This window comes from Bacillus sp. WC2503 (assembly GCF_052682895.1).
Window position 1 is genome coordinate 316,106 of the sequence record NZ_JBQYMD010000001.1, and the last position, 57,671, is coordinate 373,776.

Below are 57,671 nucleotides of genomic sequence, written 5' to 3' on the forward strand. Positions count from 1 at the left end.
GCATTATACTTTTTAGTTTGGAAAATCTTATAAGAAGAATAACCTGTATGTTATATAGAGAAGAATTTATAATATTTTTATCAAATTTGGAACTGTAATGTACTAGCTTGATAATGAAGCTGGACTATTAGAATTGAAAAATTTTAGTTTTATTATAACTAATAGAAAGGAAAGTAGTGTGAATAGAAATCCACTCCAAATAAGCTGGTGAATACCTAAGTTTGAAATGAACCAGCCTCCAATAGTTGTTCCTAAAGTAATTCCGAGATTTGAGAATGAAACGAATAGGCTATTACCAAATTCAGGTGCTTCTTTTGCTTCACTTATTAACCATGTTTGACCAACAATTAATCCGCCAGCATGCACGATTCCCCAAATGAATACTATAAAAATCATTGGAACAAGGTAGGAACCTAAATAATAAACCAATATGTAAACGATAGAATATAAAATAGGGAAGGATAGTACTGTATTTACTATACTTTTTTGCAGGAGACTACCAAATAAATGATTACCTAAAATCATAACTATACCAAATATGAATAGCATAATACTGATGAGAGATCCATTCATGGAAGTTACTTTTGCAAGGTATTCAGCGAAGTAGCTGTATACGGAAAACATGGCTGCAAAAAGGAATGTGACGGTTAAAATATTTAACCATAATCCTGGTTTGCCGAGTATACGAATTTGTTTGCCGAAAGACATTTTTTCTGTAACAGGCATAGAAGGAAGGTAGATTAGTATTCCAATGAATGCAAGAGTGTTAACGAATGCTCCGAATAAGAAAGCAATTTCTAGTGAAAATTGGTCTGCAAGGTAAGAGGTTAATGGTACGCCTAGAGCAAAACCAACTGTAATTCCCATGAAAACTTTTGTAACGGCTTGACCACTTTTCTCAGGAGGGACAAGTTTAGCAGCTGTTACAAGAGCGATTGAAAAGAAGAGTGGGTGAAGTGCGGCCGGTAAAATACGAAAAATAAGCATGATTTCAAATTGTGTTGTATAAGCGTAGATTATATTTGAAATAACAAATGTAAAAATTGCTGTTAATAAAATTATTTTGCGATTAATCCCAGAGACGAGCAAAATTAGAAACGGACCAGAAATAGCAACAACTAGTGCGAATATACTTACTAAAATTCCTGCTTGTGCAGTTGAAATGCCGAATTTCTGAGTGATTTGTGGTAATACACCGACAATACCCATTTCGGTAGTAATAATTCCGAACACACCTATTGCGAGTGTCAGAATAAGTAAAGGATTTACTTTTTTCATTTATAAAACTCTCCATTCGTACTAGTATTTTGAAAGTAAATTCATTAACAAAGAAGCATTATTGCAAGCATGATTGGATGTCAATATTATTAGGACTATGTAATTTGAAATACAATAACAGATATCTAAATAACTAGATATGATGTGTTAAAAAAATTTCTCCTTTCCATGTTTCTTGCTTTTATAGGTAGTGCAATTTTATAAAAAAGCAGAATGTGTGAAGGCTAATAATCAATTGGTATGCTAATTGATTATTAGCTTTCACTTTATAATTCGTTTTGGACGTATTCAGAAAACTCTTGTATTGTTTTTTCATTTCGACGATAGTAAGTCCATTTTCCAATTCGGTCAGAGTCTAGTAGTCCTGCCTTTTTCATAGTTAATAAATAACTAGAAATAACCGATTGGGCTAAACCAGTTTTAAGCTGGATATCTCCTACACATACTCCAACTTGAAAGTTAAGACCTTGCTCTAGATAAGGTTTTTCATCGAAATAGTTTTCTGGATTTTTCAACCATGATAAAATTTGACATCTTGTTTCATTTGACAATGCTTTATAAATTAATAAAGGTTCCATAAGGATATTATATCTACTTTTATAGATTTGTAAATGGGTTTTGGTGATTTTAAGGGAAGAAGGTATAGTTGATCCCTTTGAATAGGCATAAGGTCTTCTTGATCTGTACTCTTTGTAAAGGACATTCTAAAAAAAGTTAGGTAACCTAAAAAAGATGATTTCTGTATGCAAACAGGAGTCATCTTCTTTAAATTCTATTGATAGCAAGAGTGATTATAGTACGTCATATATTTCTTAATTTCATGTTTTAACTGAACAAACGATTCACATGATTTTATATATGTTTCATCGATTAAAGTACTACGAGGATTACGTGCAAAAATGATAATCTTGTTACGTTCAAGCATGTTGTTGCCTAGCTATCAATGGCGGATTCCTAAGAAGAGTAATAATAAAACCCAACTGAAGATTTAAGAAAAATTTTATGTTTCCCCCACTTTTTATTTTAGAAGTTTTTCCTATCCTATAAATGAGTTACATCATGAAGGAGACTAAAAACGACAAAGTCATAGATGAAAATGTAAAGTTAGGGGATTCTGCATGCATACAGAAGTTTTGATGAGTTATTTGTATACTTATTTCTTTACTGTTATTTTTTGTATTGTATTTCAAATTGGATTTTATTTTAAAACGAAAAGAACTATATCTATTTGGCATTTTCTATGGGTGTATGTTTTTCTGTTTTACCTTTCGCTAGTGTATGGGGTGACGCAGATCGCGACAGTATGGGATATAAGTAGAAATGAAACGTGGATTCGTGTAAGTCAAATTAACTTGACTTTATTTGATACTGCAGGTAGTACTGCATACCTTTTGAACATTGTACTGTTTATGCCGTTAGGTTTTTTATTACCGACTATTTGGCCGCAGTTTAGAAAAATGAAAAATACTATATATGCGGGATTCTTTTTTTCACTTGCAATTGAGTTAAGTCAATTACTAAATAGTAGAATTACAGATATTGATGATGTATTTACGAATACTCTCGGGGCGATTATTGGGTATGTATTATATAGAGTTTTATTTAAACTGATAGATAAAAGAGAGGGGAAAAAGCTTGATACTAACACTTCTCTAGTTATACAATACGAAGCTGTTTTTTATTTGGTTTTCTCACTTGTAGGTGTGATGTTAATTTATTATCCTGGAGACCTGTAATCTTCCAATGAGATGATTACGAATTTATTTTTAACGCTCGTGCGATATTTCAATTTGTAAAAAAAGCCTTTAACTGGCTATAGCTAAAGGCTTTTTTCATCATAATTTTAGTTACCAATTACCCACTCCAACATCCGCATTCAGCCACTTCACCCAATCCAAATCCTCTATCTTAAGCAAACTGAGCGAAACACCCTTCATATCTAAAGAAGTTAGCAGTGTACCGACTTTTACGAACTTCACTTGTAATTTCTCCAGCTCACATAAACGGCGAATATCATTTGCGAAAATGTATTGTTCCATTAGCGGAGTTGTGCCGAGTCCATTAACGAGGATGGCGAAGTTGTCACCTTTTCTCCAGCGGTAAATGCTTTTTAGTTTGTTCATTAGTTCGATTGCTAATATTTCAGAAGAGGATAGTGCTTCTTTACGGTAACCTTTTTCACCATGGATGCCGACGCCGTAAAACACTTCATCTTCGTTTAATGTGAATGAAGCTTTTCCTTTTACTGGATCGTTGGCAGGGGAAAGGGCAACTCCTAATGTGTGTAAGTTTTTGATGACAGCTTGCCCGATTGTTGTTAGTTCTTCTAAAGAATGTCCACTCTCAGCGGCCGCACCAAGTATTTTTTGAACGAAAACAGTGCCAGCGACGCCGCGTCTTCTTTTATTAAAAGAAGCATCATCTTCAATTGAAACGTCGTCATTTACGATGATGTGGTCAATTTGTCTTCCTTCTTCTTTGGCAATTTGCTTCGCCGCTAGAAAATTCTCAACATCATCTTTAAAGTTTTTAATGATGAATAAAATACTTTTATCCTTTGGTATAAGGTGAGTAGCTGCGACAATTTGTTCTACTGTAGGCGGAGTGAAAATACTGCCATTTACTGCCGCTGTAAGCATTCCTTTTCCTACATAACCAATATCAGCAGGTTCATGTCCGCTACCACCACCGCTTATAATAGCGACGTCTTGCTTCAGTTTGTCGATATCTTTTACATAAATGATGTTGTTTGTTTCGTCGTAATTTACTTTGTCGTTATGTTCAAAATAAAAGCCATGCAGCATATCTTGAACGATATGTTGTACATCATTCATAATCTTTTTCATTGCTTTTGCCACCCTTTAATTACTTTGCTGATTGCTCCAGTAATAGTAGTAATTGATTGTTGATCATATTTTTCATGAGAGAAGACATAATGGAAGGATCTACTTCGCATTTGCTTTCAATCCAATCTTTTATCGTTCCAACGAAGCCGTGACTATAAAAGGAGGCAATCGTATTTTTTGTCTCGTCAGAAAGGCTGAATCCACAGCTCACGGATAGTTCATCAATAATCTTCATATATAAGTTTTTCGTATGCTCAAATAAATAGTGATTAAACGAGTTTTGTTCAATGACTTTAAAAGCATTTCGGTAAAATTTTTGATTTTCATAAAAGTAATCAAATAATAAATCGAAAATGTTTTCCCACGTTTCATAGTCGAGAAAGTCGATAATGTTTTCTTTCGTTTCTTCTCTATAAATCCAGCTTAATAGTTCAAATTTATCTTTAAAATGATAATAAAAAGTTTGCCTACGCATTTGACAGTGTAACATAATATCGCTTACTGATATTTTATGAAACGACTCTGTTTCCATTAAATATTTCAATGAGTTCGCGATTATCTTTTTAGAAATTATAGAAGAGGTCATCTGAATCATCCCTAGAATGTAGTAATATAAAAATCCTATCTATAAATGAGAGCGGTGTCTTTAGACAGATTGTCCATTTTGTCCGTTTACTATAAAACGCTTTCATTTTAACATGGTTAGTAAGAAGAAGATTTCAAATATATCACAATATATTAAAGGAATTGAGGGAGAATCACAATGAAAAAGATTATAAACAAACCAGAAACATTAGTTATGGAAATGTGTAACGGGATGGTTATGGCTCACCCAGAGCTTGAGCTTTTGAAAAAATATAAAGTAATTAAGAAGAAAGAAATGAACGAAAACAAAGTAACGTTAATTAGTGGTGGCGGTAGTGGTCATGAGCCAGCACATGCAGGACTAGTCGGAAAAGGAATGTTAGATGCGGCAGTGTGCGGAGATGTGTTTGCTTCACCTTCGCAAATTCAGGTATATCAAGCAATTAAAGAGACAGCTAGTAAAAAAGGTACGTTATTAATTATTAAAAACTACAGCGGCGATATTATGAATTTCAAAAACGGTGCGCATTTAGCGAAGGAAGATGGAATTGAAGTCGATTACGTAAAAGTTGACGATGATATTGCGGTAGAAGATAGTCTATACACAGTAGGACGTCGCGGCGTTGCGGGCGTTATTCTCGTTCATAAAATTGCCGGCGCAGCAGCGGAAGCAGGTATGGATTTAGGCGCGGTGAAAGCTGTAGCGGAAAAAGCAGCGGCTAACGTGCGTACAATCGGTTTAGCGTTAACTTCTTGTACAGTTCCAGCGAGCGGATCACCTACTTTCACACTTGCGGAAGATGAAATGGAATACGGCGTTGGTATTCACGGCGAACCAGGAATTAAGCGTGAAAAAACGATGTCAGCTGATGAGTTAGCTAACCGTATGACAAATGATTTAATAAAAGATTTAGGAGTAAAAGATGGCGAGGAAATTGCGCTTCTAGTAAATGGTTTTGGTGGTACACCACTGCAAGAACTATACTTATTTAATAACGCAGTTACGAGAGAATTAGCTGCTAGAAACATTAAAATTAATAGAGTATTCGTCGGTAACTATATGACGAGTATTGATATGGCTGGTATGTCTTTAACAGTGATGAAGTTAGATGATGAGCTAAAAACATTACTATCGAAAGAATGTAATACACCAGCGTTCAAAGTAGATGGACTAGTTGAAAGTGTAGAGTACGTGAATGTACTTGAAGAGGCAGAAGAGAAAGAAGTTTCATTTGAAATAGAAACAGCGGAAGAGCACGCTGTGATTAAAGATAATATCATTACATTAAACAACATGATTTATCTCGTTGATAAAATGAGCGACATTATTATTAAAAATGAAGTACCGTTCTGTGAGTTAGATACACATGCAGGTGACGGCGACTTCGGAATGAGTGTTGCGAAAGGATTTAAGCAATTAAAACGTGAGTGGCATTCTATTGTAGAACAAGAAAATGTAACGATCGGATCATTCCTTGACGGTTGTTCCATGATTATTATGGAACATTGCGGCGGCGCATCTGGTCCAATTTGGGGCGGTGCATTCCGCGCAGCTAGTAAAGCAGCAGGCGAGAAGCGTGAGTTAACAGTGAAAGAATTTGCTGAAATGTTGCAAGCAGCACTGCAAGGCATACAATCTATCGGTGAAAGATCGTTCGGTAGAGGTGCAGTAGTTGGTGATAAAACACTTGTTGATGCACTTGCTCCATGTGTGGATTCTTGGTTAGCTAGCGCTTCAAACGAAGTAGACATGAAAACTGCCTTTGAAAAAGGTGCAGAAGCAGCCGTTAAAGGAGCAGAGTACACGAAAGAAATCGTAGCTCGCATGGGCCGCGCCGGTACAGTTGGTGAAAGAAGTTTAGGCTATCCAGATGCAGGTGCACATGCGCTTGGAGTTATCTTTACGGAGATTGCGGGTAGTTTGAAATAGGAATTAGAAGATCCCCTCTGCCTTAAGGTGGAGGGGATCTTTATTTATAATCATCATTCTTCCAGTGAAAAATTTTATTTGTTAGCCAATCTAGAAGCTGCTTCTTCAACTTCTTTATACGCATTTTGTAATACTTCATTTGGATCTAGTACTGCTGTTCCTTGTGCACGAACGATTTGATAATCTTCAATACCAAAGAAATTAAACATTGCTTTTAAATATTTATGAGAGTATTCCACTTCTGTATACCAATCATCATTTGTATAGATTCCTCCACTTGCTTGTATAACAAGCATTCTTCTTCCATCTTTAAGTAGTCCCACTGATCCAGTTTCAGTATATTTAAATGTTTCACGTGCAATCATGATATTGTCCATGTAATCTTTTAACTTTGATGGAATATTAAAATTGTGCAAAGGTAATACGATAACATACGTATTTGCACTTTTAAATTGTTGTAAAATTTCGGACATACGCTCTGTTACTTTTTGTTCTTCATCAGTTAACTTTTGTCCATTTCCTTGCTTTTCCCATGCACTTAAAACAGTTTTATCTATCATTGGTACTATATCATCGTATAAATTAATTTGTTCAATCGGTTCATTATTAGGAATTAATTCTTTATAAGATACTAAAAAGTGGTTAAGAACTTTAATGCTGACTGATGATGTATCATCCACTTTTGGATGTGCGTTTATGATAAGTGTTTTGTTCATTTGTATTTCCCCTTTTTAAAAGTTTTTACGTTTTAATTGTCGACAAAGTTAATCGTCGATTAACTTTGTCTTTAATATAAGCTCTGAAATTATTTTTGTCAAACGAAATACATACTATTCGAAAAGAGCCTTTTTTTATTTGACTAAAATTCTAAATGGTCCTAAGATACAATTTGATAACCCTTAAAATAAAAAGCAGGTGATTTGTATATGCAGTATAGTGTTGGGGTTGAATATGCCTTGCATTGCCTAGTTTATTTAATTAACACTCCTTCCAAGGAAAGTGTCGGAATAAAAGATTTGGCAGAGTTCCAAGGGCTTTCTGAAACATTTCTTTCAAAAGTTTTCGGTAAATTATCTAAAGCTGGCATTGTAAATTCTGTCCCAGGTGTAAAGGGCGGGTATAGGTTAGCTAAGTCTCCAGAAGATGTTTCTTTTTGGGATGTAATAGAAGCTGTCGAAGGTCCAAAACCTATTTTTCAATGTAAAAATATTGTACAGAATGGTCTACTATATCGAGACGAGGCCGAGGCTTGCAATTCTTGTGAACCTAGCAATTCTTCTTGTACAATTAACTTAGTAATGCTTGAAGCAGAAGAACACATGCGTGAGTTTCTTCGTAAAAAGACTCTTGCATGGTTAGATAAAGAACTTGATATTGTTTTACCTGAAAAGATAAGGGTAGATACTCGTGAATACTTCAAACAAAAAAACTCTAACTAAATCGCCATGACGAATTAGTTAGAGTTTTTTTGTTTTTTAACATGAATGCCATCATGTGAGTTCCTAAAAATATGGAATTCACGTTGCTTAATTATATTTTTTAATCTTCGTGATCGATTTCTATTGTGCCTGTTCTAGCGCTAACTTTTAAAACATTCAATAGATTATCAGGTGTCTTGATTTCCACTTCATATTCGAATTGAGATTGTGTTAAGTTGTCATCTTCTAATTCAAATTCTTTTTTCACATGAATAATTTCCCCATTTGTTTGTGCTAAAGCAATTTCACGAACTTGTTTTTCTGTGTAGTTGTCATTCTTTTTTGCATAATTGTAACCCATACCAAAATATCCACCAACAATAGCAATACCAATTACTAAAGTAGCAATTACACTTATCATTATTTTCTTTTTATGTTTTAACATTTTCATTCACTCCTTAATGATTAATCATCTATTCCAAATCTTGCTTCAAGTGCATTTTCTGCTTGCTCTAATTGATCTTCCAGTATATCTTGTTCTCTTTCTTGTGTTTGATATTGTTCAACAGTTATCGTTCCAGCGCGATAATCTGCTTCTAGCTGATTATCAGATAAATCTATTTTGTCATCTAATTGGTCAATTTCTTTTTTTGCTGCTAAGTACGTATTTAAGTCCTCTTCTTTTGCTCCAACTGGTTTTGTGTTATGTGCCTTTTCTATAATAGATGAGACTTCATTTTTGAAATCTTGTATTTGCTTCGTATCATTCGTAGCAGGCTCTGTTTTGTTTGGTTCTTTTTGTAGTTGAGCAACTTCTTTTTGTAATTTATCATTTTCCGCTTTCAGTTGTTGTACTTCTGTATTGTTATCAGATTGAGTAGAACAAGCTGTTAAGAATAAACAAGACATTGCTCCAATTATCATCCAGTTTCTCATTATGTTTTCCTCCCTTTAATTGAGCACCTTATCCTTGCCTTTATATTACTGAACAAACATTAAAGGAAGATTAATGTGCCAAAAAATAAAATGATATAATTAAATCGTTTCTAATCTTTCTTTAATGTTTTGGAACTATAGTGATATATATAATAAGAAAAAAGGAGGATGCTAATGCGAGTTCTTATTGTCGAAGATGAACAAGACTTACAAAATATATTAGTAAAACGATTAAATGCAGAATATTATAGTGTCGATGGATGTGGGAATGGAGCAGATGCCTTGGATTATATAAGCATGGCTACTTATGACTTGATTGTGCTTGATATTATGATTCCCCGAATAGATGGGTTACAAGTGTTACAAAGATTACGCGCAGACAATAATACAACTCCTGTCTTGCTTCTTACAGCTAAAGATACAATTGATGATCGCGTAAAAGGACTCGACTTAGGTGCGGATGATTATTTAGTAAAGCCATTTGCTTTTGATGAACTATTAGCAAGAATTCGAGTGTTGATGCGAAGAAAAACAGGGAATACCTCTAATGTGTTTGAAATTGCTGATCTAGTGGTGGATTGCAATATGCATAAAGTAACAAGGGGAGAGCAGGTTATTAATCTTTCCAGTAAAGAATTTGCTATTTTAGAATATATGATTCGTAATAAAGAAGTTGTGTTGACACGAGATAAAATTGAGCAACATGTGTGGAATTACGACTATGAAGGTGGCTCAAATATTATTGATGTTTACGTCCGATACCTTCGTAAAAAAATTGATAGCCAGTTTGAAACGAAGTTAATTCATACAGTACGAGGCACTGGTTACGTATTGCGAGTAGAGTCATGAAAAAACTATCAATAAAAATGAGAGTAACCCTTTGGTATACGGGGTTAATTGTAATTATTATGGCACTCGTGTTAGCTTTTATTTTAGCTTCTTCAGATAAAGTTGTGCTTTTTAATATGAAAAATCAATTAAAGAGCACAGTAAAAGAAAGCATGGAAGATATCAAATATAAGCATGGGCAGTTAAAGATTGACGATGAGTTTGAAACTTTAGAAGATGGAGTAAATCTCCTCATTTATAGTAAGCAAGGTGAGCTACTGGCAGGAAATAGTCCAACAAGCTTTAATAAAAAGATATCGCTTAAATCCGATGAAATACAAACCATTAAAAATGGTAATAAAGAATGGATCGTATATGATTTTCTCCATAACGTAGGCGGCGATGAGCAAGTCTGGGTTCGTGGAATAATGACGATGAACCAATTATCATCAACGATGAATACGCTTATCGTGGTAACACTCATCTCTTTCCCATTACTTATTCTCATTGCGGCAGTGGGAGGATATTTTATTACGCAAAGAGCGTTTCGACCTGTGAAACAAATGAGTGATTCAGCTAGTGAAATTGGTGATGGTAAAGACCTTTCGAAGAGGATTAATTTACAAGGTTCATCGAAAGACGAAATTTATCATTTAGCACAAACCTTTGACAACATGTTTGAGCGATTGGAGAAATCATTTGAAAGTGAAAAACAATTTACATCTGATGCATCTCATGAATTAAGAACGCCAACATCTGTGATTATTTCGCAATGCGAATACGCCTTATCGCAGAGGAATAATCCGAAAGAAATGGAAGAATCTTTAGAAGTAATTTTAAGGCAATCACGTAAAATGTCCTCGTTAATCTCGCAACTTTTATTATTAGCACGAGTTGATCAAGGAAAGCATGATACTTTTCAATTTGAATGTATCAATATGAGTGAATTAACGGAAATCGTTGTAGAAGAGCTTTCATTAATGGTTCAAGAAGCCTCGATTGATATAACAACAAATATAGAGGAAGACCTGTTTATTAAAGCAGATCAAACATTGATGATGCGTTTATTAATGAATTTATTAACGAATGCGATTGCTTATGGTAAAGAGAATGGTAGTGTGAATATACAACTATGCCGTGATGGAACGAACATAATAGGTAAAGTCTCCGATAATGGCATAGGCATCAGCGAGCAACATATTACGAAAATATGGGAACGCTTCTATCGAGTTGATGCAGCACGAACATCTTCAAACATGGGAAACACGGGTTTAGGATTGTCGATGGTAAAATGGATTGTCGAACTACATGGAGGAGAAATTACCGTTGAAAGTAAATTAGGGGAAGGCAGTACTTTTACATTTAAACTACCAATTGAAAAACGAGCATAATGTATGCTCGTTTGTAGCTTTAGAATAAAGATGGATTTAAAAGCTCTCTTTAATCTTTATTTAAAAGTAAATGAAAGTAAATCGATTTAGTTATAAATTATGTTTTCAACATGATACAATACATTCCTTTTTAGTATGAAATTGAAACAACAAGAACAGATGATTAGTCTGTTTCTAACATCATAGATTTATATTTTCGAACGTGTTGCGCAAATGATTTAGGTGCGGAGTTCAAGGTTAAATGGGCTGAAGTTAACAAGTAGTCTGCTATATGTTGTCTATTAATTAGGAAAAGGGCACTCCATTGAGGGAGTGCCCTTTTCCTAATTAATGATGGTAACAGATAAAAAACTCTTTGTATTACCAGGAGTCACCGTGGCTTGATTGCATGTACATAATTGTACTAGATTTAGTCGAATCAACTTGTTTCTTAGAATCTGATTGTGAAGGGAATGCTAATCCAATAGATAATGCAACTGAAAGTGATAAACCTAAAATCGTTCCAAAAAGTTTTTTCATTATTTTAACGCTCCTTTTTCAAAAGTTTTTTCTTTAGCTTGATGACTAATATAAAAGTATTTACTAGCTTTTACAGTGTCGCTTTCTTCGTAAAACTTGATTGCTAATTTTTCAGTGTATTCTTGTGTGTAAGTATAGAGTTGTTGTGTGTCGAAAAATGAGATAGCTTCCAAAGATAATTCTTCGAGAATAGCAGCCGAAACACCTTTATTTATACAATCTAAAAGTTTGAAATGATATAGGTATTCTTTATTGTCTAGCTTCTCACAAATTGCTAATCCTCGTTTGATTAACTCGGCCGACTGTTCAAGTTCCCCAATCTTTAAATGTTCTCTAGCTTTAAGAAAAATGGCCCTAAAATGCTCTGGAGTTTTAGTTGTTACTTCTGATAAGTGTCGAATTGCTAAAGCGGATAAGTTTTGGCTACTATATAAAAAACCTAAATTATTGCGGACTCTTAATATTAGGGAATCCTCATTATTTTTACGTAAAATATCTATTGCAGAATTAAATTTTTCTTCTGCTACAGGGAATTGTTTTATATTAATACATGCTAAACCGTATAAGTTCTCACAAGCGGCAACATTATTTTCATAGCCATTATGTTTAGAGAAGATTTCTTTAGCTTTAGTCACATGTTGAATTCCTAATAGAGGTTGATAGGTATGAAGATAGAAGTTAGCAAAACGATAGCTAAACTCGGCTATTTCAAGATCGTCATGAATATGTTGTAATAGTGTTTCGGCTTTTTCGTAGTATTCCCAGGCTTCATTGTTGTTGGAAATTAGTGTGGCATGAATCCCTTTGAAAAAGTGATAATAATAAGACAACGATTCATTTTTTGGTATATCCAGTGAATCAATTGCCTGGAAGCTTGTGGGTGTGATGCTTAAATGATCGAGCAAAACTTTAAAGCGAAAAGTAAGAAGTGAGTAATGGAATAGTAAATTTGGATCTTCATTAATACTTTTTATGTGTGTATCAATCTCTGTTTTTAAATGTTTTGCTTCTTTTAGGTGCTGGGCACGTATCTCTTGATACCAATTATTTAAAAGTTGTGTGATTATATCTTTTGGTTTTAGATGACTTACCATAATTCTCCTCGCTTTCTACTATATTTATTTGTATATTGATATGTATATACTAGCAAGAAATTAAGTGTGTTAGAGTGATAGATAGCAAGAAAAAACTTTTTCAATAATTTTCTGATAATTTAAAAGGTAATTAGAATATAAATAAGATTCCTTAGATGGTGATCATTTATTTATTGCCAAAAAATAAGTGCATCGAGCAAGTATGACTATTGTACTTAAAACAAATAACAGCCTGTTTGTATGTTGTATTTCCTTAGTATTGTAAATAAGCATTTTACTCCATCGCTATCCATTTGAAAGAACAAGTGATCCCACTTTATGGTTATATGCAAAACTTAAAAAACATAAATAAGCAGAACCTTTGTATTTTGCTATCTTACGTATTTCATCCTGCACAAAAAATATTTCTCAACATTTTGTCCGTTGAAAAAGATTGAATATTCGTATTATAACGAATATTATGTTGTTATCGACAAAAAAACGATAATTTGCAGACACTGGGGAGGAAATGCATTGAAAAAGGATAAGAAGTTAAAACCATTATCAGTTTTAGCAACAGCGGCAGTACTAAGTAGTAGTTTTGCTTTTGGAAGTCATGCAGCGTATGCTGATACGCCATCATCTCTACCGATAGATGAGCATTTAATACCGGAGGAGCGTTTGGCAGAAGCGCTAAAACAACGGGGCGTAATTGATCAATCTGCATCACAAGCGGAGACGTCAAAGGCTGTCGAAAAATATGTTGAGAAAAAGAAAGGGGAAAACCCTGGGAAAGAAGTCTTGACAGGAGATAGTCTTACGCAAGAAGCTTCTGATTTTATGAAAAAAGTAAAAGATTCAAAAATGAAGGAAAATGAACAGGCGCAGCAGCCAGAAGTAGGACCAGTAGCTGGACAAGGTGCAGGATTAAATCCAGGGAAATTAAATGGAAAAGTACCTACTACATCAGCGAAGCAAGCTGAGTACAATGGAGCTGTCCGAAAAGATAAAGTACTTGTTTTACTCGTAGAATTTAGCGATTTTAAGCATAACAATATTGATCAAGAGCCAGGATACATGTATTCTAAGGACTTCAATCGTGAACATTATCAAAAAATGTTATTTGGTGATGAACCGTTTACGTTATTTGATGGATCGAAGATTAACACATTTAAACAATATTATGAAGAACAATCTGGTGGTAGCTACACAGTTGATGGAACTGTAACGGAATGGCTTACTGTTCCAGGAAAAGCTTCAGATTATGGTGCGGATGCTGGAACTGGTCATGATAACAAAGGTCCTTTAGGGCCACGTGATTTTGTGAAAGAAGCATTAAAAGCAGCGGTAGCAAAAGGGATCAATTTAGCAGATTATGACCAATTTGATCAATACGATCAAGATGGTGATGGAAATAAAAACGAGCCAGATGGCATTATTGATCATTTAATGGTTGTACATGCTGGTGTTGGTCAAGAAGCTGGTGGCGGTAAATTGAAAGATGATGCAATTTGGTCTCATCGTTCAAAACTTGGGTCAAAACCATATGCGATTGATGGCACAAAATCTTCTGTTTCAAATTGGGGCGGAAAGATGGCTGCATACGATTATACAATCGAGCCTGAAGATGGAGCGGTTGGTGTGTTTGCGCATGAGTATGGTCATGATTTAGGCTTACCAGATGAGTACGATACGAAGTACTCAGGACAAGGTGAACCTGTTGAGTCTTGGTCTATTATGAGTGGCGGTAGCTGGGCTGGAAAAATTGCAGGAACAGAGCCAACAAGTTTCTCACCACAAAATAAAGAGTTTTTCCAAAAGAATATGAAGGGCAATTGGGCGAATATCGTTGAGGTAGATTACGATAAACTTCGCACGGGAGTCGGTGTTGCAACATATTTAGATCAAAGTGTTACAAAATCAAAACGACCAGGAATCGTTCGTGTTAACTTGCCGGACAAAGATATTAAAAATATCGAATCGGCATTTGGTAAGAAGTTTTACTACAGCACAAAAGGAAATGACATTCATACAACACTTGAGACACCAGTATTTGACTTAACAAATGCAACGGATGCTAAGTTTGATTATAAGGCATTCTACGAACTGGAAGCGAAGTATGATTTCCTTGACGTATATGCGATTGCAGAAGATGGAACGAAGACACGCATTGATAGAATGGGCGAAAAAGATGTAAAAGGCGGCGTGGATACAACTGATGGTAAGTGGGTTGATAAATCATACGATTTAAGCCAATTCAAAGGGAAAAAAGTAAAACTGCAATTTGAGTATTTAACAGATATTGCAGTAGCTTATAAAGGATTTGCATTAGATAATGCTGCATTAACTGTAAATGGAAAAGTTGTTTTCTCAGATGATGCAGAAGGCCAACCAGCAATGACACTAAAAGGATTTACGGTGTCTAACGGATTTGAACAGAAGAAACATAACTACTATGTAGAGTGGAGAAATTACGCTGGTTCTGACACGGCTTTACAACATGCGCGTGGTCCAGTATTTAATACAGGAATGGTTGTATGGTATGCGGATCAAAGCTTTACAGATAACTGGGTAGGGGTTCATCCAGGTGAAGGATTCTTAGGAGTAGTAGATTCTCATCCAGAGGCAATCGTAGGGACATTAAATGGACAACCGACTGTGAAGAGCAGTACGCGTTATCAAATTGCTGATGCTGCATTCTCATTCGATCAAACACCAGCATGGAGAGTAGATTCGCCAACTCGCGGTATCTTTGACTATAAAGGATTACCAGGTGTTGCGAAATTTGATGATTCTAAGCAGTATATCAACAGCGTGATTCCAGATGCAGGACGTAAGTTGCCGAAACTAGGATTAAAGTTTGAAGTAGTAGGCCAAGCAGAAGACAAGTCTGCAGGTGCAGTTTGGATTCATCGATAAAATAAGGTGAAGTGAAGAGGAGCTGTCTCATAAGTTGGTGAAACCGACTTATGGACAGCTCTTTTTTTTATTGTAGAAAAGGGACCTTTTAGGAACTAGTTCATGGAAAAGAATGATATAAAATTTATCCCGCTATTTGCCGGGCAGTAAGACCCCCACCTCAAAATTCAGCGGAAGCAAAGAAGTTAGGTGGGGGTCGGGCTGCCTGTAAACGCCCGATTGGTGAAGGCTAATAATCAGTGGGGGATGAACAAAACCCCCACTGATTAAAGTTTCACTTTATTTTCAATACGAGTGAACAAACGTAAACTTAAATATTAGAAAATATAGATGAAATTCCGCTATTATACCTTTCAATAAAATAATAATAGCATTATATATTATAAGGAATGCTTGTCCTTAATTGTAAATGAAAGGGGGAAATTGATATGAGTTATGGCTATGGTTATTCTTCTAAAAAATGTTGTAAAAATTACAATGAAACGTTATCAACGGGTGTATTACGTAGACATTCTGCTACTTTATTTCTTACTGTTGATGCTATGAATGTTGATCCAGATGATACTCATAGAGTAACTGTTGAAATGTTTGATTGGTCATCTGGTTCTCCTGTATTGTTACCATTAGTAGATCCTTCTACACGAACATTAGCACCTAATCAATATGTTACTTTTCGTTCGGCAGCTCTTCCTCCAGGACTTTTTGCTTACGAAGTAAGAATAATTCATCCAAATGATAGAGATGTTGTTACGAATGTTTTTGGTCTTAGTGCAATCGTATTTAATCCACAAGAAGGAAATAATGTTTTACAACATGATTTAGCAAAATTAGACCTTAAATAGATTTTATAAAAGTCTAAATATGGAAATGGTTAAGTAAAGGAAGTAGGATGTAAAGCTACTTCCTTTACTTAACATCAACTATATAAAAAAATTTAGTGTCATCATCGGTACATAGGACAGCACGATTTAGCAAATCAATATTAACGATAGTCATATAATTAAAGAGTAAATAACCGTCTCCATAATATATAATTAATATTTCTTCTTCGAATGATAAGGAGCATAACAATAGTATGTATTTCGTTTGCTTGTATAAAGCAAATTGTATAAAGCAAATTGTATAAAGCAAATTGTATAAAGAGAAGAAGGATCTCCTTAAAGGAGATCCTTTTTACGTTTTATCATTTTTAAAGAAATCTTTCATCATTTTAGAGTGTTTCATGTTTAATGTCACAGCTTCTACTTTACCTTTCTTCTCATCTTTAGCGATTGTAATTTGCTCCTTATTATCGATCCAGACAAGAAACTCTTCTTTTGCGTCATCTTTATATGTAACGGTTATAGTAGAATGTGCCGATTGTTTCTTTTTTTGATCTAATGTAATTGTTTTCGAGGTTCCATTTTGAACTGCCGAAACGATAGGTTTTATCATTTCTTCATTGTCTGTTTGAGATTTGGAAATAGTATTATTTGTTGTTTTCAGTATTTCAATGTCTGTAATATTAGCGGAATTTAATTGAAATGTATTTTGTGTATGTTCTTGCTTAACTTGTGAAGCTTTATCTGTAGCCGAGGAGCTTGTACAACCTATTAAAGTGAAAGATAGAGCGGTTAGAGCGCATATAGATATGATTTTTTTCATAGTATCCCTCCTTATGTTTAATTATAACAATTTTCTGTTAATTTAGGTAGTTATTGTAAGGAGAAGATGTTTTAAAGTGGTAAATGATGTTGTTCATTTTCTATTAAAATTAAAATTCACATAACTTTTTTCATATTTTATGTTTAACATTTCGAAAATAGGTGTACTACATATAATATAACAAATAATTCATTTTAAAGGAGGAAGTTAAAGATGGAAACGAAGTATAGTAAACCTTTTGTATATGAATTTATTACGGAGAAAGAGGTCATGAATGCGGCAAATGATCTAGTGAAGAAAGGAATAGAACAAAAAGATATTTACGTGTTAACACATGAGAAAGAGAGGACAGATAGAATCGCAGATAATGCAGACGTGAACACGATTGGAATAAAAGAGGAAGGACTTGGGACAAGCATTATTAATGTCTTTCAAAAAACGGGAGATCAGTTAAGAAATAAGATGCAAGAGTTAGGACTTAATGAGGAAGAAGCTAACTTTTATGAAGAAAAGCTGGATGAAGGGAAAATCTTGTTATTCGTTAAGGATTTAGAAAGAGTCGGTGAATGGCTACAAGAAAGAAGATGCACGTATTCTCTTTAAATTTGTATCCTTTACATCTATAAATCTATTATGAAAAGGAGATTGGAAATATGAGTGAGAGCGGTCTAAAAGAACAAATTACGGGTAAAGTTGAAAAGAAAAAAGGACAAGTAAAAGAAGGGATTGGTGAAGTTACAGAAGATAGAGAGTTGAAAAATGAAGGGAAGTGGGAGAAGACGAAGGGAACGATAAAAGAAAAAGTCGGAAAAGTTAAACAAAAGATAAGTGATGGATTGGATAATAAAGAATAATACATGTTTATCAAGCTTTGGTTACATACCAAAGCTTGATAAATCAAATATAAAAACAATATAGGAGGTTTAATTGTGGGACTTATTATTACGTGTATTGTAGGTGGACTTATTGGTGCGTTAGCTGGAATGATTACGGGGAAAGACTTTCCTTTAGGTATAGTTGGTAATGTAATTGCTGGTTTAATTGGATCTTGGGTAGGTAGTGCGTTATTTGGTCATTGGGGTCCTGAATGGGGAGGCATTTTTGTTCTTCCAGCGTTATTAGGTGCAATCGTCTTTATTTTAATCGTTACATTCTTCTCTAGAATGCTACGGAAAGCGTAAGTATGATAATGAATAGTAATCTTAAGTTTATTATATATAACTATAAAGTGAATGAACTGATAAATATACATAAAAAAGCATCCAATTAAACTAATTTGGATGCTTTTTTTATGTAATCTGCATAGGAATGAGCGGGGATGAAGGCCCCCGCTCATTGAAATTACACTTTTTATTATGTATTAAACCATCGTTACTTTTTCACAATTATTTATCCTTACGACCTGCCTTGGTTCTATATGAGATAAGTCCTCACTATTACCTATATCAACTACAATTGTATTCGTCAGTATGTTAATAATGGAACCAACTAATTTTGTAGCATGATCGTGTCGATAAGAAAATTGAACGAAATCTCCCTTTTTAAAGTTGTGCTCTTCCATAGATAGATCCCCCTAAAAATAATGTTTATACATTATACATACACAAATTTATAAGGTTTAAACATTTAGTAGTATTTTTTAAGTGTTAAGCCGAGAAAGGTGTAGAAAATTTATTTATAATGAAAATAAAAAAATATGTTTAAAATTAATTTTTATGGGTAATTAACATAGTAGTGGTTTGAGATAAGGGGGCGGAAATGATGAATTTGGCAATAAATATTTTGCAAAATGATGTAGGTTATACGGTACAACTTAATGGTGAGATTGATGCATATACGGCATCAGATTTAAAAAATAAGATGATGCCTATTGCAAGCGAAAAAGAAGTTCATATTGTAGTAGATTTTCATAACGTAGATTATATGGATAGTACCGGTTTAGGTGTTTTTATAGCTCTATTAAAAGCAGTTAAGAAAAATGATGGCAAACTAGAGTTTATTGGTGTATCTAAAAGACTAAAAAGATTATTTGATATTACAGGACTAACAGAAATATTAAATTTGAATTCCGATTTTGAAAAAGTAGAAAGAAGGTGACTAGGGATGATGGAGAAATTTGAAAAGATAGAAATGAAAATTCCTGCAAAGGCAGAATATGTGGCCATTATTCGTTTAACAATGGCTGGTGTTGCGAACCGAATGGGCTTTGCTTATGACGATATAGAAGATATGAAAATTGCTATTAGTGAAGCATGTACAAATATTGTACAACATGCATATAAAGAAGACGTTGGAGAAATTACAATTGTCTTCGGCCTATATGAAGATCGATTAGAAATTATGGTTGCGGATAATGGGGTTAGCTTTGATTTTAATAACTTAAAAAGGAAAGTTGGTCCGTATGATATTAGTAAACCAGTAGAACATTTGCCGGAAAATGGTTTAGGTTTATATTTAATTAATACGTTAATGGATGATATACAAATTATGCATGATGAGGGCATGACAGTTTTAATGACAAAATATATACAAAGAGAGCAGGTGGAGAATGATGGAAATCCAATCTCAACCTACAACTCTTACTAAAGAAGACGTTATTAAGCTAATTGCAGAATTCCAACAAAACCAATGTAATGAAGCACAGGAAAGGTTAGTTGATCATTATAAAAATCTCGTACATTCCATTGCATATCGCTATTCAAAAGGCGGGCCGATGCATGAGGATATTATACAAGTAGGGATGTTAGGGCTCTTAGGCGCAATAAGAAGGTATGATTATTCGATAGGGAATGCTTTTGAGCCGTTTGCAATACCTACAATAGTAGGCGAAATAAAGAAGTATTTACGTGATAAAACTTGGGGCATTCACGTTCCAAGGCGAATTAAAGATTTAGGCGGGAAAATTAAACTTGCGATAGAGGAGTTAACAGATCACCTGCAACGTTCACCGAAGATAATAGAGATTGCGGATCATTTAGGACTATCCGAAGAGGAAGTGCTAGAAATTATGGATGCGAAAAATAATTATCGAGTATCTTCCTTAGATGATGTAGTTGAAAATTCATCTGATGGAAGTTCGGTAGCGAGAATTGAATCTGTAGGTGAAGTAGAGCAAGGATATGAACAGACAGAAAGACGTCTCGTTTTAGAGGATATTTTTAACGTATTAAATGAGACAGAAAAGAGTGTTATTCATTATATATTTGGAGAAAATTTAAATCAAAAAGATACAGGGGAACGGTTAGGTATTTCGCAAATGCACGTTTCTCGTATTAAAAGACAAGCGATAAGTAAATTGAAGCAAGCTGCATTTTTAGATACATAAAAATTTTAAATAATTATGTTTAAAACATGAGGAAAGGGGTACTTATTAAGTATAGGAGGAGATATGAAAATGTCACACGATGTGAAAGAACTAATCAAAGGATTGAATGAAGATTTAGCAGGAGAATACTCAGCAATTATTATGTATAACCATAATGCTGCTACAGTTTCTGGTATATATAGACAAGTGTTAAAACCTTTCTTTGAATCTGAAATTAGTGATGAACAAGGACATGCCCTATATTTAGCGGAGAAAATTAAGACGCTAGGTGGTACACCTACTACGATCCCTTTACCAGTGAAACAAGTGGAAGATGTTCGAGAAATGTTAGAATACGCTAGACAATCAGAATATGAAACAATTAAGCGTTATGAAACGAGAAAAGAACAGGCAGCGAAATTAAATATGACAGAGTTAGTTGTAAAACTAGAAGATATGATTGCAGATGAAACAAATCATATGGAAGAATTAGATCGTCTTTTAAATGATAAAGCAATGGTGTTAAATTAAAAGTGGAAATTTACCCCACTTTAATGGGCAGTAAGACCCCCCACCTCAAAATGCAGCGAAAGCAAAGAATTTAGGTGGGGGGTTAACTGCCCATAAAAGTCCGATTGGTTCAACTAATAATCAGTGGGGGATGAAGAAAACCCCCACTGATTAAAGTTTCACTTTATAGAGTGAAAGAACAAATTCCTATTTCTAGGGGTTTGTTCTTTTGTTGTATAAATATGTTTGAGTACGAAATTTTCATTTTGTAACTGAGTATGTAATACTAGAAAAATAGAAAATTATAATAGATTTACATTTTAAATAAGAAAAGGGGAAATAACTTGTGTCCATTTTAATTGTTGATGATAATCCGGTTAACATATTTGTAATTGAGAAAATTTTAAAACAAGCCGGATATCATGATCTTGTATCGCTCAATTCTGCACAAGAGCTCTTCGAATACATACAGTTTGGAAAAGATTCTTCCAGGCATAATGAAATTGACTTAATACTATTAGATATTATGATGCCTGAAATTGATGGACTTGAAGTTTGTAGGCGATTACAAAAAGAGGAGAAGTTTAAAGATATCCCTATTATTTTTGTTACAGCTTTAGAGGATGCAAATAAATTAGCCGAAGCTCTTGATATGGGGGCAATGGATTATATTACGAAACCTATAAATAAAGTTGAACTATTAGCGCGTATGCGTGTAGCATTACGCTTGAAATCGGAATTAAATTGGCATAAAGAACAAGAAGAAAATCTTCGGAATGAACTAGATTTAGCTACACAAGTACAAAGAAACTTATTAAGTAGCCCATTAAGAGAAGATCATATAAAAATTGAAGCAAGTTACTTACCGTCATTCAAACTAGCTGGAGATATGTATTATTGGTACAAAATCGATGAAAATCGCTACGGTATTATATTATTAGATGTGATGGGACATGGTATATCTGCTTCATTAGTTTGTATGTTTATTTCTTCTGTATTACGCGAAACAATTAAATGTTTAATTGATCCAGAACTCGTCATTAAAGAATTAAATAAATATATGACCCTTTTACATAATGACAATGATAATATTCCATATTATTTTACGGCCATATACTTAGTTGTTAATACAGAAGATAGAACGATTGAATATGTGAATGCAGGACATCCTGCTGGATATGTTTTAGTTGATGAAACAAATGTAGTTGAACTGAATCGCGGGAGTTGTGCAGTAGGGTTTTTTGATGAAATAAAGGTAGAAAAGACAGTCATACCTTTTAATAAGAACGCTCAAATATTATTATTTACAGATGGTGTTCTTGAAGCAATTGCAAATGATGAATTTGAGTCTGAAGAGAAATTACGTGCTTTTACAGAAAGAAAATGGGGGGATTTAGAAGAAGAGATAGAAGGGTTTTATAAGGAAGAACAGAAGAAAACACAATCAGATGATATGTGTCTCATTATGATAAAAACGAATGCGAAATAAAAAGCGTATGAAATCCAAACAGAGGATTTCATACGCTTTTTATTGTATTTTTTGATAAATTTGTTCACTAGGATTAAATTGGGTATAATGCGGCATTATATTTGAAAAACGAAGAGTTTCTTTATTCCCCAAACATAGGAATCCATTGTGGCCTAAACTTTCATAAAATAGTTGCTGTACTTGATTTTGAAGTTTACTTGTAAAGTAAATTAAAACGTTACGACAAAGTATAATATGAAATTCGTTAAAAGATTGATCAGTTACTAAATTATGCTGTGCAAAAATAATGTTTTGTAAAAGTGATGGATTAAAATAAGCAAAACGATTATCTGTTGAATAATAGTTAGAAAATGCTTGTGTACCGCCAGCTTGTAAATAGTTTTTCGTATAAGTTTGCATTTTATTTAACGGGAGGATAGCTTGTTTTGCTTTTTCTAACACATTTGTATTCATATCTGTTGCGTAAATAACCGACTTTTCACTTAATCCTTCTTCGTGAAGTAAGATGGACATTGATAATACTTCTTCACCAGTTGCGCATCCAGCATGCCAAATTCTAATTTCAGGATTCTTTTTTAATTCAGGAATTACATGCTCTCTAAGCGCTTTAAAAAAGGCAGGGTTACGGAACATCTCAGTTACATTAATCGAGAAGTCATTTAATAACTGTTCTAAAACCCCTTCCTCGTGAATTACTTTTTCAATTAATTTTGAAATGGTTGGGATATTAGAGAGCTGCATTCGATTACAAATCCTTCTATAAATAGATGTGCGAGCATATTGGCGAAAATCAAATCCTGATAGTTTAAATACCGCTTCTAATAGTAATTCAATTTCTAAGTTCGTGCGCTCATCCGTATCTACTGATGGATCAAAATTATAATACTTATTTTCCACTCCAACTAAACCTCACTTATTTTATTAACCATACACTCATTACCGAATAGAGTTGATGTAGATTTAATGGTTTACTTATATAATCTGAAGCGCCAGCAGATAAACATTTTTCCTTATCATTTGGCATTGCTTTAGCAGTTAATGCGATAATAGGTATTTCATTTAACCCTAAATTCATTCGGATATTTTCCATCGTTTCATAACCGTCCATATTCGGCATCATAATGTCCATTAAAATAAGGTCAATATTTGTTTTGCTTTTTAGTATTTTTAAACACTCTATGCCGTTTTGGGCAGTAATAATGTTGGCATTTTGTTTTTTTAATGCATTTTGTAAAGCAAATATATTTCGATGATCATCATCGACAATTAAAATGGTTTTCTCTTGGAAGACGTTATTTGTTTCGGTAGTAACGATAGTTTCCTCAATAACTTCAGCAGGAATAACATCTTCTATCGTTGCTGCGACTTCTAAATTGGATACTTGGATTTCATTTAAGCCATTTGGAAGGTTAGGAATATATACCGTGAAAGTACTACCTTCTCCTACATTACTCTCTAATGTAATCCAACCACCTAACAATCTAGCAAACTCTTTACAAATAGATAACCCTAAGCCTGTACCACCATATTTCCTAATTGTTGCTCCATCTGCCTGTTGAAAGGCTTCGAAAATAAGTTGATGCTGTTCTTTAGCGATACCAATACCAGTATCTTTTACTGAAATTGTAATCCAATCTTTACTTATAGACTGCATATCATGACTTAAATTGCTTGTTTCTATCGAATCGAAATGTAAAGAGACAGATCCTTTTTCTGTGAATTTAAATGCATTGGATAATAAGTTTTTAATAATTTGTTCAATCCGTTTTGCATCTGTATAAAACAGGTCAGGAATGGTGTCACTGTCTTCAATAGTAAATTCGACATTTTTTTGTGCAGCGATATGTAAAAAGTTTTGATGCATATTGGCTGCCATGTCACTTATGTTCGTTGCTTCAAAAATGATGTCTAGTTTGCCTGCTTCTACTTTAGATAAATCTAGTATGTCATTAATTAAAGTAAGTAAGTCTTTCCCTGATGAATGAATGACAGTTGCTAGTTCAATTTCATCATCCGATAAATGATTATCATGATTTTCTCTTAACATTTCAGATAATAGTAAAATACTATTTAACGGTGTGCGTAATTCATGTGACATATTTGCTAGGAACTCAGATTTGTATTTTGAGCTGCGTAACAACTCGCTTGCTTTTTCTTCTAATTCTGATTTGGTAATTTGTAAGTCAGCTGTCTTTTGTTCAGCTTCTTCAGTTCTAGACTCTAATTGTTCATTCGTTGTTCGTAATTCTTCAGCTTGCATTTGTAGTTCTTCAGCTTGCGTTTGTAATTCTTCTGATTGAACTTGTAACTCTTCTGTCATTGCTTGTGATTCATGTAAAAGAGTTTGAATTCGCATACGTCCTATAATGCTATGGATTGTTAAACCTAGATTATCAATAGTTTGTTGAATTAAATCTTGATGTAAGTCTGAAATCTCAGTTACACTTACTAACTCCATTACTGCAATTACTTCATCCTCAAATAAGATAGGGATGACTAGTAGATTTTTAGGACGTATTTCTAATACTCCGCTAGTGACATAACGAAACTCTTCGGGTATGTCACTGAGAATAAAACTTTTCTTTTCTAAGGCAGACTGTCCAATGAAACCTTCACCCATTTTAATAGATTGTTTTCCAATATCAGCACCTTGATCGGCGAAAGAAGCTTTTTTCACATAGTAGACAGTTTCTTCATATTCTTCACGTACATAAAATGCACCGCAAGAAGTTTGCGTTTTTTGTATAATTCCACTAAGAATTTTTTTACCTAACATCTCAATAGAAGATACACCTTGATACATTAAAATTAATTCTGCAAGCTCAGTTTGTAACCACTCTCTTTTCGATATTTCATCTAGTAGGTGATTTGTTGTATGAGCAAGATCTTTTATTTCATCATGTGTATTTACATGAATTCTTTCCGTAATTTTTTCTTTAGAAGAAATGGATTTAATAGCTTGAATTACATTTTTAATCGTTTTTGTAATGGAATTCGAAATATAGAGTGAAACGATAATGGAAATACAAGAAAGTAAGAACAATAAACTGTATAACCAAATCTCTAATTTATTATTTTCAATATCTAATTGTGCAGCTCTTTTTTTCGTTAGTTGCTCCTCAGTGCTCCGGAAGTTAGTTAGCTGCGACTGTAATGACTGAATTTGAGTCGTGTCGATTGTTTGTACATTATTACTATTATTATTTGTAATGAGTGGGTGAATCTCTTTATTAATCCAACTAGTAATGTTTTCGTTAATCTGTTTTAATTTTTCTTGCTGAGAGGGGTTATCCTCTAATAGAGCAAAAAGATCTTGATAATGTTTTTCGTAATCTTTTTCCGCGGAGTTAAGGGATTGCACGTAATTTGGGTTATTAGAAATGATAAACCCTTTCGCTTTATTTTCAATTGTTAGCAATTCTTTCTCCACTTGATTCGTTAAATTAAGAACTTTAAAATCGTGATCAATAATAAAATTAAGAGATTTTTGTAAACTGGAAATCTCATTGTTTAGCATAATGAAAGAGATAAGTAAGAACAAAATGATAACTAAATAACCAGCCATAATTTTGTAGCGAATACTAAATTTTGCTTTCGAGTTCATTAAAAATTCCTACCTTCAAGAGTATTAAAAGTTTCCTATTGTAAAGAATGAAAAACGTAATATATATTATATCAGTTTTCATAAGGCCAAACTAGAAATCCTCCTATTGTATTAGGGGGTTCTTTTTTAATAGAGGAAATCATTTTGAAATAAAAATATATATGAAAGGTAGTAAACGAGGGAATAGAGGATAACAAACATTCTAAGAAGGAAAGAGTGTTCTTAAAGCTCTTTTTGCATCTATTCCTTCAAAAATAAATAATACAAGCTCTCTCTTTTTTACCGTAAGGAAAAAGGATACTAATGTGCTTAAGTTTTTAATAGAAGTAAGTGTTCCGTGTTTACTTATAAACAAGTTCGTTTGAAATGTTGTCATTAAAGCGTAAAAATGATGAATCTGAGTTATTGTAGGCGTTTCATTATAAGAAATAGTAGTAGAGTGAATGGCGTTCATTGCAATATTCCTTTCCATATAGTAAGCATAACAATATAAACATACCCGTTTTAAAAAATGTTAAACATATAAATAAGAAAAAATATAAGTATAGTTTTTTACGTTTAGAAAAGGTTAGGAAGGGTATACATATACTACAAAGAGATTGACTGAAGATGAATTGTAAGATGTCTATGTTTAGTAGATTAGTCTATCAAAATATACTTTTACTTTAAATAAAAAGGAGCCTGGTATACATGAATGAAATGATGATTGATATTACGTTTGATTTAATTTACTTGTTAAGTAGTTCGCTTGTAATACTGTTACTATTCGCTTTTTTCGTAAATGGTTATGTTAATAAGAAGATTAGTGTATACAGAAATGAAGAAGGATAAAGATGCATTATAAAAATAAAAGGGCGTATATGTATATAAAAATTTAGGAGGTTAATAGTTATGAATGTAGATAGAAAAATAGTAGGTGTTTTTAGAACAATTGATGATGCGGCACTCGTTATTAATGAATTAAATGATAAAGGATACTCAGCAGATAACATTTCAGCTATTGCGAAAGATCAAAAGGAAATTGAACATCTGGAAGAAAAGTCGGGTGAAAAAGTGAATAGCGAAACTGCACATAAAGCAGATATCTTTTCAGCGACAGGGCTTGTAGCTGGAGGGGTAGCAGGCGGGCTCGGTGGTTTATTAACAGGTCTTGGTGTACTTGCCGTTTCTGGAATGGGTCCAATTGTAGCAGCAGGACCGATCGCAGCAGCTATTGGAGGAGCCGGTATTGGCGGAGGAGCTGGAAGTTTAATAGGAGCATTTATAGGGTTAGGAATTCCAGAAGAACATGCTAAAAAGTATGAAGAATATATTTACGATGGAAATATATTAATTTTAGTAGATGCAAAGTTAGATGATAAGTTAGAAATCTATAAAATATTTGATAAGCATAATGCCTATAACTCTGATTTCTTTAAATAATATGTACTTCATATATCAATTATGAAAAATGTGGAAATAGTGAATATCGTTTTTGATCTTACAACTTTGGCGCGGCCGAGGAGTCGTATGACTATAAGAGAGGAAGGGCTTATAGTAAAAGATCAAGTTCTATCATGTTATTTAAAAGGGAAGAGGTGCCTTTTCGTGATTGTAAAAATATTAAAGGATAGCAGTAATAGTTTCCTTTGTACAGTTCAAAACAAAAATGGAGACCAGTATGTGAAAAAATGGTTTAGTAAACATGAAAATAACAAAGAATTAGGGCGACCAACTTTTAAAGAAGTAGAAAAGGATTGGAAAGAAAATAGAGAATCGTTTATGTATCCCAATATTAAAGCGCTTTATTAAAATTAAACATAATGCGCGCTTTATTATTACAAAACTGTCACATTCCTGTAAGGTAATTCAATAGATTAGTTGCTTGTTCCATGCCATAATAAAGACATAAGAAAGCTAATTAAAACTACAACTTATTAGGAGAGTGTCAGTCATGATTGTAACAACAACGTCTGGAATTCAAGGTAAAGAAATTATTGAGTATATCGATATTGTAAATGGTGAAGCTATTATGGGTGCAAATATTGTCCGCGATTTATTCGCTTCTGTTCGTGATGTTGTCGGCGGTCGTGCTGGTTCTTATGAAAGCAAGCTAAAAGAAGCTCGTGATATCGCAATGGATGAAATGAAAGAACTTGCAAAACAAAAAGGTGCGAACGCTATTGTTGGTATTGACGTAGATTATGAAGTAGTTCGTGATGGAATGTTAATGGTTGCTGTAAGTGGTACAGCTGTACGTATATAAGTAAATAAAAAAACAGGCTCCCCCTCGAAGCTTATGCTTTGAGGGGATTTTTTTGTTTTCAATTTGTAGAAGTAAAGGAATGAGCTGGATCCTTTAGGAAAAAGCCCATTCTTTTCATTTAAGCTATTTTCGCTTCTATCTTAGTTTTGTTCATGACTAAAGTTAAAATGAACAAAACTAAGCTTAGAAGTGCCATTATAATAAAAATTTGCGTATAACTATTAAAATAGTCACGAGCGATTCCTGCTAAGACAGGAATGAATCCGCCCATAATGTATCCTCCTGACTGCATCATAGCAGTCCATGCACTCGCATCTTCGGAAGTTTTTGTTTCGTATAGCGGTAGCATGAGAGCGAGTGGAAATACGCCGCCGAGCCCGATACCTAATAAAATAGAAGGGATCCATGGTGTAGTTAGTGGGTAAATCATAAGCGATAAACCTGCGAGTACAAAGCATATACTCCCTAATAACCAAAGTGGTCTGTTTTTATAAATATCGGCTAATGTTGGAATTAAAAAGCTGCATATCATTTGAATAACTGTAAATACAGTTATTAGAGTACCAGCCTGTCCGCTACTGACACCCATACTTTGATTTGCTGGTGCTAGCCAAGTCGTAATGGAATAAAAGATTCCTGATTGTAGGCCGAAAAAGATTGTGAACAACCATGCTTTTTTATTTCTTAAAGGTAAATTATTATTCTTTTTATTTTGTATGCTCGTATTCTTTTTTCGTTTCATAACCGGATACCAAAATATAATAGCGATAATAGTAAGTACACCCCAAAAAGCGAGTGCCATATTCCAAGATCCTTTTAATACATGTTGTAAAGGAAGCGTTAATCCTGCGCTTAAAGAAGCGCCAGTTCCCATACCTACTGAATATATTCCAATCATTAAGCCGATTTTCGTAGGGAATTTTTCCTTAATAAAACCTGATAGTAACGGCCCTGCAAGTGCAATTCCAATGCCGATAAATAAAGCGCTTGTGAATAAGGTGAGAATGGAAGAAGTAAAAGCTCTCATACATGTTGCAAAGCCAATTAAAATAAGACAAGCCATAATTGCTTTTTCTGCCCCATATTTTTTAATTACCTTCCCGGTTAGTAAGGCGAATGTCCCCATACAAAAAACAGGAATGGCTGTTAAAAAACTAACGGAAAAATTGCTTATATTTAAGTCTTGTCGGATTGTTTCTAATAAAGGTGAAATAGATGTAATTCCGATACGTAAATTAATAGAAGTAAAAAATAGTGCTAGTATATACAAATAAGTTCGTTCTTGATGTTTCAATTTCATTTTCTCCTCTCTTAAACATCAGATGTTATTGAGTATATCATCTGATGTTTAAGTGTAATATATAAGGAGCTTATTTCAGCTCCAAATTTTGAACAACGTATGTTCGAGCCTCTTCGGCATTTTGTTTTAATATAGCTTGGAATAATTTTTCATGAATTTCAGAGTTATCTTCATAGTCAGCTGTATTTAATATTAATTGGCTTAAAATATGACGAAGGGCAGGCACGAAAGATTGATATAAATCAAGTAGAACTTCGTTTTTGCTCGCCGTTGCAATTGCTAAATGAAACTGAATGTCTGCATCTATGTAAGCTACATAATTTCCTTCTCGAAGGGCATTTCTTCTTTTATCCAAATTTCCTTTTAAGTATAAAAGATCCTCTTCGCTTCGGCGCTGTGCCGCTAACATAGCTACTTCTTTATCTAACATATTTCGTGCTTCATACACATGATTAATATTTGCTGCCTGCAATCGTTTTTCAAATGAATCTTGCGTAGTATTTAGTGAGACAATACGAGTACCTTGTCCTTGTCGAACTTCTAAGATACCAGCATGTACTAATATCTTTATGCTTTCTCGCAGCGTCGAACGCCCTACACCTAACTCTTCCATTAATTGGGGCTCTGTAGGGAGGCGATCACCAACTTCGTACTCGCCAGAAAAGATTTTTTCTTGTAGACGTTCCAACACTTCATCGACTAATTTTCGTCGAGAAACTTTTGAAAAAGATTTCTTTTCATTTATATTCATCTGCTCATCTCCTGTTATATTCGCTTTTATAATAACCAATTTAAGTTCTGTTGACAATGTTATTTTTTAGGTGTTTGAAGCGGAATACTAAAATCAGATTTATAAGGCATAAAAAAATCCATTTTGAAAAAAATCAATCAAAATGAATTCTTCAACCGCATTTAATAACTCGTCAAAAATACTTTTCCTTTTGCTTTCTCAGCAGAATGCACAACAGCAACCGCAGTTTTCACATCCGCTAAGTCATACGTAGAATGTACTGTCATAAAACGTAATTTTTTATCCTCAACTAAACGAATTAAGTGACGAAACGTTTCTTGCCATTTATACGGTGACACGTCTGTATTCCAATGTCGTAAATGAAATATGTTAGCATGCACCTTTGCTTTCGTAACAATTTCGGCCCAGTTTACTTGTACGCCTGATAGAAGACCGATAGTTAAAAAGTGTCCATTTGGACGTACACAAAATGCTAATTCATTTCCATCGGATCCTCCAATAGAATCAATCGCAGCATCTGCGCCTATCCCGTTCGTTAACTCCATAACGGTTTCATAAAGCGGAACAGTGGAAGTATCTATTACATATTCAGCACCGAGCTGAAGTAATTTCTCTGTATGTTTACTATTTCTAGTCACTGCAATGAGTCGAAAGTTTAAAATTTGTGATAACTGTGCAAAAAGATGACCTATAGCGGATCCACAAGCGTTTACTAATAAAACGTTATCTCGTTTTAAGTTTAGCGTTTCTGTACACGTAACCCAAGCTGTTAATGGGTTGATGTACATTTGTGCAGCTGTAAAATCATCAATTGAATCGGGAATAAGGATTACAAAATCAGCTGATGTCTTCACATATTCTTGCCAAGTACCTTCCCCGCGTAAAGGTAGCGCGCGTTTACCGATAAGGTCTCTAGAAACACTCGCACCAACATCTTCAACAATACCAACACCTTCATAACCAGGTATGTTAGGTAAAGGGATTCTATGTGCATACGCTCCAGTTACAGGAATTAAGTCAGATGGATTAATCGGTCTAACTAACATACGAACTAGCACTTCATTATCTTTTAATGGTTCTATATTTTTATATTCAACTTGTAATACATCTTTTGGGTTACCAAACTTATGAAATTGAATGCATGTTCCGCGCAAAATAATGGTTCCTCCTTAATGTAGTCAAATGTATTATAGCATTTTTAGCTTGGCTACTTATTTCGTTACATATATAAAAGGGAATAGAAATTTTAAAGAGGGAGTAAACATGAAAAATTAGCCCAATAAAAACTAAAGTTAAAGGCACCCGAACGAGTGCTTTTATTTTGTTTTTACCAATATAATTTAAAGATTATACATAAATGGGGGAGTCAGCATGAATAAAAAGATAATCTGGGGAATTTTAGGGATTGTTGTGATCATGATAGCCCTTGTGAGTATGAATGTATTACAAAAAAATGCCAAAGAAGCAGAGGAAAAGAAGAAACGTGAAGCTAGCTATGTTCAAGCCGCAGCGGAATTTTATAATAATATTGAATTAATGGGATTTGTTGCTGATTTTGTTTTACCGCAATATTCAGAGTCCTGGTCTAAAGCTATTGATGAACGCCGAAATTTTAACATAGCTTTAAATGCTAAGAAAAAATCTCTAAATTCAATGGTGGCTCAATCTTCTGTAATATATAGTGATATGGAAGGGCAATTAAAAACGGTATCTGAAGCTGCGAAAGAAAATCCAAATAAGTACAAAGAACTTTATGATGAATACAAGAAGATGTATGGAATTATTACATCTTTAAAGGAACAAACAGAATCTCCTAGTGGAACTCTGATAACGTTTAATCAAAATGCAAACATGTTATTCCAAGAATACAAGAAATATAAAGGGAATATTGATGTGGCTATATCAGAGGATATAAAAAATGAAGTAGAGAAGATTCAAGAAAAAAACAAAAAATAATCGCAAAATAAAATATATGGCCTAAAAAGAACAATTTTAAATTCTATTATATAATGAGGGCTTTAAAAGTTTGTAATGGGGGAATTATAGATGGAGCTATTTAAAGGTAAAGTTGTTTGTCCAAGATGTGATGGGAATGGTCTCGTTTGTAGAGTTGAAATAAAAGACATTGATAAAGTTGTATATGTTTGTGATGAATGTGACGCAACGTGGTTACATAAGGATAGGTTTGGGATGAATAATTTTGTGAACTACGAGACGTTTCTTAGAGAAAATTCATTGTCTTATATGGAGGCTAATGTTGTTCGTTTAGGCTATGATTGGTACAAAGGATAAGCGATTTTTCAAATAGAAGAAGCTACTTTTAAAGTAGCTTCTTCTATTTGTCTATTAAGCCGAAGCCTTCTTCATTCTCTCAAGTAAACTAGATAAAATATGCGTACGATAAGATTCTAGTTTTTTACCTTCATAAGTACGGATACCTAATTTTTTAAGTTCTTTTACATACCAACCTTTGCTTCCGAAATACATGTGATCGCTCCCCTTCAACTTTGTTTTATTTGTTCTGATTGTACTTGGAGGTACAGGTAATATAATGAAGGAAATGAATTTCGTGCGAAAATGGTTAACTTTGTTGCAAAAGACATATATACTAAAGGTAGTATATAACGAGGTGGGCAAGACGTGATTATAGAGAAGCACGAAATTCAAATTGACCAAATTACGAGCGGTAAAGTGAATATCTTTACTTTCTATAGAAATAGAAAGCAAATTGATGATCATTTTTTACGTTTACAAGAACCATCGCTTACAGCAAACTACTTCTTCCATTTTCATTTTGATGCAGAGAGCTTACACCTTCTGCAGGAAGAGTTTCCGGGCATATATCCGTACGACGGTAGTGAAACGATTCATAACTGGACGGAAAAGATGAAGGCAGAATTGCAACATCAGATCCAAACAGGTAAATGGAATAAACGCGTACGTATCGGTAATCGCATTCTAGATGTGGAGTTTACGTGGTGCGACGAAGATATAGTAGAGTGAAAAAGAAGCGGATGACGCTTCTTTTTTTAGCGCTGGAATAAAACGAGCTTACCTGCAGAAGATGTGCAGCGATGTGTTTTTTCGTGCAATCCTTTTTCTTGTAAAATAGATTCACCTTTTGCTTTCGCTTCTTTTTCAGTTGCCGCCTCAAATGATTCGTCCAATGCTTTTGAACCATCTTTTTCAAAGACTGTTAGAACGTATACTCCCATGAAAATTCCCTCCAAAAATTAAAATCAGAATCTTATAACTATTTTGGCATAAATCACTAGAATATGCAAAGAAATATATGACATTGCATGTTACAATAAAGTGACACTTTAATAAGCAGGGGAGTTTTTCATCCCCTGCTTATTATTAGTGGAACCAATCGGGTATTTAAGGGCAGTTAACTTTCAGATTGCCTTCTTTGCCTATTGCCCGTTAGTACGGGATAAAATGAAACTTTTGAAATATAGAAAGGATCGTTATTTGTGAAACAAGTGAAGTTTATACATGCGGCTGATTTGCATTTGGATAGTCCGTTTAAAGGGATGGAAATGAATGTACCGCAGTCTATTTGGGAGAGAATGAAGCAAAGTACGTTTGAATCGTTCGAACGTATTATTGATAAAGCGATTCAAGAGCGCGTTGATTTCGTATTACTAGCCGGGGATTTGTATGATGCGGAGACGCGAAGTTTGCGGGCGCAAGTGTTTGTGCGTGAGCAAATGAAGAGACTTTCGCAGTACGATATCCCTGTTTTTATTATTCACGGTAACCATGATCATTTAGGAGGAAGCTGGGCAGCGATTGAGTTTCCGGAAAATGTTCATGTGTTTACGGAGCCTTATGTAGAAGAGAAATCATTTTATAACAATGGTGAACTGTTAGCTTCTATTTACGGATTTAGTTATTTGCAGCAAGCAGTAACGGATAATATGACAGCGCAGTTTACGAAAATGAGTGATGCGCCTTTTCATATTGGCATGCTTCACGGAAGTGTGGAAGGAGATGCAGAGCATAATCGCTACGCACCGTTTCAAATTCGTGAGCTGAAAGAAAAGCAGTTTGACTATTGGGCTCTTGGCCATATACATAAACGTGAAATTTTATCAGAAGAGCCGTACATTATTTATTCAGGTAACATACAAGGGCGTCATCGTAAAGAGACAGGGGAAAAGGGTGCGTACCTTATTGAACTTACGAAACAAGGAACGCATTGCTCATTTTTCCATACGGCAGATGTTGTATGGGATGAAATAGAAGTGAATATTGATGGACTTGAAACTGTTGATGAAATTATGACGAGCATATCTACTGCGATGAATGAGTGCCGAAGAGAAGAGGGAGGGACGCTACTAACTGTCGTATTTACAGGACAAGGGCCGCTTTCTCCTTATTTGCGTGACGAAAAGCGCGTGGAAGAGATTTTTCATATTTTAGCATCTGGAGAAGAGCGAAAAGATTTCGTATATGCGATGAAGTGGAAAAATGAGACGGTTTCTTTTGCAGAAATAGAGCGTTTGAAAGAAGAAAATCATTTTGTCGGTAGTGTACTGAAAGAGTTAGAAGCTTTCACAAATATGGACGGCGTGTTGCGCACCATTTGGACATCTCCTGTAGCGCGTAATAGTATTGAATCTTTTACAGAAGAAGAGAAGAAAGAGATTCAAAAGGAAGCGGAAAATATTATTTTAGAACAATTATTCCAGCAAGAGAGGGATAAGAAATGAGAATGGAAAAACTCCATATTTATGGATACGGAAAATTAGAAAATGTGGAAATGGATCTGTCGATGCTGACGGTGTTGTACGGTGAAAATGAAGCGGGGAAATCGACAATTCGCTCATTTATGAAAAGTATTCTGTTCGGTTTTCCGACGAGAGGACAGCGCCGTTATGAGCCGAAAGAAGGCGGGAAGTATGGTGGTGCAGTTACTGTACAAACAGAGAAGTACGGCCGTTTGAAAATTGAACGATTACCAAAGACGGCAGCTGGAGAGGTGACCATTTATTTTGAAGATGGAAAAACGGGCGGCGAGGAAATTTTACACGATATATTAAGCGGGATGAATGAAAGTTTATTTGAATCTGTTTTTTCTTTTGATATGCATGGGTTGCAAAATATTCATCAGCTTGGTGAAGCGGATATCGGAAATTATTTATTTTCGGCAAGCGCAGTTGGAAGCGATGCGTTATTACAGCTCGATAAAAAGCTAGAGAAAGAAATGGATCAGCGCTTTAAGCCGAGTGGTCGTAAGCCAGAGATTAATATGTCACTGCAAGAGATGAAGAAGCTTGAAGAGAAGATGAAAGAGTGGCAAGGGAAAATTGGCACGTATGAAAAACAGGTCGAGCAGTTAAAAGAGGATGAAGAGAAGCTTGCCTCTGTTCGTGCGGAGAAGGAGAACGCGGAAAAGCGAAAGCAAGATTATGAAATATTAGCAGCGCTTGAGCCTCTCGTTATTGAAAAGCATGCGCATGAGAAAGTGTTAGAATATGAAAAAAGGCAATTTCCTGTAAACGGAACGGCGCGCTATGAAGCGATAAAGGCGAAGATGGAGCCGCTTCAATTACAAGTTGATTCGCTCCATAAAAAAATAGAGACGGTGCAATCGGAAATTGATTCGATTCAAATAGATGAAGAATTTTTACAAAAAGAAAGTTACGTAGAAGAACTTCGCATGCAGCATATGTCGTATGAAAATGCACGCCAAGAAATGCGAGATATGACGGGGAATATTGCGAATATAAAAGAAGAAATGGCAGAATTAGAGCAACAAATTGGTGCTACTTTTGAAAAAGAAACAGTTCTTTCGTTTGATATGAGTTTGGCAACGAAAGAGCTAATTACACAAACAGTGCAAAAAGCGCGCGAATTAGAAACGCAAAAAGCACAGCTCGATGATCGCTTCAAAGTAGCGCAAGAGCAGTTAGAAGAACAAGAAGAAAATATAAGGCAGATCAAGAAACAAATGTTAGCTGATGAAGAGCGTGCTACATTAGCTGAGAAAGAAAAATCGTTCCAAGACGCGGCGTTTATCGGTATGGGTGCGGAGAGAATGAAGCGTAAGTATGAGGAAAAAGTAGGAGTGGCTACGCAAAAGAAAAAGCAGTGGCAAAGAGTTTGTCTTCTGTTACTTCTTATTAACACAGGTGTTTTATTCACGAGCTTATTTATAGATAACCGCCAGCTTTTATTTATTAGTGTCATTGTTTTTGTAGGGATTGTTCTCGCCCTTGTTTTATATAAAGATCCATCAAGCGGATTACAAGAAGAGCTTCTTACTCTTCAGCAAAGTGCTGGCGGAAGACAAAGTGAAGAAGCGATGTCCGTTCGCTATCAATTAGAAAAAGATGAAGAGATCCGTAAGCTATTTGAGCGCGAGTCATATAAGTTACAGCAAATGGAACGAGCTTATGATAAAGTCGTTTCATCGTATGAGGAATGGGAGAGAGAAACGTTCCGCGCAGGAGAACAAGTCGATGCGTATAAATCGCGCTATATGTTCCCTGAATTTTATACGTATGCACACATATTGCCGGCATTTGAGCGGATTGAAAAAATGCAGCAACTGTATCGTGAAGTAGAGAAACAAAGCACGCGGAAATCTTCATTATATGAAATGATTTCGCACTTTGAACATAAACTAGAAACTGTTATCGGTAGCGCGGAGTATAATAAGCTGCACGAGGCACAAAGTCGTATGCAAAATGAGAAAGAAAAGCGCCAGACTTGTAAGCAACTAAAAGAGAAGTTGACGGAATGGCAAGAAGAATATGAGTTCATGCAAGGGCAATTGAAACAGCTACTAGTAGAACGAGATAGTTTGTGGCATATTGCAGAGGCTACAGATGAAGAGATGTTTTTAGAAGCAGGTAAACTGGCAGAGAAATGTGAAGATGCAGAGAAACAAGTGGGGCGTTTATTACCGCAAATTGAGCTTTTAGAGCAGCGTTTAACGAGTTTGTCATTAGCTGAACATTATGAAGCTGAAGGTTATGAGGAAAAATTAAAGCGAGAAATGACAGTCGTGCGAAACTGTCTTGCAAAAGAGAAAGAACTGACAGAGCGCATTGCGAAACATCGTATGGAAATTGAGAATTTAGAAGAAGGCAGTACGTACGGTGATTTAATGCATGAATGGGAAATGAAAAAAGCGCAAGTGCGCGAACAAGTGAAAAGGTGGGCTGCTTATGCGGCAGCAAAGACGGTGTTAACGAAAACGAAGCAATACTATCATGAGGTACATTTGCCTCGTATTTTACAAAAATCAGAAGAGTATTTCGTCTATTTAACGGGCGGGCGCTATAGTAAAATCTTTTCACCGTCAGAGGCGGAGCCGTTCATTGTTGAACGTAACGACGGTATACGTTTTTACAGTCATGAACTAAGCCAAGCGACAGCGGAGCAATTGTATTTATCGTTACGATTTGCATTAGCGAAAACATTTGAGCATGATTATCCATTTATTATTGACGATAGTTTCGTGCATTTTGATGTGGTAAGGACGAATCGAACGATTGAACTAATAAAGGAAATTGCGAAAGATAGACAAGTCATCTTCTTTACATGTCATGCGCATTTGTTAACGTATTTCACAGAAGAACGGATTATAAAATTAACGCATAAGCGTAAAGAAAATGAGTTGTAGTGTGCTATACTAAAAGTAACTGATTTGGTGGAGGAATTCGAATGAAAAAGAAAATTGCAGAATATGAAGTTGGTGAACAAGTCGATGTTTTCTTGTTAATTAAAACAGCGACAAAAGGTCTCGCAAGTAATGGAAAGCCGTTTTTAACAGTAATTTTACAAGATCCAAGTGGAGATATTGAAGCGAAGCTATGGGATGTATCACCGGAAGTTGAGAAACAATATGTAGCAGAAACAATCGTTAAAGTAGCTGGAGATATTTTAAACTATAAAGGACGTATTCAATTACGTGTGAAACAAATTCGAGTTGCGAATGAAAATGAAGTAACAGATATTTCGGACTTCGTAGAAAAAGCACCAGTGAAAAAAGAAGATATGGTTGAGAAAATTACGCAATACATATTTGAAATGAGAAACCCGAACATTCAGCGTCTAACAAGACATTTATTAAATAAGCATCAAAATGAGTTTTTAGAATATCCAGCAGCGACGAAAAATCATCACGAGTTCGTATCTGGACTAGCTTATCACGTTGTATCGATGCTAGATTTAGCAAAAGCTATCTCGGCTCTATACCCATCGTTAGATAAAGACTTACTATATGCAGGCGTTATTTTACATGATCTTGGTAAAGTAATTGAGCTATCTGGTCCAATTTCTACAACGTATACGTTAGAAGGAAATTTACTAGGCCACATTTCTATCATGGTGAACGAAATTGGGAAAGCAGCAGACGAATTGCAAATTGATGCAGAAGAAGTATTAATCTTGCAGCACATCGTCCTTTCTCACCACGGAAAAGCAGAATGGGGTAGCCCAAAACCACCATTAGTAAAAGAAGCAGAAATTCTGCACTACATCGACAACTTAGATGCAAAAATGAACATGATGGACCGCGCATTAGGACGTACAAAACCAGGCGAATACACAGAGCGTGTCTTCGCACTTGATAATCGTTCATTCTATAAACCGACGTTCCATAATTAAGATTGTAAATAGAATGGCCTCATTAAGCGTTAAAAGCTTAGTGAGGCTGTTTTTGTATTAAAAATTAAATGAAATAGTTAAGAAGTACGCATGGGGTTAACGAAGAACGATTAAAACATATCTCACCACTAGAATGGGAGCATATCAACTTTAATATGGCAGATACTTAGAATCGCTTCAGCCTGTACAATAGGCCTAAAAATAAGAGTTGAAATTTGTTTAGCATATATTTTGGTTAAAAGGTGGGAGGGATCCCTATATAAAAAAGACACCCTAAGGTGCCTTTCCTCGACTAGATCGGAGTACCGCCAGCATTTCAGAAAAAATACAATAAGCTGTCCATATGGGCAGCTTATTTACATAATTCTCGTTCTCGGAAGTTGATCTTGTAGCGTTCTTTCTCGTAATTCACTATGTTTTCCAAAGAAAATAGTGAAAGGCAAGGCGCTGAATACATTTACAAAATGACAAAACTGTAAGAATACACGAATGTTTGTAAGAAAGTTCGATGTTTTCCTTTTTCTTTTTTTATTATAGTGAAAAAGAAGAACGAAATATTCTCTTATGTAGGAAAGGAAGATAATAATGATTGATCTATTAAATAAATGGATGTTAGAAAGTACAGGCAATTTCAATATCGTTGTAGGACTTACAGCACTTCTATTTTTGGGTTCAGTAATTGCACTTATTATTATTTACAAAAAAATTGGTAAACCATATGAAAGAACAAATGCTATTTATTTAAAAATTACTTCTCGTATGTTTACTATTCAGATTCTAATGAATGCTATATTTATTTCTTTAGTTGGTAAAGATATTGAGAATTTCCGTCAAATCTTTATATTATTTGAAGCTTTTGTATTCTTTATTGGAGCTATTTATTCGTTTAAATTATATAAACAGGAATACAAATAATCCACTTATAAGAAACAATAAAAAATGTAAACTTTTCATTTTTAGTTAACCGTATATTCTATACATATGGGGTTAACATAACGTCTCATTATGAGGAGTCAATCTATCTAGAAACCTAGAAAAGCCCCTTCAGATTTTCTCAAGGGGCTTTTCGTTCATATAATCAGTGTTATCGGTAGTTAGGTCTCTTTAGTTGAATGGGAATATTTTGATCCAGTAGAAGAACGCAAAACCTCCAGCTACAAATAAAGCAGCTAAAATGAATGTTATTAGAGGTATTTTATTTTTCATACTTCCCTCCCCTTTTTCCTAATTGTACCATTTAGAGGAAGTGATATGTTGTATAATTTTGGTTGTATATGATATTCATGTAAGGTTAACATAACGTCTTATTATCGGTAGCAAGGACAAGGAGGAACCCCTATTCTCACAAGGGAACTTCCTTTTTTTGTTTTATGGATCTATGCATTTTTTAATACATTACTATCCTGGAGCGGCTTTAGAGTCCTCGTTTGTTGCTGAATTAGCTGAAAAACAGTATAAGATCTTGCATACTCTTAGCGTGTTTTTTCAAAAATGCTGGCGATATCCTACATCCATCAACTTATGAATTTTATAATGTCCTCAAACCAAGAACCTCGCGTGTTTTTAGTCCAAGAACGTTAGGTTATTAGATCTTAAAAGAACAGCCCTTCAAAATAAGGGATAGCACTAACAAAATCTATATTTTCTAGTTTATGGGGAATGTTTATTGTGATAAAATATCAGAAAAATCAAATAACATAAAGGAGATTAGGAATATGAACATATTAGAAAAAATTAAAGAAAACGTTTCAAAGGTTATTGTAGGAAAGGAAGGAGTAATTGATTTAGCGATGATTGCATTAGTTGCAAATGGACATGTTTTATTAGAAGACGTACCAGGAACAGGGAAAACAACATTAGCCAAAACTCTTGCGAAAAGTATTGATGGGGCTTTTTAGCGTGTTCAATTTACATCGGATACGTTGCCGGGTGATGTAGTAGGATTAGAATACTTTGATATGAAAGAAAGTGATTTTAAAACGAGTAGGCTATGCACCAGAAGATCTTCTCTGAGTTAGTATCTCTCATTTGTGGTAGGAAGAAAAATAATATAACTCCTCATCGCCATCAGATTAAGAATTTCATTATTCTCCAAAACGACAAAAGTACACTGAATTCTCATAAACAACCAACTGTGGTGAGATAAAATTTTTGTTTTGGGGCATGGGGAGCCTGGAGTCTTTAGCTTGATAGTGATGTGACGCTATCCCACATAGAGATTAATGATTTTACACCCTAAATGTTATTTAACTAAAAAAATATCTCAAATTCAAGATTTTTTACTTGCTTTTTAATCACTTGAGTTGTAAAGTGATAGTAACGAAAGCAAATGAGTCACCTGAAAAACATATACTCAGTTACTTTCGGTTTACAAGACAAAGTAATTTATGAATGAATTCAATGCAGCTTATTTAGTAAACACTACGACTAAGTTATAAAAACATAATGAGAATAAATTGAAAAGCTAAGAAGCATATTATTTTTTTGTTGTCACTTGACTAGTAAAATGAAACGGAGGAATGACCGATGTATGAAATTAAAGGGCATCATCACATTTCAATGGTTACGAAAAACGCAAATGAAAATAATCACTTTTATAAAAACATGCTTGGTTTACGTCGTGTGAAAATGACGGTAAATCAAGACGATCCGTCAATGTATCACTTATTTTATGGAGATAAAACAGGAAGCCCAGGTACGGAGCTATCATTTTTTGAAATTCCTTTAGTAGGAAAAACATATCGTGGTACGAATGCGATTACTCGAATTGGATTACTCGTTCCGTCAGAGGACAGTTTGCAATACTGGAAAGAACGATTTGAGGAATTTGGTGTGGAACATAGTGAAATGACAACATATGCAAATCGTCCTGCTTTGAAATTTGAGGATTTTGAAGGACTTCGTTTCGTACTACTCGTTTCAAACGGCGAAAAAGTGGAGCATTGGGAGACGTGGGAGAAATCAGAAGTTCCTGCAAAGTATCAAATTCAAGGAATGGGTGCTGTGGAAATGACAGTGCGTAGACTTGATAAAATGGCGAGTACACTTACAGAGATGTTTGGTTATACAGAGGTTAGCCGAAATGACGAAGAAGCAATTTTTCAGTCTATTAAAGGAGAGGCCTTTGGGGAAATCGTTGTGAAATATTTGGACGGTCCTTCTGAAAAGCCGGGCCGCGGTAGCATTCACCATTTAGCGATTCGTGTGAAAAACGATGCAGAGCTTGCTTATTGGGAAGAACAGGTGAAACAAAGAGGTTTCCATTCTTCAGGAATCATTGACCGCTTCTATTTTAAAAGCTTATATTTCCGTGAATCAAACGGAATTCTATTTGAAATTGCGACAGATGGACCAGGATTTACAGTTGATGGAGATGTGGAGCATTTAGGAGAAAAACTTGATTTACCACCGTTCTTAGAAGATCAGCGAGCAGAAATTGAAGCAAATTTAGCTCCGATTGAAGAGAAGTAATAGAAGAAAAAATACAAATTTAATATATAAATGAAAACCATTGGAGGAATATAAAATGAACCAATTAAAAGGAATTCATCACGTTACAGCGATTACAAGTAGTGCAGAAAAGAACTATGAATTTTTCACTCATGTTTTAGGAATGCGTTTAGTTAAAAAAACGGTAAACCAAGATGATATTCAAACGTACCATTTATTCTTTGCAGATGATAAAGGTAGTGCCGGAACAGATATGACATTCTTTGACTTCCCAGGTGTTCCAAAAGGAGTACACGGTACAAATGAAATTTCAAAAACTTCATTCCGTGTTCCAACGGATGCAGCATTATCATATTGGGTGAAACGCTTTGATCGTCTTGAAGTGGAACATACAGGAATTAAAGAGCAATTTGGTAAGAAAACTCTTTCTTTCGTTGATTTTGATGATCAACACTATCAATTAATCTCGGATGAAGTTGATAAAGGGGTAGAATCAGGTACACCGTGGCAAAACGGGCCAGTGCCATTAGAATATGCAATTACTGGTTTAGGACCTGTATTTATTCGTATCGCAAACTTTAGTTTCTTTAAAGAAGTGTTAGAAAAAGTTCTATTATTTAAAGAGATTGCTCAAGAAGGAGAATTCTATTTATTTGAAGTGAATGAAGGTGGAAACGGTGCATCTGTCATTGTAGAACATAATACAGTTCTTCCTGAAGCACAACAAGGTTTTGGTACAGTTCACCATGCTGCATTCCGTGTAGAAGATCGCGCTGTATTAGAAGAATGGATTGAAAGAATAGGTAGCGTTGGTCTCCCTTCATCTGGTTATGTAAATCGTCACTTCTTCGAGTCATTATACGCAAGAGTTGCACCGCAAATTTTATTTGAATTCGCAACAGACGGTCCTGGTTTTATGGGAGATGAGCCATACGAAACACTTGGAGAAAAATTATCTTTACCTCCATTCCTAGAGCCAAAACGTGAAGAAATTGAAAAATTAGTTCGTCCAATTGATACAGTGAGAAGTACAAAGGAATTTATTAAAGAGTAAAAATAGAGATAATAAGTAGGAGAGCAAGTAGTTTTAGCGAATAGCTGAAATTGCTTGCTTTTTTATTGGTCGATAAAAATTCTGATAATTATTTCTCAAGTTTTGTAATAGGAAATGTTTAGTATAATAACAATAAAATATTAAAAATTCTGATAATAATTTTTCAATACATGCTAATGGGCGATGATATACAATTTGAATAATTGTATAAATATCCCAAATTTATAAATTGGGGCAAGGGGGACGCGAGGTATGGGAGCAGATGTAGTAACGAAGGAGCAAATGAAACATTTTTTAGATGATTGGTATCGTGTAATGTTGCAGCAACATATAGAGAAAGCTACAGAAATGAAAGAGGAGATTGATAGTAAGATTAGTGGTTTGGAAGTTGATCAAGATGTATCGCTTTATCATGCGTTATTGAAATTTAGATATGATGCATTAGTTGATTGGATTGCAGTTAGAGAAGATAGTTTTGATAAAGTAGAATCTTTCGAAATTCCGACAGAAGGCTTTCTAGCGTATTACTATCACTTCTTTAAAGGATTTCATTGTACATTAATTTCAAATTATAACGAAGCGAAAGAACAGTATGAAAAAGCTGAGAAGTTATTGAAATATATTGCAGATCCGATAGAGCATGCGGAGTTTAATTATCGAATGGGGAACTTTCATTATCATTCCTATCAACAAATTAATGCGATTGATTATTTGAAAAAGGCAAAAGAAGATTTTATGAAGCAATCAGGATATGAGGTTAATTTTGCCTTATGCGAGAATATTTTAGGGTTATGCTATGTTGATTTAAATCAATTTGAGTTAGCAGAGGAGATATTTAATAATTCCTTAAATGTTTTTCAACAAATTAATCATGAAAAATATATTTTAATGGTTAGAAATAACTTAGGGTTGCTATATGCAAATCAGAATTTATCTGAGTTAGCCATTCGCCATTTATCCGAAGTAACAAAGAAAGCTCCTAATCATTTTAGGGCGCTGTACTTGGAGGCTGATGAATATTTAAAAATAAAAGAATTTGAAAAAGCGAGTGCCATAATAAGTAAAGGATTGCATATTTGTAATCAGTTGAAGAATCAAGAATATCAATACCGATTCATGGTTTTAAATGAAATGAATACAAATATTGATGCATTAGAAGAGGTTGTTATAGCAGGTATTTCTTACTTTGAAAGAGAAGAGTTATTTGACTGTATTCAGGAATATACAGAACGCTTAGCAGATAAATTTTATGATATAAACAATCATGAAAAGGCTAGTAAATATTATCGTATGAGTAAAGAAGCGAGGCAAAAACAGATGACAAAAGGGGCGTTAAAGTAATGAAAAAAATTGTGTTAACAGTAATTGGATTTGCATTTACTTTCTCAGTTTTAGGTTCCCATGATTTTAATGCTATTGCTCTTAATAAGGGAGATACAGGTGGAGCGCCAGCAGGACCAGAGTATTCTGGTTTTAATAAGGGAGATACAGGTGGAGCACCTGCAGATAATAGAGGCGACGGCGGCGGAGTAAGCCAACTATAATAAAAATAAAGAAGGGACTTCATATGGAAGTCCCTTCTTTATTTTTTGGCCATGCAGAGAAAAAAATTGACTTACTTTTCATATGTAACTATAATAGTTACAAAATAACCATCAGTAATAGAGATGAGTTATATTTTTTTAATATAATTGTAACTGATTTAGTTACAATTAAAAAATCAATCATAAAACAACCAAAAAATGTAAAAACTTTAAATAGCAACATGAGAAAGGAGACGGAAATTTTGAAACGGTTTAAGTTTTATATGATTAGCGGTATTGTGCTTGTTTTGTTAGTAGTATGTAACTTCGTCGATAAGCCGATTGCGAAGGTTAGAGAAGTGAAAGATACTGTTATGATGAAGCTGAATACGAAAGAGAGTATGGCACAGATTGATGGGCAGACGATTTACTTTAAGCAAATTGGTGAGGGGAAGCCGCCTTTACTTATGCTTCATGGATTTGGTGGTTCTTCAGATGGGTTTAGTGATATTTATCCGGAACTTGCGAGAGATCATACGATTATTGCAGTTGATATTTTAGGATTTGGGCGTTCTTCTAAGCCGGTTGATTTTCAGTATTCGTTTCCTGCGCAAGTGAATTTATATTATAAGTTAATGAAGAAGCTCGGATACGATCAGTTTGCGGTACTTGGTCATTCGATGGGGGGAGAGATGTCCCTTAATTTAGCGTATTTATATCCGGACGCAGTGACACATCTCATTTTGGCGGATTCTACAGGGATCGAGTCTTTCCAGCAAAAAGAAAGTTATGAAGTGCCGCCGCTATCAACGGATCTTCAAACTGTAACAGAGATTACGGATTATAATAAAAATGAAGTGAAAAATAGTCGTGATGATAAAGAGCATTACGATCAGCTTACGAAAATGAGAGAGCGCCGCATTGCGATGGAGGCCGATAAAATTAAAGTACCGACTTTAATTATATGGGGACGACATGATAAGAGCGTTTCTTGGAAAAACGGTGAGCTGTATCATCAGTTATTTACAAATAGTACATTTCATATTATTGAAAAAGGATACCATGCTCCGTTCCGCCAGGAGCCAATCGAATTTATGGAATATGTACAAGCATTTTTCTCAAAGCATCCACAATAAAAAGTTTTTAAGCATAAATCCACTTCTTTCCTCATACAGTGAAACTAATAAGGCTTGTCTAAGGAAAGGAATGAAGTGATTTGGAAATTTTACCATGGTGGGTTTATCTTGTAATTGTTGGGATTGTACTAAGTGGCTACATGGTTTTATATACTTCAAAAAAAGAGCAAGAGATGGATAATGAGTTTATTGAAAAAGAAGGCGAAGTATATATGAAACGTTTAGAAGAAGAGCGTGAGAAACGTAATCAGGATAGTGATAAGGATTCGGTATTACTTTAATAGAAACTTTTGAAGAAGAGAAAAGAGTTTAGTTTCTCTTCTTTTTATTGTTCGGGAAATTATTATAGAAGAAAAATATAAAAAATTTGCATGACATAAAGTGCGCAATGGCTCTATGTTAAGGTGTAACGCATAAGTTGCGTAGGTTATGCAACGATAACTAGCTTTACTCTTCATCATTTATTTGACCATACTAGGCGTAGAGAGGTGATAAACACAGTATGATCTTTAGTGAGCGTTTAAAAGAAGAACGAGAAAAACGGAATTGGTCCCAAAATGATTTGGCTGAAAAACTTCATGTAAGTAGGCAATCTGTTTCGAAATGGGAGACGGGAAAGAACTATCCGAGCATTGAAATTATTATTCATTTAAGTGATTTGTTCGGTATTACGATTGATGAGCTATTGAGGAGTGATGAAGAGTTGACACAGAAAGTTATTGAAGATAGTAAGCAATTGGCATATCCAAAATGGAAGGTGTTTTTTGATAGTTTATTTATGATGGGCGTATTTTTGTTTGTTACAAAAATCGTTGTGTGGATGTTAAATAAGTTTGCAGGAGCGAGCATTACAATTGTAGCAGACGCACCGTATATGATGAACTTTCTACCTCTTATATTAATGATCGTAGGTGGCACGGTTTCTGATAAGTTGAAGAAAAGATATAAATAGAGGAAAGGTTTGAAAGAAATTCCCTACACTAGCTGTTCTTTTCATATAAATTGTGTACTATAAAGGATAGGATGATATAAAGAAGGGGACATTTAGAATGGAATTTCATGAACAAAAGATTTTGCCAGCAGTGAGGCAAATTAAAGACTTGGAAAAGCTATTACATAGTTCGTATGAATATATTGTTATTTTAGATATTCATGTTGGTCAATTGAAGAGTGTTGTTTCACTCGCGAAGCAACACGGTAAAAAGGTGTTTTTACATGTTGATTTGATCCATGGGTTACAAAGTGATGGGCATGCGACGGAGTTTTTATGCCAAGAATATAAACCGTACGGGTTATTGTCAACAAAGGCGAGCGTAATTATGAAGGCGAAGCAAAAGGGTGTCGTCTCCATTCAACGCATCTTTTTGATTGATTCTAGTGCGATGGAAAAGAGCTGTAATTTGTTAGAAAAGACGAAACCGGATTATATAGAGGTGCTTCCTGGTGCGCTAACGGATGTGATCGCTGAAGTGAAAGAGCGTACAGGTGTACCGATTTTAGCGGGTGGTTTTATTCGTACTGTGGAGGATGTTGAAAGAGCTTTACATGCTGGTGCGACAGCGATTACGACATCGAAAAAAGAATTATGGAAACATTACCAAAAAAAGTGACGAAAATGTGAAAAGATTCTGTTGACACCGCTTTCATTAACGGTTAACATTATAGACAAGTTAATAAACGTGACGGAGAAAAGAAGAGATCCACATTTCATTGTTTCTATATACTTTTATATAGAAGCGTGTAAGCTGTGGATCTTTTTCTTTTGAAAAAAACGAATGGCCATTCATTTTACCTCTATCACATTTGAAAGCATTTAAATTGATTGTGGAGGGATTTTATGTCAGCATTTTTAGGGGAATTAATAGGGACAGCGTTGTTAATCGTACTTGGTGGCGGCGTTTGTGCTGGTGTAAGTTTAAAGAAGTCGTTTGCGAAAGATTCTGGTTGGATTGTAATTACAATGGGCTGGGGCTTAGCGGTAGCGGTTGCAGCGTATGCGGTTGGATCAATTAGTGGGGCACATTTGAATCCAGCTTTAACGATAGGACTAGCATTTAAGGGAGCGTTCCCATGGAGTGACGTACCAGGTTATATCGCAGCACAAATGATTGGGGCAATTATCGGGGCAATTATCGTATATTTACACTATTTACCACATTGGAAAGAAACAGAAGATCCAGGAACAAAGTTAGGCGTATTTGCAACAGGTCCAGCAATTCCGAACACATTTGCAAACCTTTTAAGTGAAATGATTGGAACATTCGTTTTAGTATTTGGTATATTAGCAATTGGAGCAAATAAATTTGCAGATGGATTAAATCCATTTATCGTAGGTTTCTTAATTGTAAGTATTGGTTTATCATTAGGTGGAACAACAGGATACGCAATCAACCCGGCTCGTGATTTAGGTCCGCGTATTGCGCACTTCTTCCTTCCGATTGCAGGAAAAGGCGGTTCAAACTGGAAGTATGCATGGATTCCAGTAGTTGGTCCGATTTTAGGTGGATCACTTGCAGGTTTATTCCATCAAGTTGTATTTGAAGGAAAACAAAATTCAGCACTTATTTATGTAATTATTGCAACTGTGGTTGTACTAGCAATCTCATATATGACAAGTAAAAAAAGTGGAAGCACTACAAATAATAGAAAAGTAGCATAGGGGGAAACCGATATGAAAAAATATATTCTTTCATTAGACCAAGGAACAACTAGCTCACGCGCAATTCTTTTCAATAAAGCAGGGGAAATCGTTCATTCAGCTCAAAAAGAATTTACGCAACATTTTCCAAAGCCAGGCTGGGTAGAACATAATGCACAAGAAATTTGGGGATCTATTTTAGCAGTTATCGCAACTTGCTTAAGTGAAGCGGATGTAAAACCAGAGCAAATCGCAGGTATCGGTATTACGAACCAACGTGAAACAGCGGTTGTATGGGATAAAACGACTGGTAAACCAATTTATAACGCAATCGTATGGCAATCTCGTCAAACAATGGAGATTTGTGATGAGTTAAAAGAAAAAGGTTATAGCGAAATGGTTCGTGAAAAAACAGGTCTTTTAATTGACGCATACTTCTCTGGTACGAAAGTAAAATGGATTTTAGATAACGTTGAAGGTGCAAGAGAAAAAGCAGAAAACGGTGAGTTATTATTCGGAACAATTGATACGTGGCTTGTATGGAAACTATCTGGTGGTAAAGCGCACGTAACAGACTACTCAAATGCATCACGTACATTAATGTTTAACATTCACGACTTACAGTGGGATGATGAGCTTCTAGACATGTTAACAGTACCAAAGAGCATGCTTCCTGAAGTACGTCCATCATCTGAAATATATGGTGAAACAATTGATTATCACTTCTTCGGTCAAAATATACCGATTGCAGGTGTAGCTGGTGACCAGCAAGCAGCATTATTTGGACAAGCTTGTTTCGGTGAAGGTATGGCGAAAAATACTTACGGAACTGGTTGCTTCATGTTAATGAACACAGGTGAAAAAGCAGTAGCTTCTGAGCACGGTCTATTAACAACAATTGCATGGGGTTTAGATGGTAAAGTAAACTACGCATTAGAAGGAAGTATTTTCGTAGCAGGTTCTGCAATTCAGTGGTTACGTGACGGAATGCGCATGTTTAAAGATGCAAGTGAGAGTGAAGTGTACGCATCACGCGTTGAATCAACTGATGGTGTATACGTTGTACCAGCATTCGTAGGACTCGGAACACCTTACTGGGATAGTGAAGTACGCGGCGCTATGTTTGGCGTAACACGCGGTACGACGAAAGAGCACTTCATTCGTGCGACGCTAGAATCTTTAGCATACCAAACGAAAGATGTACTTTGTGCAATGGAAGCAGATTCAGGTATCGAACTAAATACATTACGCGTTGATGGCGGAGCAGTTAAGAATAACTTCTTAATGAAGTTCCAAAGTGATATTTTAGAAGTTCCTGTAGAGCGTCCAGTGATCAATGAAACGACAGCTTTAGGTGCAGCATACTTAGCAGGTCTTGCGGTTGGATATTGGAAAAACCAAGATGAAATTAAAGCGCAGTGGCATATGGACAAACGCTTTGAACCAACGATGGAAGCGGAAACAAGCGAAGAGCTATATGCTGGATGGAAAAAAGCAATTGAAGCAACAAAAGCTTTCAAATAATCATAAACAGTGTTATAATGATGACAAGTTAATAATTCGGTAGGAGATTTGGAGAGACCACAACACGCTATAGAGGCGAAATCTATAGCGGAGTTCGTGGTCTCTTTTTTCGTTATCAAAGGGAGGAATTACCATGAAATTTTCAAGTAAACAACGTAAAGACGTATTAAACGGAGTAAATAAACAAGAGTTAGATGTGATCGTAATTGGTGGAGGTATTACTGGTTCTGGTATTGCATTAGATGGGGCAACACGCGGGTTATCAACAATTGTGTTTGAAATGCAGGACTTTGCAGCAGGTACATCAAGTCGTTCTACGAAACTTGTACACGGTGGTCTACGTTATTTAAAACAACTTGAAGTGAAAATGGTAGCAGAGGTGGGGAAAGAGCGTGCGATCGTATATGAGAACGGTCCCCATGTAACAACACCAGAGTGGATGTTACTTCCGTTCCATACAGGCGGTACGTTCGGATCATTCAGTACATCAATTGGTCTTCGTGTATACGACTTCTTAGCAGGTGTAAAACGAAGCGAGCGCAGAAAAATGTTTAACCGTGAAGAAACATTAAACAAAGAGCCTCTTGTGAAAAAAGAAGGATTAAAAGGCGGCGGTTACTACGTAGAATATCGTACAGACGATGCGCGTCTTACAATTGAAGTAATGAAAGAAGCAATTGAGCATGGTGCGAAAGCTGTTAACTACGCAAAAGTAGACAGTTTCTTATATAAAGATGGAAAAGTATGCGGTGTACGTGTAATCGATTTACTAGACGGAGAAGTGTACGAAGTTTACGGTAAGAAAATTGTAAACGCAGCTGGTCCTTGGGTAGATACACTTCGTGAAAAAGATAACTCGAAAAAAGGAAAAGTACTTCAGTTATCAAAAGGTGTTCACTTAGTAATTGATCAAAAACGTTTCCCATTAGGTCAAGCAATTTACTTCGATACACCAGATAAACGTATGGTGTTCGCGATTCCTCGTGGCGGAAAAACATACGTAGGTACAACAGATACGTTCTATGATAAAGATGCAGCTGTACCACACATGACAACAGAAGATCGCACATACATTATTAATGCGATTAACTACATGTTCCCAAGCGTGAAAATTACGGAAAAAGATGTTGAATCAAGCTGGGCTGGTGTACGTCCATTAATTTATGAAGAAGGTAAAAATGCATCTGAAATTTCTCGTAAAGATGAAATTTGGACTTCTGAATCTGGTTTAATTACAATCGCTGGTGGTAAATTAACAGGATACCGCAAAATGGCTGAAATGGTAGTAGACTACGTAACAAACTTACTACAAAAAGAAGGTCATAGTGCATATCCGAAGAGTGACACGAAACATATGCCAATCTCTGGTGGACATGTAGATGGTTCACACGGATTCCCAGCATTCGTTGCGAAAAAAGCAGACGAAGGTACGAAATCTGGTTTAACGAAAGCGCAAGCAGAAGAGTTCGCGAAATTCTACGGCTCTAACGTTGACGTACTATTCGACTTAGCGAAAAAACATAAAGACGAAGCGAAAGAATATAACATGCCGCTTGACGTTCTAATCCCACTTGTATACGCAATGGATTACGAAATGACAGCAAAACCGGTAGACTTCTTCGTACGCCGCAGAGGTGCTGTATTCTTCAACATCCACTGGGTATACGAGTGGAAAGAAGCAGTAATCAACTACATGGCTGCGAAACTAGGCTGGAGCAAAGAAGAACAAATGAAATATACAGCTGAACTAGAAAAAGCATTAACAGACGCTGTAATTCCTGTAGATCAACAAGAACAGGCAGCTGCGTTAGCGTAAAATAGAGAACCACCTGAAGGGGAGCCCTTTAGGTGGTTTTTTCTCTTGACTAAAAATAAATAAAATGTGTTACAATGATGATAGAGTATATAGTATGGATTTTGCATAAAATAAAGAAGACAGAAGCCTGAGAAACTTCTGCCTTTGTAACCTAACTTGCTATTGTGGTGGTAGTAGGTGCGGTTATAAGACAATTACATTAACGTTTTAGCCGAGAACCGCCCTTACCTTTTCCACGAAGCAGGGTGGTTCTCGCTTTTTTGTATACAGAAATTAGCCACGGACCGACGTATCTTCTACCGATGACAACGCCAGCTCCGGTTAGGATACCATACACTAATTTGATTACAAACATCGCGATCATTTTATCACCTCCCCCCTTTTTTCAAAATGGAAGAGATGATTACCACACCTACTAGTTATAGCTTATTAAGTTACATTTTAATTGTATTATGTTTTAAAATAGGGAACAAGATATATGGATGAAAATTCCTGTCTTTAAGCAGAGCATTAGTGCGTGGGGACAATAAGCAAATAAAAATTCATAAAAAACGGTATGGACATTGCCAGCCGTATTTTTTTATGAATTTATAAAACTTTTCCATACAGTGCGTCGTCTAATATATGGGAAGGAGGAAATGATGTGGATGAATTAACGATAGAAGCGTTTGAAATAGAAGATAAGGAGGACCTTATCGACGAAATAATGAACAAGTATGGACAAGAAGTCCTGCAGCTTGTGTATTCATATGTGAATAATAAAGAGGTTGCGGAGGATTTAACGCAAGATATATTTGTGAAATGCTATAAATCTCTTCATACATATAAAGGAAATTCGAATGTGAAAACATGGTTATGGAGAATTGCGATTAATCATTGTAAGGACTATTTAAAAAGTTGGTATAACAAAAGAGTTATCGTTACAGAGGATGACTTTACGTATATGGAGAGTCAAAAAGAAAGTGTGGAACAAACTGTTATTCAAAATGCAGAGGATAGTAGGCTTGCTTCTGCAGTAATGAATTTACCGATAAAATATCGAGAAATAATTTATCTATTTTATTATGAAGAATTATCAATTAAAGAGATTGCTAAGGTAATAGAAGTGAAGGAAAACACGATAAAAACAAGACTGAAAAAAGCGAAGGAACTATTGAAGGAAGGATTGGAGGAATAATCAAATGGAAGATCGATTAAAAGGCTTGCGAAAATCAATGGAGAATACAACTTTTAAACATTTGAGTTTTTCTGATCAGCATCGAAAGCGGGTACGCGAAAAAATCAATCAATCGTCCGAAAAGGAAGAAGATATCCTTTTAGCAGTGTTGCAACTTCTTATGAATGAAAAAACAGGTTATGAATTGATGCAGTTACTACGTGGGAGAGGAATTCAAAAATTCGAAGGTGATGAAGGATCTCTATACACTTTATTACATCGTCTAGAACAGAATTGCTTTATCCAATCTAGCTGGGATTACGAAGGAGCTAAATATTATCAATTAAATGATAAAGGAAACAAGATGCTGCGAAAAGCAGAGAAGAATGCTACGAAGGCACGATTTATATTAAAAGGATTAGTACAGGAGTGAGAAAAAATTGAATAAAAAAGGGGAGCATTTTTTAAAAGAAGTTACGAACCATATTAAATCAAAAGAAGCGAAGGACTTAGTTGCAACTGAACTAAACTTTCACTTGAAACAGACGAAGAATATGTGGATGGATAAAGGGTTAAGTGAGGAAGTTGCTGAAGATAAGGCTGTTGAACAAATGGGAAGTCCGATTAAACTTGGGCAAGAGCTTAACAAACTGCATAAGCCAAAGGTTGACTGGTTCCTTATAAGTTTATTAGTAATTGCGATGGGATTAGGGTTCTTGCCTGTTTTAGCTTTTGGACATACAAATGATTTACTAATGAATAAGGTGATTTTTGTTATTCTCGGTGTTGCAACAGCTGTAGGGATGATGCTGATTGATTATCGGAAGTTAGAGAGATTTGGATGGTTGTTTTATACAATTGGGGTACTCACTTTGGTACTGCCAAGGTATTTTTCAAATGATTTAATGAATGGAGAAGCGTTAATAAAAATTGATCCCGTTGCCACTGGATGCTTAATGGCAGTACCATTCTTTCTATTAGCCTGGGCTTCTTTTTTCAATAACGGTAGGTTAAAGATTAGGCATCTTCTAATTTTATATTTATTTTCTTTATATTTATTTTTAACCATATCGATGCTTTCGCCAATTTTTATCTATATCACGATGGTATTCGTTATGCTTTGGTGGAGTAAATTAGGGAAGAAAAAGGCATTGGTTATTACTGTTGTAACAATTTGTTTATTTACTCTCGTTGGTTTATTCTCAGTAAAAGAATATCAAGTAGATAGAATTTTAGGGTATTTAAATCCTGGGCATGATGCAGGTGGCGAAGGATTTATGTATATACTTTTAAAAGAGGTAATGTCTTCAACAGGTTGGTTTGGCGCATCTGAAAATATAAAGCCAATCCCTGCTGCCCATACTGATTTTGTATTTGCAAGTTTGACTTACTATTATGGATATGTGCTTGCGTTAATCCTTGTCTTGATCCTTTCTCTTTTTGTAGTAAGGTTAGTGGTCATATCTTATAAAATAAATGACCGGTATGGTAAATTGCTTCTCATTGGAGGCATGACTCTTTTCGTAGTGCAATTCCTTTATAACGTTGGTATGATTTTAGGTTTATTACCGATTACTGCTATATCCTTACCTTTTATTAGTTATGGATTAACACCAACTGTATTTCATGCGCTTTTAATGGGAATCGTACTAAGTGTATATCGCCGTAAGGGTATGTCATTTAGAATGAAGAGGACACCTTGATGATGATCAAGGTGTTTTTGTTATATGTAAAAAGAATTCACTATTTTGATTAAGTACAAACGTAAATAGATAGCAAAAGAGGGTTATGATAAATAACCCTCTTTTCGTGTTTAAATAAGTGCACTTGCTTTTATAGAAGTACATAATTCAGAACGAGAGATTGATTCAGCTAGTTGTTGTAAATAGGCGTATTCTTCCGCATCTTTTTCAGAAGTGTTAGGATCTAATAAATGAGAAGAAAGAAGTACATCAATTGTCAGTATATCCGAATCATGAGAAATGATTTTATACCCTGCAAATACAGGGTATTTTAAATCTTTTACTTTTTGAATCATCTGATGGAAATTCGTAACGTTTATATTGATTTTTGCTAATGGAAAGCATTTTTCGGTAGGATTCTCGATGGTCTTTCTAATTTTATAATCGTATACGTAGTAGTACTTTTCTTGCTGCTCAAGTGCTTGTAATTCCTTCGTTAATAAGTGGTATTTATCTGTAAGTCCAGTTGTGAGTGCATCGTTTTCTTCTCCAACTACTAATGTGAAAAGTGTTGGTGATGAAATTGAAATGGTGCGGACGTTTAAATCAATAAAAGTGGGGTTCAATTGTAAAATGGTATGTAATTTTTCGGTAGGAAACTCACCGTCATAAATAGCAATGAAATAATGATTCATTTTTCCACTCCTTATTTTTTCTAAAATGATATATTCTATTTTAAAGTTGTAAATCCTGCATAAAAAAGAAACACCTTGATTCGTATCAAGGTGTTGTAATAAGTTCAAAGCTCTCTGAAGCAGCCCCGAGTATAAAAGGACTAACCTCGCCAACGCTATAAAGTTGTAATTCATGCATAGCTCGCGTACAAGCAGTGTAAAACAATCTACGAACGCTCTCATCACTGTACACATCTTTAGAAGCATTATAAATAATAACAGCGTCAAATTCGATACCCTTCGCTAAGTAAGCCGGGATCACGACAATACCTTGCTCATACTCGGCGGAGTTACTTTTCACGAGTTTAATATTCTCGATATGATTAAGTGCTTCGTAGGCAGCGGCACTTTCAACTGCGGATTTACATATAATTGCGATTGTATTATGCTGTTGTTTTTGAAGTTCAGCAACTTTGGAAGAAATACAGTCGTGCAGTTCGATATCATTCGCTACTTTCGTTACTGTAGGCTTCTCACCGTCACGTTCAAATGCGTTAATGTTTTTTCCTTCCGGTACGAGAGCGCGTGTAAATTCAATAATCGGTTTTGTGGAACGATAGCTACGAGTTAAGTTGATGCCATTTGTTTCATCGGGTCCGTATAAGCTAGTAAGTGTATTGAAGTTCACTGTTTCACTCGCATGGGCAAATATCGCTTGGTTAAAGTCTCCGAGCACTGTCATTTTTGCGGCAGGGAAGAGACGTTTTAAAAACTCGAACTGAAACGGAGAATAGTCTTGCGCTTCGTCTACGAGTACGTGTTTAATCGATCTATTCGTTTGGAAGCCTTCAATTAGTTCTTTTAAAAGTAAAAATGGAGTCGCATCCTCGTAATATAATTTTCCTTCATCAAGCATGTTCACAGTTAATGAGCAAATGTCGTCCCATTCTTTCGGTTTTTCTCCAGTAACCCATGATGCATCTGTGAAGAGTTGTTTATATATGCCTGTAAAATTGATGAAACGTAATGTTTGAACGCCTTTACGTAACGGCTTCAATTTTTTACGGACAATCATACGTCCAAGTACTTTCGTTTCTTTCTCATAATCATTAAAGGAGTTATCTTCAAACTCGCCTTTTTTCTGTAAGTATTTATAAGCTTTTTGATATTCATCTTTACTAAGTAATTCAATTTCTTCTTCTACCCATGGCTTTTTCAGTTCTGTTTTTTCGATTGCGTCTATTTGTTTGTTTAGCCAATCTGTTAACTTCTCGATTCTATTATGGAAGCGGAGGGAGGAATCCGTATTATAAAATTGCTCTGTAATTTCTTTAGCAGAGGCAATCAATTTCCCTCTAAATTTCATTCCTCTAAATAGCATGCCTGAAGATTCAAGAGATTGTCTGTACGCTCTAATCATCTCGAAAAATTGAGTAGATGCTTTAAATCGAATGCTCGCATTTCTCGTTTTATAAGCAGGGCTATTCGTTTCAGTTAGCATATATTCTAGTTGTTCATAAGGATCTTCAACATCAAACGATTTACTTAGTCTATGGTTTAAATATTCTTGGAATGTGACTTGCTGCATATTTTCTTCGCCGAGTTCTGGCAGTACGTTAGATACGTAACTGTTGAACATAGAGTTAGGGGAGAAGAGAATAATTTGGTCCGCTTTTAGCCATTCGCGATATTTATATAGTAAATAGGCAATACGTTGCAGGGCAGCTGACGTTTTACCACTACCAGCAGCTCCTTGCACGATAAGGAGTCGGCCTTCATCGTGACGAATAATTTCATTTTGCTCGCGCTGAATCGTAGCGACG

Annotated in this window: 62 protein-coding genes and 3 pseudogenes (1 of these 65 cut by a window edge); 41 read left to right on the forward strand and 24 right to left on the reverse strand. The window is 35.1% G+C overall.

Annotated features, from left to right (window positions below; genetic code table 11):
* Nucleotides 1-102 precede the first annotated feature (102 nt).
* The 3 genes and pseudogenes from ACUN26_RS01685 to ACUN26_RS01695 all read right to left on the reverse strand — a co-directional run.
* Nucleotides 103-1,278: an MFS transporter gene (locus ACUN26_RS01685; RefSeq protein ID WP_000757562.1), complete on the reverse strand. Its 1,176-nt coding sequence runs from the start codon at nt 1,276-1,278 to the stop codon at nt 103-105.
* Between the two features lie 266 nt (nt 1,279-1,544).
* On the reverse strand, nt 1,545-1,856 hold the full coding sequence (locus tag ACUN26_RS01690; protein ID WP_000433544.1) for an ArsR/SmtB family transcription factor: 312 nt from the start codon (nt 1,854-1,856) through the stop codon (nt 1,545-1,547).
* A gap of 194 nt (nt 1,857-2,050) precedes the next feature.
* Nucleotides 2,051-2,152, reverse strand: a pseudogene (locus ACUN26_RS01695) (TetR family transcriptional regulator); the annotation flags it as partial.
* A 244-nt stretch (nt 2,153-2,396) separates the two neighbouring features.
* Here ACUN26_RS01695 and ACUN26_RS01700 point away from each other — a divergent pair.
* Nucleotides 2,397-3,014: a VanZ family protein gene (locus ACUN26_RS01700; protein WP_000556726.1), complete on the forward strand. Its 618-nt coding sequence runs from the start codon at nt 2,397-2,399 to the stop codon at nt 3,012-3,014.
* Nucleotides 3,015-3,125: 111 nt separating this feature from the next.
* On the opposite strand, the gene dhaQ is transcribed toward ACUN26_RS01700, so the two are convergent.
* Nucleotides 3,126-4,124: a DhaKLM operon coactivator DhaQ gene (gene dhaQ, locus ACUN26_RS01705; RefSeq protein WP_000723337.1), complete on the reverse strand. Its 999-nt coding sequence runs from the start codon at nt 4,122-4,124 to the stop codon at nt 3,126-3,128.
* Between the two features lie 19 nt (nt 4,125-4,143).
* On the reverse strand, nt 4,144-4,710 hold the full coding sequence (gene dhaS, locus ACUN26_RS01710; RefSeq protein WP_000204220.1) for a dihydroxyacetone kinase transcriptional activator DhaS: 567 nt from the start codon (nt 4,708-4,710) through the stop codon (nt 4,144-4,146).
* 177 nt (nt 4,711-4,887) lie between these two features.
* On the opposite strand from dhaS, the gene dhaK reads away from it, so the two are divergent.
* Entirely contained in the window at nt 4,888-6,639 is a 1,752-nt protein-coding gene (gene dhaK / locus ACUN26_RS01715; protein WP_000720707.1) for a dihydroxyacetone kinase subunit DhaK, read from the forward strand.
* A 74-nt stretch (nt 6,640-6,713) separates the two neighbouring features.
* Here the strand turns inward: dhaK and ACUN26_RS01720 are convergent, their stop codons facing one another.
* Nucleotides 6,714-7,355: an FMN-dependent NADH-azoreductase gene (locus ACUN26_RS01720; protein ID WP_001044357.1), complete on the reverse strand. Its 642-nt coding sequence runs from the start codon at nt 7,353-7,355 to the stop codon at nt 6,714-6,716.
* A 210-nt stretch (nt 7,356-7,565) separates the two neighbouring features.
* Between ACUN26_RS01720 and ACUN26_RS01725 the strand changes: the two genes are divergently transcribed.
* Nucleotides 7,566-8,078, forward strand: a complete 513-nt coding sequence (locus ACUN26_RS01725; protein ID WP_001200345.1) for an RrF2 family transcriptional regulator — start codon at nt 7,566-7,568, stop codon at nt 8,076-8,078.
* A gap of 100 nt (nt 8,079-8,178) precedes the next feature.
* Here the strand turns inward: ACUN26_RS01725 and ACUN26_RS01730 are convergent, their stop codons facing one another.
* Both ACUN26_RS01730 and ACUN26_RS01735 read right to left on the reverse strand, forming a co-directional pair.
* A complete protein-coding gene (locus ACUN26_RS01730; protein ID WP_000912147.1) occupies nt 8,179-8,502 on the reverse strand; it encodes a PepSY domain-containing protein in 324 nt (107 codons plus the stop codon).
* Nucleotides 8,503-8,522: 20 nt separating this feature from the next.
* On the reverse strand, nt 8,523-8,993 hold the full coding sequence (locus ACUN26_RS01735; RefSeq protein WP_001246840.1) for a hypothetical protein: 471 nt from the start codon (nt 8,991-8,993) through the stop codon (nt 8,523-8,525).
* 174 nt (nt 8,994-9,167) lie between these two features.
* On the opposite strand from ACUN26_RS01735, the gene ACUN26_RS01740 reads away from it, so the two are divergent.
* On the forward strand, nt 9,168-9,842 hold the full coding sequence (locus ACUN26_RS01740) for a response regulator transcription factor (RefSeq protein ID WP_001264540.1): 675 nt from the start codon (nt 9,168-9,170) through the stop codon (nt 9,840-9,842).
* Nucleotides 9,839-11,212 (forward strand): sensor histidine kinase, encoded by a 1,374-nt coding sequence (locus tag ACUN26_RS01745; RefSeq protein WP_000736484.1) that lies wholly within the window; start codon nt 9,839-9,841, stop codon nt 11,210-11,212. The genes ACUN26_RS01740 and ACUN26_RS01745 overlap by 4 nt, the downstream gene beginning before the upstream one ends.
* 360 nt (nt 11,213-11,572) lie before the next feature.
* On the opposite strand, the gene ACUN26_RS01750 is transcribed toward ACUN26_RS01745, so the two are convergent.
* Nucleotides 11,573-11,731 (reverse strand): hypothetical protein, encoded by a 159-nt coding sequence (locus ACUN26_RS01750; protein ID WP_000732343.1) that lies wholly within the window; start codon nt 11,729-11,731, stop codon nt 11,573-11,575.
* A complete protein-coding gene (locus ACUN26_RS01755; RefSeq protein ID WP_000253570.1) occupies nt 11,731-12,825 on the reverse strand; it encodes a response regulator aspartate phosphatase in 1,095 nt (364 codons plus the stop codon). Before ACUN26_RS01755 ends, ACUN26_RS01750 begins: the two co-directional genes overlap by 1 nt.
* A gap of 513 nt (nt 12,826-13,338) precedes the next feature.
* Here ACUN26_RS01755 and ACUN26_RS01760 point away from each other — a divergent pair.
* Both ACUN26_RS01760 and ACUN26_RS01765 read left to right on the forward strand, forming a co-directional pair.
* Nucleotides 13,339-15,723: an immune inhibitor A domain-containing protein gene (locus tag ACUN26_RS01760; protein ID WP_000710824.1), complete on the forward strand. Its 2,385-nt coding sequence runs from the start codon at nt 13,339-13,341 to the stop codon at nt 15,721-15,723.
* Nucleotides 15,724-16,151: 428 nt separating this feature from the next.
* The gene (locus ACUN26_RS01765) at nt 16,152-16,565 is read left to right on the forward strand and encodes a hypothetical protein (protein WP_000120220.1); all 414 of its coding nucleotides are present in this window, start codon (nt 16,152-16,154) and stop codon (nt 16,563-16,565) included.
* 64 nt (nt 16,566-16,629) lie between these two features.
* Here ACUN26_RS01765 and ACUN26_RS01770 read toward each other — a convergent pair.
* Nucleotides 16,630-16,797: pseudogene (locus tag ACUN26_RS01770) on the reverse strand (YolD-like family protein); the annotation flags it as partial.
* A 99-nt stretch (nt 16,798-16,896) separates the two neighbouring features.
* Nucleotides 16,897-17,367 (reverse strand): hypothetical protein, encoded by a 471-nt coding sequence (locus ACUN26_RS01775; RefSeq protein WP_000720845.1) that lies wholly within the window; start codon nt 17,365-17,367, stop codon nt 16,897-16,899.
* A 213-nt stretch (nt 17,368-17,580) separates the two neighbouring features.
* Here ACUN26_RS01775 and ACUN26_RS01780 point away from each other — a divergent pair, with 213 nt between their 5' ends.
* The 3 genes from ACUN26_RS01780 (at nt 17,581) to ACUN26_RS01790 (ending at nt 18,548) form a co-directional block, all read left to right on the forward strand.
* Nucleotides 17,581-17,970, forward strand: coding sequence for a general stress protein (locus tag ACUN26_RS01780; protein WP_000448820.1), 390 nt, complete (start codon nt 17,581-17,583; stop codon nt 17,968-17,970).
* A gap of 50 nt (nt 17,971-18,020) precedes the next feature.
* Nucleotides 18,021-18,221 carry a CsbD family protein gene (locus ACUN26_RS01785; protein ID WP_000004263.1) on the forward strand — a complete coding sequence of 67 codons (201 nt, stop codon included), beginning with the start codon at nt 18,021-18,023 and terminating at the stop codon, nt 18,219-18,221.
* Nucleotides 18,222-18,296: 75 nt separating this feature from the next.
* Nucleotides 18,297-18,548 carry a GlsB/YeaQ/YmgE family stress response membrane protein gene (locus ACUN26_RS01790; protein ID WP_000522903.1) on the forward strand — a complete coding sequence of 84 codons (252 nt, stop codon included), beginning with the start codon at nt 18,297-18,299 and terminating at the stop codon, nt 18,546-18,548.
* 179 nt (nt 18,549-18,727) lie between these two features.
* Here ACUN26_RS01790 and ACUN26_RS01795 read toward each other — a convergent pair whose 3' ends face one another.
* Entirely contained in the window at nt 18,728-18,928 is a 201-nt protein-coding gene (locus ACUN26_RS01795) for a hypothetical protein (RefSeq protein ID WP_000391008.1), read from the reverse strand.
* A 197-nt stretch (nt 18,929-19,125) separates the two neighbouring features.
* Here ACUN26_RS01795 and rsbV point away from each other — a divergent pair, with 197 nt between their 5' ends.
* The 5 genes from rsbV to ACUN26_RS01820 all read left to right on the forward strand — a co-directional run bounded on the left by rsbV (nt 19,126) and on the right by ACUN26_RS01820 (nt 22,670).
* A complete protein-coding gene (gene rsbV, locus ACUN26_RS01800) occupies nt 19,126-19,464 on the forward strand; it encodes an anti sigma b factor antagonist RsbV (RefSeq protein WP_002038093.1) in 339 nt (112 codons plus the stop codon).
* A gap of 6 nt (nt 19,465-19,470) precedes the next feature.
* Complete coding sequence (gene rsbW, locus ACUN26_RS01805) at nt 19,471-19,953, forward strand: anti-sigma B factor RsbW (RefSeq protein WP_000970214.1); 483 nt, start codon at nt 19,471-19,473, stop codon at nt 19,951-19,953.
* Nucleotides 19,916-20,692, forward strand: a complete 777-nt coding sequence (gene sigB, locus ACUN26_RS01810; RefSeq protein ID WP_002093824.1) for an RNA polymerase sigma factor SigB — start codon at nt 19,916-19,918, stop codon at nt 20,690-20,692. Before rsbW ends, sigB begins: the two co-directional genes overlap by 38 nt.
* A 69-nt stretch (nt 20,693-20,761) precedes the next feature.
* Nucleotides 20,762-21,202 (forward strand): ferritin-like domain-containing protein, encoded by a 441-nt coding sequence (locus ACUN26_RS01815; RefSeq protein WP_000017770.1) that lies wholly within the window; start codon nt 20,762-20,764, stop codon nt 21,200-21,202.
* 325 nt (nt 21,203-21,527) lie between these two features.
* Complete coding sequence (locus ACUN26_RS01820; protein WP_000025510.1) at nt 21,528-22,670, forward strand: fused response regulator/phosphatase; 1,143 nt, start codon at nt 21,528-21,530, stop codon at nt 22,668-22,670.
* Nucleotides 22,671-22,709: 39 nt separating this feature from the next.
* Here the strand turns inward: ACUN26_RS01820 and ACUN26_RS01825 are convergent, their stop codons facing one another.
* The 3 genes from ACUN26_RS01825 to ACUN26_RS01835 form a co-directional block, all read right to left on the reverse strand.
* Nucleotides 22,710-23,567, reverse strand: coding sequence for a CheR family methyltransferase (locus ACUN26_RS01825; protein WP_000429037.1), 858 nt, complete (start codon nt 23,565-23,567; stop codon nt 22,710-22,712).
* 16 nt (nt 23,568-23,583) lie between these two features.
* The gene (locus ACUN26_RS01830) at nt 23,584-26,274 is read right to left on the reverse strand and encodes an ATP-binding protein (protein ID WP_001084947.1); all 2,691 of its coding nucleotides are present in this window, start codon (nt 26,272-26,274) and stop codon (nt 23,584-23,586) included.
* Nucleotides 26,275-26,476: 202 nt separating this feature from the next.
* A complete protein-coding gene (locus ACUN26_RS01835; protein WP_000991353.1) occupies nt 26,477-26,728 on the reverse strand; it encodes a hypothetical protein in 252 nt (83 codons plus the stop codon).
* A gap of 236 nt (nt 26,729-26,964) precedes the next feature.
* Here ACUN26_RS01835 and ACUN26_RS01840 point away from each other — a divergent pair, with 236 nt between their 5' ends.
* The 4 genes from ACUN26_RS01840 (at nt 26,965) to ACUN26_RS01855 (ending at nt 28,519) form a co-directional block, all read left to right on the forward strand.
* A complete protein-coding gene (locus ACUN26_RS01840; protein WP_001004563.1) occupies nt 26,965-27,105 on the forward strand; it encodes a hypothetical protein in 141 nt (46 codons plus the stop codon).
* A 60-nt stretch (nt 27,106-27,165) separates the two neighbouring features.
* Nucleotides 27,166-27,696, forward strand: a complete 531-nt coding sequence (locus ACUN26_RS01845; RefSeq protein ID WP_001100091.1) for a general stress protein — start codon at nt 27,166-27,168, stop codon at nt 27,694-27,696.
* 165 nt (nt 27,697-27,861) lie between these two features.
* Complete coding sequence (locus tag ACUN26_RS01850) at nt 27,862-28,065, forward strand: DUF4028 family protein (protein WP_000635853.1); 204 nt, start codon at nt 27,862-27,864, stop codon at nt 28,063-28,065.
* Between the two features lie 142 nt (nt 28,066-28,207).
* Entirely contained in the window at nt 28,208-28,519 is a 312-nt protein-coding gene (locus ACUN26_RS01855) for a YbjQ family protein (RefSeq protein WP_000637510.1), read from the forward strand.
* A gap of 118 nt (nt 28,520-28,637) precedes the next feature.
* On the opposite strand, the gene ACUN26_RS01860 is transcribed toward ACUN26_RS01855, so the two are convergent.
* From ACUN26_RS01860 to ACUN26_RS01870, 3 genes are all read right to left on the reverse strand, one after another.
* A complete protein-coding gene (locus ACUN26_RS01860; RefSeq protein WP_000768277.1) occupies nt 28,638-29,819 on the reverse strand; it encodes an MFS transporter in 1,182 nt (393 codons plus the stop codon).
* Between the two features lie 70 nt (nt 29,820-29,889).
* Nucleotides 29,890-30,570, reverse strand: coding sequence for a FadR/GntR family transcriptional regulator (locus ACUN26_RS01865; protein ID WP_001024478.1), 681 nt, complete (start codon nt 30,568-30,570; stop codon nt 29,890-29,892).
* 161 nt (nt 30,571-30,731) lie between these two features.
* Entirely contained in the window at nt 30,732-31,727 is a 996-nt protein-coding gene (locus ACUN26_RS01870) for a zinc-dependent alcohol dehydrogenase family protein (RefSeq protein WP_080001221.1), read from the reverse strand.
* A 214-nt stretch (nt 31,728-31,941) separates the two neighbouring features.
* Here ACUN26_RS01870 and ACUN26_RS01875 point away from each other — a divergent pair, with 214 nt between their 5' ends.
* Nucleotides 31,942-32,526, forward strand: coding sequence for a hypothetical protein (locus ACUN26_RS01875; protein WP_001034988.1), 585 nt, complete (start codon nt 31,942-31,944; stop codon nt 32,524-32,526).
* A gap of 90 nt (nt 32,527-32,616) precedes the next feature.
* The gene (locus ACUN26_RS01880) at nt 32,617-32,862 is read left to right on the forward strand and encodes a hypothetical protein (protein ID WP_000418551.1); all 246 of its coding nucleotides are present in this window, start codon (nt 32,617-32,619) and stop codon (nt 32,860-32,862) included.
* A 54-nt stretch (nt 32,863-32,916) separates the two neighbouring features.
* Here ACUN26_RS01880 and ACUN26_RS01885 read toward each other — a convergent pair whose 3' ends face one another.
* Nucleotides 32,917-33,057: a YflJ family protein gene (locus ACUN26_RS01885; protein WP_000273535.1), complete on the reverse strand. Its 141-nt coding sequence runs from the start codon at nt 33,055-33,057 to the stop codon at nt 32,917-32,919.
* 153 nt (nt 33,058-33,210) lie between these two features.
* Between ACUN26_RS01885 and ACUN26_RS01890 the strand changes: the two genes are divergently transcribed.
* Nucleotides 33,211-33,573: a hypothetical protein gene (locus ACUN26_RS01890; RefSeq protein WP_000582774.1), complete on the forward strand. Its 363-nt coding sequence runs from the start codon at nt 33,211-33,213 to the stop codon at nt 33,571-33,573.
* A gap of 26 nt (nt 33,574-33,599) precedes the next feature.
* Here the strand turns inward: ACUN26_RS01890 and ACUN26_RS01895 are convergent, their stop codons facing one another.
* Entirely contained in the window at nt 33,600-33,785 is a 186-nt protein-coding gene (locus tag ACUN26_RS01895; protein WP_000539550.1) for a YhzD family protein, read from the reverse strand.
* A gap of 261 nt (nt 33,786-34,046) precedes the next feature.
* On the opposite strand from ACUN26_RS01895, the gene ACUN26_RS01900 reads away from it, so the two are divergent.
* The 16 genes and pseudogenes from ACUN26_RS01900 (at nt 34,047) to glpD (ending at nt 52,336) form a co-directional block, all read left to right on the forward strand.
* Entirely contained in the window at nt 34,047-35,288 is a 1,242-nt protein-coding gene (locus ACUN26_RS01900) for a metallophosphoesterase family protein (RefSeq protein WP_000815713.1), read from the forward strand.
* Nucleotides 35,285-38,209: an ATP-binding protein gene (locus tag ACUN26_RS01905; RefSeq protein WP_001242204.1), complete on the forward strand. Its 2,925-nt coding sequence runs from the start codon at nt 35,285-35,287 to the stop codon at nt 38,207-38,209. Before ACUN26_RS01900 ends, ACUN26_RS01905 begins: the two co-directional genes overlap by 4 nt.
* Before the next feature lie 41 nt (nt 38,210-38,250).
* A complete protein-coding gene (gene yhaM / locus ACUN26_RS01910; protein ID WP_000726648.1) occupies nt 38,251-39,195 on the forward strand; it encodes a 3'-5' exoribonuclease YhaM in 945 nt (314 codons plus the stop codon).
* A 585-nt stretch (nt 39,196-39,780) separates the two neighbouring features.
* Complete coding sequence (locus tag ACUN26_RS01915; protein WP_000566288.1) at nt 39,781-40,110, forward strand: hypothetical protein; 330 nt, start codon at nt 39,781-39,783, stop codon at nt 40,108-40,110.
* A gap of 800 nt (nt 40,111-40,910) precedes the next feature.
* A pseudogene (locus ACUN26_RS01920) lies at nt 40,911-41,177 on the forward strand (AAA family ATPase); the annotation flags it as partial.
* Between the two features lie 544 nt (nt 41,178-41,721).
* On the forward strand, nt 41,722-42,666 hold the full coding sequence (locus tag ACUN26_RS01925; protein WP_000272951.1) for a ring-cleaving dioxygenase: 945 nt from the start codon (nt 41,722-41,724) through the stop codon (nt 42,664-42,666).
* 55 nt (nt 42,667-42,721) lie between these two features.
* Entirely contained in the window at nt 42,722-43,699 is a 978-nt protein-coding gene (locus ACUN26_RS01930; RefSeq protein WP_001072584.1) for a ring-cleaving dioxygenase, read from the forward strand.
* A 252-nt stretch (nt 43,700-43,951) separates the two neighbouring features.
* A complete protein-coding gene (locus ACUN26_RS01935; protein ID WP_000500567.1) occupies nt 43,952-45,040 on the forward strand; it encodes a response regulator aspartate phosphatase in 1,089 nt (362 codons plus the stop codon).
* The gene (locus tag ACUN26_RS01940; protein ID WP_000725081.1) at nt 45,040-45,243 is read left to right on the forward strand and encodes a hypothetical protein; all 204 of its coding nucleotides are present in this window, start codon (nt 45,040-45,042) and stop codon (nt 45,241-45,243) included. The genes ACUN26_RS01935 and ACUN26_RS01940 overlap by 1 nt, the downstream gene beginning before the upstream one ends.
* 242 nt (nt 45,244-45,485) lie before the next feature.
* Nucleotides 45,486-46,358, forward strand: coding sequence for an alpha/beta fold hydrolase (locus ACUN26_RS01945; protein ID WP_033657389.1), 873 nt, complete (start codon nt 45,486-45,488; stop codon nt 46,356-46,358).
* Nucleotides 46,359-46,438: 80 nt separating this feature from the next.
* Nucleotides 46,439-46,639 carry a sporulation YhaL family protein gene (locus ACUN26_RS01950; protein WP_000404439.1) on the forward strand — a complete coding sequence of 67 codons (201 nt, stop codon included), beginning with the start codon at nt 46,439-46,441 and terminating at the stop codon, nt 46,637-46,639.
* A 221-nt stretch (nt 46,640-46,860) separates the two neighbouring features.
* Complete coding sequence (locus tag ACUN26_RS01955; protein WP_000577660.1) at nt 46,861-47,310, forward strand: helix-turn-helix domain-containing protein; 450 nt, start codon at nt 46,861-46,863, stop codon at nt 47,308-47,310.
* Between the two features lie 97 nt (nt 47,311-47,407).
* Entirely contained in the window at nt 47,408-47,968 is a 561-nt protein-coding gene (glpP, locus tag ACUN26_RS01960) for a glycerol uptake operon antiterminator GlpP (protein WP_000394289.1), read from the forward strand.
* 227 nt (nt 47,969-48,195) lie between these two features.
* A complete protein-coding gene (gene glpF, locus ACUN26_RS01965) occupies nt 48,196-49,017 on the forward strand; it encodes a glycerol uptake facilitator protein GlpF (RefSeq protein WP_001272191.1) in 822 nt (273 codons plus the stop codon).
* Between the two features lie 12 nt (nt 49,018-49,029).
* On the forward strand, nt 49,030-50,520 hold the full coding sequence (gene glpK / locus ACUN26_RS01970; RefSeq protein WP_000759975.1) for a glycerol kinase GlpK: 1,491 nt from the start codon (nt 49,030-49,032) through the stop codon (nt 50,518-50,520).
* 133 nt (nt 50,521-50,653) lie between these two features.
* On the forward strand, nt 50,654-52,336 hold the full coding sequence (gene glpD / locus ACUN26_RS01975; protein WP_000672820.1) for an aerobic glycerol-3-phosphate dehydrogenase: 1,683 nt from the start codon (nt 50,654-50,656) through the stop codon (nt 52,334-52,336).
* Nucleotides 52,337-52,535: 199 nt separating this feature from the next.
* Here glpD and ACUN26_RS01980 read toward each other — a convergent pair whose 3' ends face one another.
* Nucleotides 52,536-52,700 (reverse strand): hypothetical protein, encoded by a 165-nt coding sequence (locus ACUN26_RS01980; protein ID WP_000561154.1) that lies wholly within the window; start codon nt 52,698-52,700, stop codon nt 52,536-52,538.
* Between the two features lie 279 nt (nt 52,701-52,979).
* Between ACUN26_RS01980 and ACUN26_RS01985 the strand changes: the two genes are divergently transcribed.
* The 3 genes from ACUN26_RS01985 to ACUN26_RS01995 are packed head-to-tail and all read left to right on the forward strand — an operon-like array spanning nt 52,980 to nt 55,195.
* On the forward strand, nt 52,980-53,513 hold the full coding sequence (locus ACUN26_RS01985; RefSeq protein ID WP_000344000.1) for a sigma-70 family RNA polymerase sigma factor: 534 nt from the start codon (nt 52,980-52,982) through the stop codon (nt 53,511-53,513).
* Between the two features lie 4 nt (nt 53,514-53,517).
* On the forward strand, nt 53,518-53,925 hold the full coding sequence (locus ACUN26_RS01990; RefSeq protein WP_000390175.1) for a PadR family transcriptional regulator: 408 nt from the start codon (nt 53,518-53,520) through the stop codon (nt 53,923-53,925).
* A 7-nt stretch (nt 53,926-53,932) separates the two neighbouring features.
* Nucleotides 53,933-55,195 (forward strand): FtsW/RodA/SpoVE family cell cycle protein, encoded by a 1,263-nt coding sequence (locus tag ACUN26_RS01995; protein ID WP_001034607.1) that lies wholly within the window; start codon nt 53,933-53,935, stop codon nt 55,193-55,195.
* 110 nt (nt 55,196-55,305) lie between these two features.
* On the opposite strand, the gene ACUN26_RS02000 is transcribed toward ACUN26_RS01995, so the two are convergent.
* Entirely contained in the window at nt 55,306-55,869 is a 564-nt protein-coding gene (locus ACUN26_RS02000) for a hypothetical protein (RefSeq protein WP_001017091.1), read from the reverse strand.
* Nucleotides 55,870-55,954: 85 nt separating this feature from the next.
* A protein-coding gene (helD, locus tag ACUN26_RS02005; protein ID WP_001035450.1) for an RNA polymerase recycling motor HelD crosses the window boundary here: on the reverse strand, nt 55,955-57,671 show its 3' portion. It continues 617 nt past the right edge of the window; the window shows 1,717 of its 2,334 coding nt (coding positions 618-2,334); its start codon lies beyond the right edge, outside the window — the gene reads right to left on this strand; it ends in the stop codon at nt 55,955-55,957.

Excerpts from the sequence above, each read along its gene's own strand:
- ACUN26_RS01875 (WP_001034988.1), top strand. The coding sequence starts at position 31,942 with ATGAATAAAAAGATAATCTGGGGAATTTTAGGGATTGTTGTGATCATG.
- ACUN26_RS01855 (WP_000637510.1), top strand. The coding sequence starts at position 28,208 with ATGATTGTAACAACAACGTCTGGAATTCAAGGTAAAGAAATTATTGAG.
- ACUN26_RS01720 (WP_001044357.1), bottom strand. The coding sequence starts at position 7,355 with ATGAACAAAACACTTATCATAAACGCACATCCAAAAGTGGATGATACA.
- ACUN26_RS01685 (WP_000757562.1), bottom strand. The coding sequence starts at position 1,278 with ATGAAAAAAGTAAATCCTTTACTTATTCTGACACTCGCAATAGGTGTG.
- rsbW (WP_000970214.1), top strand. The coding sequence starts at position 19,471 with ATGATGGAGAAATTTGAAAAGATAGAAATGAAAATTCCTGCAAAGGCA.
- glpF (WP_001272191.1), top strand. The coding sequence starts at position 48,196 with ATGTCAGCATTTTTAGGGGAATTAATAGGGACAGCGTTGTTAATCGTA.
- ACUN26_RS01930 (WP_001072584.1), top strand. The coding sequence starts at position 42,722 with ATGAACCAATTAAAAGGAATTCATCACGTTACAGCGATTACAAGTAGT.
- ACUN26_RS01835 (WP_000991353.1), bottom strand. The coding sequence starts at position 26,728 with ATGAACGCCATTCACTCTACTACTATTTCTTATAATGAAACGCCTACA.
- rsbV (WP_002038093.1), top strand. The coding sequence starts at position 19,126 with ATGATGAATTTGGCAATAAATATTTTGCAAAATGATGTAGGTTATACG.
- ACUN26_RS01955 (WP_000577660.1), top strand. The coding sequence starts at position 46,861 with ATGATCTTTAGTGAGCGTTTAAAAGAAGAACGAGAAAAACGGAATTGG.
- ACUN26_RS01745 (WP_000736484.1), top strand. The coding sequence starts at position 9,839 with ATGAAAAAACTATCAATAAAAATGAGAGTAACCCTTTGGTATACGGGG.
- ACUN26_RS01830 (WP_001084947.1), bottom strand. The coding sequence starts at position 26,274 with ATGAACTCGAAAGCAAAATTTAGTATTCGCTACAAAATTATGGCTGGT.
- ACUN26_RS01840 (WP_001004563.1), top strand. The coding sequence starts at position 26,965 with ATGAATGAAATGATGATTGATATTACGTTTGATTTAATTTACTTGTTA.
- glpP (WP_000394289.1), top strand. The coding sequence starts at position 47,408 with ATGGAATTTCATGAACAAAAGATTTTGCCAGCAGTGAGGCAAATTAAA.
- dhaQ (WP_000723337.1), bottom strand. The coding sequence starts at position 4,124 with ATGAAAAAGATTATGAATGATGTACAACATATCGTTCAAGATATGCTG.
- ACUN26_RS01785 (WP_000004263.1), top strand. The coding sequence starts at position 18,021 with ATGAGTGAGAGCGGTCTAAAAGAACAAATTACGGGTAAAGTTGAAAAG.
- dhaK (WP_000720707.1), top strand. The coding sequence starts at position 4,888 with ATGAAAAAGATTATAAACAAACCAGAAACATTAGTTATGGAAATGTGT.
- ACUN26_RS01815 (WP_000017770.1), top strand. The coding sequence starts at position 20,762 with ATGTCACACGATGTGAAAGAACTAATCAAAGGATTGAATGAAGATTTA.
- ACUN26_RS01905 (WP_001242204.1), top strand. The coding sequence starts at position 35,285 with ATGAGAATGGAAAAACTCCATATTTATGGATACGGAAAATTAGAAAAT.
- ACUN26_RS01740 (WP_001264540.1), top strand. The coding sequence starts at position 9,168 with ATGCGAGTTCTTATTGTCGAAGATGAACAAGACTTACAAAATATATTA.
- ACUN26_RS01730 (WP_000912147.1), bottom strand. The coding sequence starts at position 8,502 with ATGTTAAAACATAAAAAGAAAATAATGATAAGTGTAATTGCTACTTTA.
- ACUN26_RS01700 (WP_000556726.1), top strand. The coding sequence starts at position 2,397 with ATGCATACAGAAGTTTTGATGAGTTATTTGTATACTTATTTCTTTACT.
- glpD (WP_000672820.1), top strand. The coding sequence starts at position 50,654 with ATGAAATTTTCAAGTAAACAACGTAAAGACGTATTAAACGGAGTAAAT.
- ACUN26_RS02000 (WP_001017091.1), bottom strand. The coding sequence starts at position 55,869 with ATGAATCATTATTTCATTGCTATTTATGACGGTGAGTTTCCTACCGAA.
- ACUN26_RS01860 (WP_000768277.1), bottom strand. The coding sequence starts at position 29,819 with ATGAAATTGAAACATCAAGAACGAACTTATTTGTATATACTAGCACTA.
- ACUN26_RS01940 (WP_000725081.1), top strand. The coding sequence starts at position 45,040 with ATGAAAAAAATTGTGTTAACAGTAATTGGATTTGCATTTACTTTCTCA.
- ACUN26_RS01935 (WP_000500567.1), top strand. The coding sequence starts at position 43,952 with ATGGGAGCAGATGTAGTAACGAAGGAGCAAATGAAACATTTTTTAGAT.
- ACUN26_RS01780 (WP_000448820.1), top strand. The coding sequence starts at position 17,581 with ATGGAAACGAAGTATAGTAAACCTTTTGTATATGAATTTATTACGGAG.
- ACUN26_RS01795 (WP_000391008.1), bottom strand. The coding sequence starts at position 18,928 with ATGGAAGAGCACAACTTTAAAAAGGGAGATTTCGTTCAATTTTCTTAT.
- ACUN26_RS01980 (WP_000561154.1), bottom strand. The coding sequence starts at position 52,700 with ATGATCGCGATGTTTGTAATCAAATTAGTGTATGGTATCCTAACCGGA.
- ACUN26_RS01925 (WP_000272951.1), top strand. The coding sequence starts at position 41,722 with ATGTATGAAATTAAAGGGCATCATCACATTTCAATGGTTACGAAAAAC.
- yhaM (WP_000726648.1), top strand. The coding sequence starts at position 38,251 with ATGAAAAAGAAAATTGCAGAATATGAAGTTGGTGAACAAGTCGATGTT.
- ACUN26_RS01775 (WP_000720845.1), bottom strand. The coding sequence starts at position 17,367 with ATGAAAAAAATCATATCTATATGCGCTCTAACCGCTCTATCTTTCACT.
- ACUN26_RS01865 (WP_001024478.1), bottom strand. The coding sequence starts at position 30,570 with ATGAATATAAATGAAAAGAAATCTTTTTCAAAAGTTTCTCGACGAAAA.
- dhaS (WP_000204220.1), bottom strand. The coding sequence starts at position 4,710 with ATGACCTCTTCTATAATTTCTAAAAAGATAATCGCGAACTCATTGAAA.
- ACUN26_RS01735 (WP_001246840.1), bottom strand. The coding sequence starts at position 8,993 with ATGAGAAACTGGATGATAATTGGAGCAATGTCTTGTTTATTCTTAACA.
- ACUN26_RS01990 (WP_000390175.1), top strand. The coding sequence starts at position 53,518 with ATGGAAGATCGATTAAAAGGCTTGCGAAAATCAATGGAGAATACAACT.
- ACUN26_RS01880 (WP_000418551.1), top strand. The coding sequence starts at position 32,617 with ATGGAGCTATTTAAAGGTAAAGTTGTTTGTCCAAGATGTGATGGGAAT.
- ACUN26_RS01915 (WP_000566288.1), top strand. The coding sequence starts at position 39,781 with ATGATTGATCTATTAAATAAATGGATGTTAGAAAGTACAGGCAATTTC.
- ACUN26_RS01895 (WP_000539550.1), bottom strand. The coding sequence starts at position 33,785 with ATGGGAGTATACGTTCTAACAGTCTTTGAAAAAGATGGTTCAAAAGCA.
- ACUN26_RS01765 (WP_000120220.1), top strand. The coding sequence starts at position 16,152 with ATGAGTTATGGCTATGGTTATTCTTCTAAAAAATGTTGTAAAAATTAC.
- ACUN26_RS01690 (WP_000433544.1), bottom strand. The coding sequence starts at position 1,856 with ATGGAACCTTTATTAATTTATAAAGCATTGTCAAATGAAACAAGATGT.
- ACUN26_RS01750 (WP_000732343.1), bottom strand. The coding sequence starts at position 11,731 with ATGAAAAAACTTTTTGGAACGATTTTAGGTTTATCACTTTCAGTTGCA.
- sigB (WP_002093824.1), top strand. The coding sequence starts at position 19,916 with ATGATGGAAATCCAATCTCAACCTACAACTCTTACTAAAGAAGACGTT.
- ACUN26_RS01885 (WP_000273535.1), bottom strand. The coding sequence starts at position 33,057 with ATGTATTTCGGAAGCAAAGGTTGGTATGTAAAAGAACTTAAAAAATTA.
- ACUN26_RS01845 (WP_001100091.1), top strand. The coding sequence starts at position 27,166 with ATGAATGTAGATAGAAAAATAGTAGGTGTTTTTAGAACAATTGATGAT.
- ACUN26_RS01755 (WP_000253570.1), bottom strand. The coding sequence starts at position 12,825 with ATGGTAAGTCATCTAAAACCAAAAGATATAATCACACAACTTTTAAAT.
- glpK (WP_000759975.1), top strand. The coding sequence starts at position 49,030 with ATGAAAAAATATATTCTTTCATTAGACCAAGGAACAACTAGCTCACGC.
- ACUN26_RS01725 (WP_001200345.1), top strand. The coding sequence starts at position 7,566 with ATGCAGTATAGTGTTGGGGTTGAATATGCCTTGCATTGCCTAGTTTAT.